This is a genomic window from Staphylococcus sp. TE8 (genome assembly GCF_000692055.1).
GTDB lineage: Bacteria > Bacillota > Bacilli > Staphylococcales > Staphylococcaceae > Staphylococcus > Staphylococcus capitis.
In genome coordinates this window covers 57,672-115,342 of sequence record NZ_JMGB01000002.1, presented here as the reverse complement: position 1 = coordinate 115,342, position 57,671 = coordinate 57,672, and the positions used below count along the sequence as shown (strand labels likewise).

The 57,671-nt window shown below is 32.6% G+C and carries 60 protein-coding genes and 1 pseudogene (2 of these 61 cut by a window edge); 37 read left to right on the top strand and 24 right to left on the bottom strand.

From position 1 onward, the window contains the following. Positions 1 to 513: the 3' portion of a CPBP family intramembrane glutamic endopeptidase gene (locus CM54_RS07010; RefSeq protein ID WP_037550096.1), read on the top strand. It extends 234 nt beyond the left edge of the window; the window shows 513 of its 747 coding nt (coding positions 235–747); its start codon lies off the left edge, out of view; its stop codon occupies positions 511 to 513. A 23-nt stretch (positions 514 to 536) separates the two neighbouring features. On the opposite strand, the gene CM54_RS07005 is transcribed toward CM54_RS07010, so the two are convergent. Beyond that, positions 537 to 1,235, bottom strand: a complete 699-nt coding sequence (locus CM54_RS07005; protein ID WP_037550093.1) for a helix-turn-helix transcriptional regulator — start codon at positions 1,233 to 1,235, stop codon at positions 537 to 539. Between the two features lie 466 nt (positions 1,236 to 1,701). Here CM54_RS07005 and CM54_RS07000 point away from each other — a divergent pair, with 466 nt between their 5' ends. From CM54_RS07000 to CM54_RS06970, 7 genes and pseudogenes are all read left to right on the top strand, one after another. Then, the gene (locus CM54_RS07000) at positions 1,702 to 2,490 is read left to right on the top strand and encodes an inositol monophosphatase family protein (protein ID WP_037550090.1); all 789 of its coding nucleotides are present in this window, start codon (positions 1,702 to 1,704) and stop codon (positions 2,488 to 2,490) included. A 236-nt stretch (positions 2,491 to 2,726) separates the two neighbouring features. Continuing rightward, on the top strand, positions 2,727 to 3,677 hold the full coding sequence (locus CM54_RS06995; RefSeq protein ID WP_037550087.1) for an LCP family glycopolymer transferase: 951 nt from the start codon (positions 2,727 to 2,729) through the stop codon (positions 3,675 to 3,677). Between the two features lie 290 nt (positions 3,678 to 3,967). Beyond that, positions 3,968 to 6,921 (top strand): annotated as a pseudogene (fdhF, locus tag CM54_RS06990) (formate dehydrogenase subunit alpha). Then, positions 6,921 to 7,388, top strand: coding sequence for a DUF1641 domain-containing protein (locus CM54_RS06985; RefSeq protein ID WP_002432356.1), 468 nt, complete (start codon positions 6,921 to 6,923; stop codon positions 7,386 to 7,388). Before fdhF ends, CM54_RS06985 begins: the two are co-directional and overlap by 1 nt. 168 nt (positions 7,389 to 7,556) lie before the next feature. After that, entirely contained in the window at positions 7,557 to 7,778 is a 222-nt protein-coding gene (locus tag CM54_RS06980) for a hypothetical protein (RefSeq protein WP_002443867.1), read from the top strand. A 21-nt stretch (positions 7,779 to 7,799) separates the two neighbouring features. Then, positions 7,800 to 8,573 (top strand): N-acetylglucosaminidase, encoded by a 774-nt coding sequence (locus tag CM54_RS06975; RefSeq protein ID WP_037550083.1) that lies wholly within the window; start codon positions 7,800 to 7,802, stop codon positions 8,571 to 8,573. Between the two features lie 143 nt (positions 8,574 to 8,716). After that, positions 8,717 to 9,841 carry an FAD-dependent monooxygenase gene (locus tag CM54_RS06970; protein WP_037550080.1) on the top strand — a complete coding sequence of 375 codons (1,125 nt, stop codon included), beginning with the start codon at positions 8,717 to 8,719 and terminating at the stop codon, positions 9,839 to 9,841. A 61-nt stretch (positions 9,842 to 9,902) separates the two neighbouring features. On the opposite strand, the gene CM54_RS06965 is transcribed toward CM54_RS06970, so the two are convergent. From CM54_RS06965 to CM54_RS06945, 5 genes are all read right to left on the bottom strand, one after another. Next, a complete protein-coding gene (locus CM54_RS06965) occupies positions 9,903 to 10,862 on the bottom strand; it encodes a 2-hydroxyacid dehydrogenase family protein (RefSeq protein WP_037550076.1) in 960 nt (319 codons plus the stop codon). 138 nt (positions 10,863 to 11,000) lie between these two features. Next, complete coding sequence (locus CM54_RS06960; RefSeq protein WP_002432642.1) at positions 11,001 to 11,315, bottom strand: DMT family transporter; 315 nt, start codon at positions 11,313 to 11,315, stop codon at positions 11,001 to 11,003. Between the two features lie 2 nt (positions 11,316 to 11,317). Then, a complete protein-coding gene (locus tag CM54_RS06955; RefSeq protein WP_002432921.1) occupies positions 11,318 to 11,647 on the bottom strand; it encodes a DMT family transporter in 330 nt (109 codons plus the stop codon). A gap of 190 nt (positions 11,648 to 11,837) precedes the next feature. Continuing rightward, positions 11,838 to 12,347: a CHAP domain-containing protein gene (locus CM54_RS06950; RefSeq protein ID WP_443027718.1), complete on the bottom strand. Its 510-nt coding sequence runs from the start codon at positions 12,345 to 12,347 to the stop codon at positions 11,838 to 11,840. Between the two features lie 491 nt (positions 12,348 to 12,838). Further along, positions 12,839 to 13,399 (bottom strand): DUF4870 domain-containing protein, encoded by a 561-nt coding sequence (locus CM54_RS06945; RefSeq protein ID WP_037550069.1) that lies wholly within the window; start codon positions 13,397 to 13,399, stop codon positions 12,839 to 12,841. 351 nt (positions 13,400 to 13,750) lie between these two features. Between CM54_RS06945 and CM54_RS06940 the strand changes: the two genes are divergently transcribed. Beyond that, complete coding sequence (locus CM54_RS06940; protein ID WP_002432785.1) at positions 13,751 to 14,821, top strand: NAD/NADP octopine/nopaline dehydrogenase family protein; 1,071 nt, start codon at positions 13,751 to 13,753, stop codon at positions 14,819 to 14,821. Between the two features lie 65 nt (positions 14,822 to 14,886). Further along, on the top strand, positions 14,887 to 16,284 hold the full coding sequence (gene nhaC, locus CM54_RS06935) for a Na+/H+ antiporter NhaC (RefSeq protein ID WP_037550066.1): 1,398 nt from the start codon (positions 14,887 to 14,889) through the stop codon (positions 16,282 to 16,284). Positions 16,285 to 16,674: 390 nt separating this feature from the next. Here nhaC and CM54_RS06930 read toward each other — a convergent pair whose 3' ends face one another. Next, positions 16,675 to 17,385: a CHAP domain-containing protein gene (locus tag CM54_RS06930; protein ID WP_037550062.1), complete on the bottom strand. Its 711-nt coding sequence runs from the start codon at positions 17,383 to 17,385 to the stop codon at positions 16,675 to 16,677. A gap of 601 nt (positions 17,386 to 17,986) precedes the next feature. Here CM54_RS06930 and CM54_RS06925 point away from each other — a divergent pair. The 4 genes from CM54_RS06925 to CM54_RS06910 all read left to right on the top strand — a co-directional run bounded on the left by CM54_RS06925 (position 17,987) and on the right by CM54_RS06910 (position 21,810). Then, positions 17,987 to 19,957, top strand: coding sequence for a helix-turn-helix transcriptional regulator (locus CM54_RS06925; RefSeq protein ID WP_037550057.1), 1,971 nt, complete (start codon positions 17,987 to 17,989; stop codon positions 19,955 to 19,957). 35 nt (positions 19,958 to 19,992) lie between these two features. Further along, on the top strand, positions 19,993 to 20,721 hold the full coding sequence (locus CM54_RS06920) for a transcriptional regulator, SarA/Rot family (RefSeq protein ID WP_037550054.1): 729 nt from the start codon (positions 19,993 to 19,995) through the stop codon (positions 20,719 to 20,721). A gap of 36 nt (positions 20,722 to 20,757) precedes the next feature. Then, entirely contained in the window at positions 20,758 to 21,081 is a 324-nt protein-coding gene (locus CM54_RS06915; protein ID WP_002432947.1) for a PH domain-containing protein, read from the top strand. 387 nt (positions 21,082 to 21,468) lie between these two features. Beyond that, positions 21,469 to 21,810, top strand: a complete 342-nt coding sequence (locus CM54_RS06910) for a SarA family transcriptional regulator (RefSeq protein ID WP_002432301.1) — start codon at positions 21,469 to 21,471, stop codon at positions 21,808 to 21,810. Positions 21,811 to 21,920: 110 nt separating this feature from the next. On the opposite strand, the gene CM54_RS06905 is transcribed toward CM54_RS06910, so the two are convergent. The 7 genes from CM54_RS06905 to CM54_RS06875 are packed head-to-tail and all read right to left on the bottom strand — an operon-like array spanning position 21,921 to position 26,968. After that, entirely contained in the window at positions 21,921 to 22,757 is an 837-nt protein-coding gene (locus tag CM54_RS06905) for an urease accessory protein UreD (protein WP_037550050.1), read from the bottom strand. Next, positions 22,757 to 23,371, bottom strand: a complete 615-nt coding sequence (gene ureG, locus CM54_RS06900) for an urease accessory protein UreG (RefSeq protein ID WP_002453820.1) — start codon at positions 23,369 to 23,371, stop codon at positions 22,757 to 22,759. Before ureG ends, CM54_RS06905 begins: the two co-directional genes overlap by 1 nt. 12 nt (positions 23,372 to 23,383) lie before the next feature. Next, positions 23,384 to 24,073 (bottom strand): urease accessory protein UreF, encoded by a 690-nt coding sequence (locus CM54_RS06895; protein WP_037550045.1) that lies wholly within the window; start codon positions 24,071 to 24,073, stop codon positions 23,384 to 23,386. Continuing rightward, complete coding sequence (gene ureE, locus CM54_RS06890; RefSeq protein WP_037550042.1) at positions 24,066 to 24,518, bottom strand: urease accessory protein UreE; 453 nt, start codon at positions 24,516 to 24,518, stop codon at positions 24,066 to 24,068. Before ureE ends, CM54_RS06895 begins: the two co-directional genes overlap by 8 nt. Positions 24,519 to 24,529: 11 nt before the next feature. Further along, positions 24,530 to 26,245 (bottom strand): urease subunit alpha, encoded by a 1,716-nt coding sequence (gene ureC, locus CM54_RS06885; protein ID WP_023351288.1) that lies wholly within the window; start codon positions 26,243 to 26,245, stop codon positions 24,530 to 24,532. After that, positions 26,245 to 26,652, bottom strand: a complete 408-nt coding sequence (locus CM54_RS06880) for an urease subunit beta (RefSeq protein WP_037550039.1) — start codon at positions 26,650 to 26,652, stop codon at positions 26,245 to 26,247. Before CM54_RS06880 ends, ureC begins: the two co-directional genes overlap by 1 nt. A 13-nt stretch (positions 26,653 to 26,665) precedes the next feature. Beyond that, positions 26,666 to 26,968: an urease subunit gamma gene (locus CM54_RS06875; protein WP_002469713.1), complete on the bottom strand. Its 303-nt coding sequence runs from the start codon at positions 26,966 to 26,968 to the stop codon at positions 26,666 to 26,668. A gap of 256 nt (positions 26,969 to 27,224) precedes the next feature. Between CM54_RS06875 and yut the strand changes: the two genes are divergently transcribed. The 6 genes from yut to CM54_RS06845 all read left to right on the top strand — a co-directional run bounded on the left by yut (position 27,225) and on the right by CM54_RS06845 (position 33,089). Beyond that, complete coding sequence (gene yut, locus CM54_RS06870) at positions 27,225 to 28,124, top strand: urea transporter (RefSeq protein WP_037550036.1); 900 nt, start codon at positions 27,225 to 27,227, stop codon at positions 28,122 to 28,124. A 247-nt stretch (positions 28,125 to 28,371) separates the two neighbouring features. After that, entirely contained in the window at positions 28,372 to 29,517 is a 1,146-nt protein-coding gene (locus tag CM54_RS06865; protein ID WP_037550033.1) for an acyl-CoA dehydrogenase family protein, read from the top strand. 152 nt (positions 29,518 to 29,669) lie between these two features. After that, positions 29,670 to 30,590 carry an ABC transporter substrate-binding protein gene (locus CM54_RS06860; RefSeq protein WP_037550030.1) on the top strand — a complete coding sequence of 307 codons (921 nt, stop codon included), beginning with the start codon at positions 29,670 to 29,672 and terminating at the stop codon, positions 30,588 to 30,590. Positions 30,591 to 30,715: 125 nt separating this feature from the next. Continuing rightward, complete coding sequence (locus tag CM54_RS06855) at positions 30,716 to 31,654, top strand: nucleoside hydrolase (protein ID WP_193750976.1); 939 nt, start codon at positions 30,716 to 30,718, stop codon at positions 31,652 to 31,654. Positions 31,655 to 31,748: 94 nt separating this feature from the next. After that, a complete protein-coding gene (locus CM54_RS06850; protein ID WP_002432276.1) occupies positions 31,749 to 32,297 on the top strand; it encodes a biotin transporter BioY in 549 nt (182 codons plus the stop codon). A 36-nt stretch (positions 32,298 to 32,333) separates the two neighbouring features. Continuing rightward, complete coding sequence (locus tag CM54_RS06845; protein ID WP_037550026.1) at positions 32,334 to 33,089, top strand: GNAT family N-acetyltransferase; 756 nt, start codon at positions 32,334 to 32,336, stop codon at positions 33,087 to 33,089. A gap of 45 nt (positions 33,090 to 33,134) precedes the next feature. Here CM54_RS06845 and fdhD read toward each other — a convergent pair whose 3' ends face one another. Further along, complete coding sequence (gene fdhD, locus CM54_RS06840) at positions 33,135 to 33,923, bottom strand: formate dehydrogenase accessory sulfurtransferase FdhD (protein ID WP_037550024.1); 789 nt, start codon at positions 33,921 to 33,923, stop codon at positions 33,135 to 33,137. A gap of 217 nt (positions 33,924 to 34,140) precedes the next feature. On the opposite strand from fdhD, the gene modA reads away from it, so the two are divergent. From modA to CM54_RS06815, 5 genes are all read left to right on the top strand, one after another. After that, positions 34,141 to 34,935, top strand: coding sequence for a molybdate ABC transporter substrate-binding protein (gene modA, locus CM54_RS06835; RefSeq protein ID WP_037550021.1), 795 nt, complete (start codon positions 34,141 to 34,143; stop codon positions 34,933 to 34,935). Between the two features lie 13 nt (positions 34,936 to 34,948). Further along, the gene (gene modB, locus CM54_RS06830) at positions 34,949 to 35,620 is read left to right on the top strand and encodes a molybdate ABC transporter permease subunit (RefSeq protein WP_002469706.1); all 672 of its coding nucleotides are present in this window, start codon (positions 34,949 to 34,951) and stop codon (positions 35,618 to 35,620) included. Then, a complete protein-coding gene (locus CM54_RS06825) occupies positions 35,621 to 36,232 on the top strand; it encodes an ATP-binding cassette domain-containing protein (protein WP_037550017.1) in 612 nt (203 codons plus the stop codon). 113 nt (positions 36,233 to 36,345) lie between these two features. After that, on the top strand, positions 36,346 to 37,350 hold the full coding sequence (locus CM54_RS06820; RefSeq protein WP_037550015.1) for a ThiF family adenylyltransferase: 1,005 nt from the start codon (positions 36,346 to 36,348) through the stop codon (positions 37,348 to 37,350). A 17-nt stretch (positions 37,351 to 37,367) separates the two neighbouring features. Further along, complete coding sequence (locus CM54_RS06815) at positions 37,368 to 37,886, top strand: MogA/MoaB family molybdenum cofactor biosynthesis protein (RefSeq protein WP_037550012.1); 519 nt, start codon at positions 37,368 to 37,370, stop codon at positions 37,884 to 37,886. A gap of 93 nt (positions 37,887 to 37,979) precedes the next feature. Here the strand turns inward: CM54_RS06815 and moaC are convergent, their stop codons facing one another. Continuing rightward, positions 37,980 to 38,468 carry a cyclic pyranopterin monophosphate synthase MoaC gene (moaC, locus tag CM54_RS06810; protein ID WP_037550009.1) on the bottom strand — a complete coding sequence of 163 codons (489 nt, stop codon included), beginning with the start codon at positions 38,466 to 38,468 and terminating at the stop codon, positions 37,980 to 37,982. A gap of 61 nt (positions 38,469 to 38,529) precedes the next feature. Between moaC and CM54_RS06805 the strand changes: the two genes are divergently transcribed. From CM54_RS06805 to CM54_RS06775, 7 genes are all read left to right on the top strand, one after another. Next, positions 38,530 to 39,789: a molybdopterin molybdotransferase MoeA gene (locus tag CM54_RS06805; protein WP_037550006.1), complete on the top strand. Its 1,260-nt coding sequence runs from the start codon at positions 38,530 to 38,532 to the stop codon at positions 39,787 to 39,789. Then, entirely contained in the window at positions 39,786 to 40,265 is a 480-nt protein-coding gene (mobB, locus tag CM54_RS06800; RefSeq protein WP_037550004.1) for a molybdopterin-guanine dinucleotide biosynthesis protein B, read from the top strand. The genes CM54_RS06805 and mobB overlap by 4 nt, the downstream gene beginning before the upstream one ends. Next, positions 40,265 to 40,717, top strand: coding sequence for a molybdenum cofactor biosynthesis protein MoaE (locus CM54_RS06795; protein WP_037550003.1), 453 nt, complete (start codon positions 40,265 to 40,267; stop codon positions 40,715 to 40,717). Before mobB ends, CM54_RS06795 begins: the two co-directional genes overlap by 1 nt. Then, entirely contained in the window at positions 40,714 to 40,947 is a 234-nt protein-coding gene (gene moaD / locus CM54_RS06790) for a molybdopterin converting factor subunit 1 (RefSeq protein ID WP_002432537.1), read from the top strand. The genes CM54_RS06795 and moaD overlap by 4 nt, the downstream gene beginning before the upstream one ends. A gap of 5 nt (positions 40,948 to 40,952) precedes the next feature. After that, the gene (gene mobA / locus CM54_RS06785; protein WP_037550001.1) at positions 40,953 to 41,558 is read left to right on the top strand and encodes a molybdenum cofactor guanylyltransferase MobA; all 606 of its coding nucleotides are present in this window, start codon (positions 40,953 to 40,955) and stop codon (positions 41,556 to 41,558) included. Between the two features lie 12 nt (positions 41,559 to 41,570). Then, positions 41,571 to 42,596, top strand: a complete 1,026-nt coding sequence (gene moaA / locus CM54_RS06780; protein ID WP_037549999.1) for a GTP 3',8-cyclase MoaA — start codon at positions 41,571 to 41,573, stop codon at positions 42,594 to 42,596. A gap of 400 nt (positions 42,597 to 42,996) precedes the next feature. After that, the gene (locus tag CM54_RS06775; protein ID WP_002432752.1) at positions 42,997 to 43,347 is read left to right on the top strand and encodes a SarA family transcriptional regulator; all 351 of its coding nucleotides are present in this window, start codon (positions 42,997 to 42,999) and stop codon (positions 43,345 to 43,347) included. Positions 43,348 to 43,405: 58 nt separating this feature from the next. Here CM54_RS06775 and CM54_RS06770 read toward each other — a convergent pair whose 3' ends face one another. Together CM54_RS06770 and CM54_RS06765 are read right to left on the bottom strand one after the other, a co-directional pair. Continuing rightward, positions 43,406 to 44,605: an MFS transporter gene (locus tag CM54_RS06770; protein WP_037549997.1), complete on the bottom strand. Its 1,200-nt coding sequence runs from the start codon at positions 44,603 to 44,605 to the stop codon at positions 43,406 to 43,408. Then, the gene (locus CM54_RS06765) at positions 44,605 to 45,045 is read right to left on the bottom strand and encodes a MarR family winged helix-turn-helix transcriptional regulator (RefSeq protein ID WP_030056887.1); all 441 of its coding nucleotides are present in this window, start codon (positions 45,043 to 45,045) and stop codon (positions 44,605 to 44,607) included. The genes CM54_RS06770 and CM54_RS06765 overlap by 1 nt, the downstream gene beginning before the upstream one ends. Before the next feature lie 167 nt (positions 45,046 to 45,212). Between CM54_RS06765 and CM54_RS06760 the strand changes: the two genes are divergently transcribed. Then, positions 45,213 to 45,974, top strand: a complete 762-nt coding sequence (locus tag CM54_RS06760) for a VOC family protein (protein ID WP_037549995.1) — start codon at positions 45,213 to 45,215, stop codon at positions 45,972 to 45,974. Here the strand turns inward: CM54_RS06760 and CM54_RS06755 are convergent. Next, positions 45,971 to 46,222, bottom strand: a complete 252-nt coding sequence (locus CM54_RS06755) for a hypothetical protein (RefSeq protein WP_002432919.1) — start codon at positions 46,220 to 46,222, stop codon at positions 45,971 to 45,973. The two genes, CM54_RS06760 and CM54_RS06755, sit on opposite strands and share 4 nt — an antisense overlap. 151 nt (positions 46,223 to 46,373) lie before the next feature. Between CM54_RS06755 and CM54_RS06750 the strand changes: the two genes are divergently transcribed. Together CM54_RS06750 and CM54_RS06745 are read left to right on the top strand one after the other, a co-directional pair. Further along, positions 46,374 to 47,624: a lipid II:glycine glycyltransferase FemX gene (locus tag CM54_RS06750; RefSeq protein ID WP_037549993.1), complete on the top strand. Its 1,251-nt coding sequence runs from the start codon at positions 46,374 to 46,376 to the stop codon at positions 47,622 to 47,624. Positions 47,625 to 47,715: 91 nt separating this feature from the next. Beyond that, the gene (locus tag CM54_RS06745; protein ID WP_037549991.1) at positions 47,716 to 50,895 is read left to right on the top strand and encodes an efflux RND transporter permease subunit; all 3,180 of its coding nucleotides are present in this window, start codon (positions 47,716 to 47,718) and stop codon (positions 50,893 to 50,895) included. A 54-nt stretch (positions 50,896 to 50,949) separates the two neighbouring features. Here CM54_RS06745 and mspA read toward each other — a convergent pair whose 3' ends face one another. Both mspA and CM54_RS12760 read right to left on the bottom strand, forming a co-directional pair. Next, positions 50,950 to 51,267 carry a membrane stabilizing protein MspA gene (gene mspA / locus CM54_RS06740; RefSeq protein ID WP_002432960.1) on the bottom strand — a complete coding sequence of 106 codons (318 nt, stop codon included), beginning with the start codon at positions 51,265 to 51,267 and terminating at the stop codon, positions 50,950 to 50,952. Between the two features lie 194 nt (positions 51,268 to 51,461). Then, positions 51,462 to 51,626 (bottom strand): SE1832 family protein, encoded by a 165-nt coding sequence (locus CM54_RS12760; RefSeq protein ID WP_002432795.1) that lies wholly within the window; start codon positions 51,624 to 51,626, stop codon positions 51,462 to 51,464. Between the two features lie 149 nt (positions 51,627 to 51,775). On the opposite strand from CM54_RS12760, the gene CM54_RS06735 reads away from it, so the two are divergent. Beyond that, the gene (locus CM54_RS06735; protein ID WP_002432674.1) at positions 51,776 to 52,684 is read left to right on the top strand and encodes an AEC family transporter; all 909 of its coding nucleotides are present in this window, start codon (positions 51,776 to 51,778) and stop codon (positions 52,682 to 52,684) included. Positions 52,685 to 52,799: 115 nt separating this feature from the next. On the opposite strand, the gene CM54_RS06730 is transcribed toward CM54_RS06735, so the two are convergent. From CM54_RS06730 to CM54_RS06720, 3 genes are all read right to left on the bottom strand, one after another. Further along, positions 52,800 to 53,591: a glucose 1-dehydrogenase gene (locus CM54_RS06730; protein ID WP_037549988.1), complete on the bottom strand. Its 792-nt coding sequence runs from the start codon at positions 53,589 to 53,591 to the stop codon at positions 52,800 to 52,802. Between the two features lie 19 nt (positions 53,592 to 53,610). Next, entirely contained in the window at positions 53,611 to 54,474 is an 864-nt protein-coding gene (locus CM54_RS06725; protein ID WP_002432856.1) for a GRP family sugar transporter, read from the bottom strand. A gap of 248 nt (positions 54,475 to 54,722) precedes the next feature. Next, complete coding sequence (locus CM54_RS06720) at positions 54,723 to 55,607, bottom strand: GNAT family N-acetyltransferase (protein WP_037550986.1); 885 nt, start codon at positions 55,605 to 55,607, stop codon at positions 54,723 to 54,725. Positions 55,608 to 55,827: 220 nt separating this feature from the next. On the opposite strand from CM54_RS06720, the gene CM54_RS06715 reads away from it, so the two are divergent. Continuing rightward, on the top strand, positions 55,828 to 57,671 hold the 5' portion of the coding sequence (locus CM54_RS06715) for a DNA topoisomerase III (protein ID WP_037549984.1). It continues 292 nt past the right edge of the window; the window shows 1,844 of its 2,136 coding nt (coding positions 1–1,844); the start codon lies at positions 55,828 to 55,830; the stop codon falls past the right edge of the window.

Sequence of the window (57,671 nt, the reverse complement as noted above, 5' to 3'; positions counted from 1 at the left end):
ACATTTGGAGAGAGGTTTAAAAAAGGTTTACAATACTTGAAACGACGATGGTTCATTATTATTATCGCTTTTTTATTGGCGTATGGTTTGTCAAGTTTATATGAATGGTTAATGCAGTTTTTACCTAAGCATCTACAATATTCTGATACGCAAAATGAGATGGCTTTAGATCAATTGTTCAAAGTACATGCATTTATACCTTTCACATTTTTATTAATCGTGATTGTAGGACCTATCGTCGAAGAATTAGTGTTTAGACACATACTAATAGGAGAGTTAGGAAAGAAGTTTAATTTTATTGTAATGGGGATTATATCAGCTGTATTATTTACTTACATACATGTAACTGATGCGAAATCACCGTTTGAATTCGGAGCATACTTTATTTTAGCCATTGCTTTAGTCTCTGTGTATTTAATTTCAAAGAGAAATTTGGCAGCATCGATTAGCTTGCATATGTTCAATAATCTAGTGTCATTTATTTATACTCTATGGTCAATATTTTATAATTAGTTTAAAAACCCAGCTGATTCACATTAACTGTTTATGTCAGCTGGGTTTAAAAATTGCTGATAGTTATCTATTGAGATATCTTGAGTTTTAATAGTTTTTTCGAATGAGTAAGAAATATCGTGTATGTCCATGATTGATAATTCACGTGTATGACCACGACCTATATCAAAGATCACTGCATGCCACTGACCATCTTTACACAATAAACCTATAAAAATAACATTTTCAGCGTGCGCTTTTCCTTCTTCAATATAATCAACAAGCATGACATTTCGTTCTGTACAGTATATTAATATATCCGAGAATAGTTGTGGTAATGAGTAACTATTACTATCTTCAAATTTAATATAATAATCCATCTTTTTTAATAGCTTACGTAATCGCGTTTGAGGTAAACCTAAACATTGTTTAATAATGGCTTGAATTTCTGTTTGATAAGGGAGAGTAGAATAAGACTGACTTTCATTTAGTGTAAGAAACAACGCTGACAGTTGATTTTCTGTTAAAGATAAAGAAATTTTTGATTGAGCATCTTTAATTTGATAACCACCGAGTTTACCGTGTTGTGCGTACACTTTTACACCTTGTTCTTCTAAATCATCAATATCCCTTAAAATAGTACGTTTCGAAACTTTAAATAGTTTTGCAAGTTGTGAAGCGGTCATTTTATCTGAATTTTGTATAGACTGAATGATTTGATTTTGGCGTTCTAATTTATTCAATGAAAGTCACCTCCATAAACATTACATATTACATTTATTATAACATATAAGCGACAATGATGACATTTTCTTATTTTTGGTCGGTACAAAAGTGTAAAATTTCTTATTTTTCTTTTAGAAAACGCTTACAATATAAAAATCATTATGTTACTATAATATTTGTAACAGGGGGAGCGATTAGACAAAGGGGTAGAGCTATATAACAGATAGCTGTGTAATCGTTCGAGTTACATCAAAACATCTTCAATATTTATTACTTACTTTCCTTTCTATTTGTCGGCTAGCTCGTGACTAGCCGATTTTTTCTTTTTTAAAAACTTATTAATTATTATTCCAAAATCTTGATGACTTCGTATAAAATAAATATAAGTAAATAGAGAGATTTCGATAATTAAAGTTTACTTATAATATATAACTGATTTATTAATTCTACATAAATTTATTTTATTTGGTGGTGAAACATAGGATGACAGAAAGTTTAAAGCAGATTGATCGTTTAATTTGTGATTGGTTAAAAATTGTTGATGATATTTTACCGCGTCTTATTCAAGAGATGCATACAGATACTAAAAAGGATCGTTTTGATTTAGTTACTAACGTAGACAAACAGATTCAAGACCATTTTCAAACATTCTTGTCAAATCAATTACCTGGGCATCTACTATTAGCTGAAGAAAAAAATAATGATGATATTGATCCTTATCATGGACATGTTTGGATTATGGATCCTATTGATGGTACGGCTAACCTTGTAAAGCAACAAGAAGATTATTGTATTATACTAGGATACTTTGTGGATGGAGAGCCAAAACTATCTTATATCTACGATTATCCTCATAATAAATTATATAAAGCAATAGCAGGTGAGGGAGCATATGAGAATGATTTACCGATGTTAAAGCCTGCTACATTATCCATTGAAGATGCAATATTGTCGTTTAACCCACATGTTTTAAATGATAGAACGATAAACGCACTTTTCCAAACTTCATTTAGTTATCGAATTATTGGTTCATGTGGTTTAGATTCAATTAGAGTCATTAAAGGTCAATTCGGCGCTCACATGAATACGAATCCTAAACCTTGGGATATAGCCGCTCAGTTTCTTTTTGCGCAAGAACTTAATTTGAAAATGACTAGCTTAGATGGTGGCAAAGTTGATTTTGGTAAGGGTGGCCCTTTTATAATTAGTAACCCTGGTTGTCATCAAGATGTACTGGATATTTTGAATAGCGGTAAGGGCTATCAAAAATAAGTACAATTATATTAATATAATTGTATAAGTGAATTGTTAATGTCGGAGCCTTAGAAAGAGTTTCTTTTTAAGGCTTTATTATTGTCCTCAATTATAATTATGTGAGTTAAAATACACTTTTAAGTTATTCGGAATGTATAAATGAATAGGTCTACAGATGTATAGTAAATAATTTATTTTATAATATAATTATCTATGGAATATGAATATGAAATAAATGTAAAGGAGTGGTAGGAGTGAAACGTTCAGATAAAAGAAAAATTAGCCTGCCAACTAAAATTTTACTTTGGATAGTAGGAGTATTATTTTTATTCGCTGTTATTGCAGTAATATACATCTGTGCCAAGATATTTATTACAGGGGATAAGATACATAATCCTCTAAATAGAAGCCATTCAGAGTTACGCTCAGGAAAGGTTAATTTAAAAGAAGGCGACCCTTTCACAATTGCATTATTTGGTGTGGATTCAGATGCGGAGCGAAAACATCAAGGTGGTGGAGAGCGTAGCGATACCATTATGGTTTTATCAATTAATCCCAAAGAGAAAAAAACAGAACTCGTTAGTATTCCTCGTGATACTCAAGCTCAAATTGTAGGACGAGGTACGACAGAAAAAATTGCTCATGCCTATGCTTACGGAGGACCCAATATGGCGGTAAATTCTTTAGAGAAATTAATGAATGTACCAATTGACCACTATGCAACAATTGATATGGATGGATTACACGATATGATTGATACTTTAGGTGGTGTGGATGTGGTAAGTAATGACACTTTCACAATTAGTGGTTTACATTTTGTAAAAGGGCAAAAAACACATGTTGATGGGGATGCTGCAATGAGATTTATACGTAGCCGCAAGGAAGAAGGTGCTGGTGGGGACTTTGGTAGACAAGAACGCCAACAACTTGTACTTGAAGCTATGGCTAATAAAATGACAAGTCCAACATCAATAACACATTTTAATTCATTAATGAGCGAAATACAGCAAAATGTTAAAACTGATTTATCATTAAGTGATCTGAATCTTGTCAGAAAAAATTATAAAGATGCTAACGATAACGTAAACCGTCATCAACTTGACGGAGAAGGTGGTATTCAAAGTGATGGTTTATATTACTTTGTCCCAAGTGATGCTTCTAAAAATAGCAACACGCAACTACTAAGAGATAATTTAGATTTATAAACTGTATATGAGCACTGTGAGAACCATTCTCACAGTGTTTTTGTGTTTATAATGTATTTTTACAAGGTATATAAGTATTAAATGTAATAAGTAAAAGGATCATTAATTGATAATGATTTTCAAATAAGTAATTTATGAATATAAATTATTTATAAATACTTAACTTTTTGCAAGTAAAGTAATACAATTTAGATAATTCTATCTTGAAATATATGTGGGGTATTTTTCAGATAGATCTAGCTAACATGAAAAGTCTATTACGGTAAAATTAATATAAATGGGGTGAGCCTATGCAAGAACATTTGGTAGTCACACTTGATGGCACAGATTATCTTGTCGAACCAGGCACAAATTTACTTGAGTTTATTCGATCTCGAGATACTTTCGTTCCAGCGATTTGCTACAATGAATCGATGGGGCCAATTCAAACATGCGATACATGTATGGTTGAAATTGATGGAGAAATTGCGCGTGCATGTGGCACAACAATAGACCGTCCAATGAATGTAAAACAGATAACAACGATGTTAAATCAAGTCAAAAAGAAGCATTAGATCGTATTTTAGAAAAACATATGCTTTATTGTACGGTATGTGACTATAATAATGGAGACTGTGAAATCCATAATACTATGGATGAGTGGGGCATCCAGCATCAAACATATGAATATAAAGAAAAACCTTATGAGAAAGATTATGGTCCATTCTATCGTTACGACCCAGACCAATGTATATTATGTGGTCGTTGTGTTGAAGCCTGCCAAGACATAGAAGTAAATGAAACAATAAGCATTGATTGGGATCGTGAACATCCACGTGTCATCTGGGATAATGATGTACCAATTAATGAATCTTCATGTGTATCATGTGGTCAATGTGCAACAGTATGTCCATGTAATGCCATGATGGAAGTGAATATGGAAGGCAACGTTGGTTACATGACTGATACTGAGCCAGGATCACTTGTAGCAATGATCGACTTAATCAAAAAATCTGAACCAGGATATGGTCCATTATTGGCACTTTCTGACTCAGAATCTGAAATGCGTAAAGAACGTATAAATAAAACTAAAACAGTATGTACATATTGTGGTGTTGGTTGTTCATTTGAAGTTTGGACAAAAGATAGAGAAATTTTAAAAGTTCAACCATCTCATGACTCTCCTGCTAATAAAATTGCATCATGTGTTAAGGGTAAATTCTCATGGGGGCACATCAACTCTGATCAACGTATTACTAAGCCATTAGTAAGGAAAGATGGTGCTTTCCATGAAGTAGAATGGGAAGAAGCACTGCAAGTGATGGCAGATAACTTTAACAATATTAAAGATCAACACGGTGCAGATAGCTTGTCATTTATTTCATCTTCTAAAGCGACGAATGAAGAGTCATATTTAATGCAAAAATTTGCTCGACAAGTGATAGGAACAAATAACGTAGATAATTGTTCACGTTATTGCCAAGCACCAGCTACGAAAGGTTTGACTCGTACAGTAGGAATCGGCGGCGACGCTGGTGGTATTGATGATTTAGAAAAGGCAGCTATGACAGTGTTGATTGGTACAAATACTGCTGAAGCACATCCTGTCATTGCTTCAAGAATGAAACGTGCTCAAAAATTATTCGGTCAAAAATCTCATGTCTTTGATATTAGAAAACATGAAATGGCTGAACGTGCAGATGAATTTTATCAACCCAAACCAGGTACTGATTTAGTATGGTTAGGCGCGGTGACAAAGTATATTATCGATAATGATTTACATGATAAGGCATTCTTAGACGAATGGGTCGATTATTTTGATGAATATTATAAATCATTAGAACCATTCACAATGGAGTTCGCTGAAGAAACAACAGGTATTCCAAAAGAACGATTAATTAAGTTCGCTCATGAAGTTGCGAAAGCTGAATCAGTTGCAATCTGCTGGGCGATGGGTATCACGCAACAAGACATCGGTAGTGATTCAAGTACAGCTATTTCTAATTTATTACTTGTAACTGGTAATTATAGAAAGCCTGGCGCTGGAGCATATCCTCTACGTGGTCATAATAATGTACAAGGTTGTAGTGATATGGGTAGTATGCCTGACCAATTCCCTGGTTACCAGCTTGTTACTGATGATGAAATTAGAGCTAAATTCGAAAGAGAATATGTCGTAGAATTAAGTGCAACTCCTGGTCGCGATAATCATCAAATGATAGAAGGTATTCATAATGGAGACGTTCATTCACTTTATTTATATGGTGAAGACACAGGTATCGTAGATTCTAATATTAATTTTGTTCAAGCAGCTTTTGAGAAATTAGACTTCATGGTTGTACAAGATGAATTCTTAACATTCACTGCTACTTATACTGATGTGGTATTACCTGCAAGTCCTTCTCTAGAAAAAGATGGTACATTTACCAACACGGAACGTCGTGTGCAACGTTTATATAAAGCGTTAGATTCACTGGGGGATTCTAAACCTGACTGGGAAATATTCCAACTTATTGCTAATAAATTAGGCGCAGATTGGGATTATAGTCACCCTGGAGAAGTGATGGATGAAATCGCTCGACTTACTCCGTCATATGCAGGTGTAAGCTACGACCGTTTAGAAGGTTTTAATAGTCTTCAATGGCCTGTAGATAAAGATGGGAAAGATTCTCCAATTCTTTATTTAGATGGATTTAACTTTGAAAATAAAAAGGCAAAGCTTTATCCATTAACATTTGATAATTTCTTCAAAGAAGATGAAGTTTATGATATTCATGTTAATAATGGTCGTTTACTTGAACATTTCCATGAAGGTAACATGACTTATCAAACTGAAATGATTAGATATAAAGTACCACATCCATTTGTTGAGATTTCACCAGAACTAGCACAAGATCGTGATATACATGAAGGTGCTGAAATCAAATTGATTTCAGAAACTGGTGAAGCAACGTTGGTAGCTCATATTACAGATAGAGTTAAAGGTAAAGAAATCTATATTCCACTAAATAATGATGCTTTAGAAAATGGAGATATGGGAGCAATTAACTTACTCACAAATAGTGATGTAGATAAATACACTGATACACCGTCATACAAGCGAACAAATGCACGCATGGAGGTTATATCTAAACGTGGTAAGTCACCATTAAATCCAACTAACTTCCGTGTTGATAAACATCGTCATCCTCAATATAGTGTTCAAGTACAGAAAAAATGGAATCGTTCTGATTACGTATTCCCAGGGAAGCAGAGTGATAAATAATGGCTGAAAGAATTACTGAAATTAAACGTCTAAAAAAGTCACCTGAGCAAATAAAGAATGAAAATTTAAACGAAGTCCTTGATGCTATTGCTGAGAATAAAGATAGCATTCTTAAAGCAATCCGTTTAATTCATACTTTAGATGAAGCGAAAATTTTAGATGCACTCAATGGTGGATTTAAAGCACGACAAGTAATTATCAATAAGTTTGCAGTGGAGTTAAATAAGGATATTTACACAGGATTATTATCTAATATGGCACAAATGGTCTTTTTACTTGGTGACTTAAATGTGAAAGATTTAAGTGAAATGCTTAATCGTCTTAACAAAGGTCTTCATGTTGCAAACCAAGCAAGTCCTAATGCACGTACATCTATTAGAAACTTAATGGGTATCCTTAAAGATGACGACATGAATCGTAGTTTAACTTACATGCTTAATTTACTTAAGGGCATGTCACGAGAATAAAATCATATCAATGATTATGTGAGCATAGGGGCGAAGAAGCATTCTATAATGACTTCCGAGCCTCTATTTTAATATCGCATATCTATAAATTTTCATGTATGATGAAATGTATATTGAAAAGTTTAAATAAAGGAGTGAAGTCGTATCAATCCTAATATTTTGAAATCCATGGCAATCACTTCCAATGTCTTATTAGTTATTGGTATTGTATTTCTAATTATGCTAAAACTTATGCTTGCAATAGCATTCTTCGCAGTATCTTTAGCTATTAGTCTAGTCATATTTAATGTCATGTTTAGAGATCGCACAGGTATGAAGATTGCAATCAATGTATCATTCTTTATTGTTGTCATTGCAATTGTTATCGCATATTTCGTTTTATCAAAATAAAGCTTTGGGAGTTAGATAACAATGAAGAATACTAGATTTCGTATAACGACAATCTTAATAATTGCTATTTTAGTAATATTTGGAATTCTATTCCTAATTTTTGATACTAATCTTTTCAAAAATGATATCAAATATACTTTCAATGAAGCTGTAGAAAGACAGATAGGTGAAGGTACGCTAAATACTAAAGAGAGAGATGGAAAGTTTGTCAATGCGAAAGAAAAAGATGTTGAACAAGCCATGAGTATCAGCCATGGAGACAATCCGTTGAAATATATGGATATTTCTGAAAAAGTGCCTATGTCTGAATCAGAAGTCAATCATATTTTAAAAGGTAAAGGTATCCTTGAAGATCAAGGCCATACCTTTATAAAAGCTCAAGATAAATATGAAGTTAATATTATTTACTTAATAAGTCATGCATTAGTAGAAACTGGGAACGGAAAATCAGAACTTGCTAAAGGCGTTAAGGATGGAAGTCATAGATACTACAACTTTTATGGCATTGGCGCTTTCGATGAAAATGCTGTCCATACTGGTAAAAGCTATGCTAAACAACAATCATGGACTACACCTAGTAAAGCAATTATGGGTGGCGCATCTTTCCTACGTAATCATTATTTTGAAAATAAACAACTTAATTTATATCAAATGCGTTGGAATCCACAGAATCCTGGGCAACACCAATATGCGAGTGATATTAAGTGGGTAGACAATATTGCTGATATGATGAAAAAATATTATGACAACTTTGGTATTAAAAAAGAAAATATAAGAAAAAAATACTATAGATAGCAATGAGGTTAGCACATGGTCATCAATGTCGCTAACCTTATTTAGATATGTAAAATTTACCATTAAAAGTGTGACGACAAACTTTTAAACAACTAGACATATGATAAAATATTAACGAATGATAAATTTGAGGTGTAAAAACAATGAAAGTTGCAATTGTAGGTGCAGGAATTGGTGGTTTGACTGTCGCTGCATTATTAGAAGAGCAAGGTCATGAAGTGAAAATTTTCGAGAAGAATAATTCAATTAGTGAAGTAAGTGCAGGGATAGGAATAGGGGATAATGTACTAAAAAAATTGGGTAATCATGATCTTCAAAAGGGCATTAAAAACGCTGGTCAAAATCTAACAGCTATGAATGTATATGATGAACGTGGGCACGAATTAGTGTCCGCTAAATTAAAAAATAATACTTTAAATGTAACGTTAGCGCGTCAAACTTTAATAGATATTATTCAATCATATGTTAAGTCTTCTTCAATATATACTAATCATTTAGTGACTGGTTTAGAACAAACAAATTCTAAAGTAACAGTTCACTTTTCAGCACAAGAAAGTGAAGCATTTGATTTGTGTATCGGAGCAGATGGCATTCACTCAAATGTAAGGGAAGCTGTTGGTGCCTCTACCAAGTTGATTTATCAGGGCTATACTTGCTTTAGAGGAATCGTTGATGATGTCAATCTTAAAGATGAACATGTAGCTAATGAATATTGGGGTGCAAAGGGAAGAGTTGGTGTTGTTCCATTATTAAATAACCAAGCTTATTGGTTCATTACGGTTCCAGCTAAAGAAAGGGATCCTAAATATCAAACATTTGGTAAACCGCATTTACAAGCATATTTTAATCATTTTCCAAATGAAGTACGACAAATACTTGATAAGCAAAGTGAGACGGGCATATTATTAAATGACATTTATGATATGAAACCTTTAAGAACCTTTGTATATGGAAGAACAATTTTATTAGGAGATGCTGCCCATGCTACTACGCCAAATATGGGGCAAGGTGCTGGACAAGCGATGGAAGATGCAATCGTTTTAGTCAATTGCTTGGAAGCTTATGATTTCGACAAAGCACTTGAACGATATGATAAATTACGTGTTAAGCACACTGCCAAGGTAATTAAGCGATCAAGAAAAATTGGAAAGGTTGCACAGAAACGTAATAAATTAATTGTGAACATACGCAATTCAATTATGAAAATGATGCCTAACGCATATGCATCATCACAAGCAACATTTTTATATAAATCAAAAGAAAAATAATTAAAGGTGAGCGGACGACATTAAATGTTCCGCTCACCTTTTGTACGTTCAGAGTGATATATTATTTTCGATTTACGACGAATTGTGGTTCTTCACCATTTAATTTTTTAATTGCATCATTAGCAACGATTTTAGCCATCATATCTCTAGCTTCATATGTCGCATTACCGATATGTGGTGTAAGAACAATATTTTTAAACGATTTGAGCTCATCTGTTATCTCAGGTTCGAACTCATATACATCTAGGGCAGCGCCTTCGATTTCTTTATTTTCAAGCGCTTGTACAAGTGCTTGTTCGTTGACGATAGGTCCTCGACCAGCGTTAACTAGATATGCTGTGGATTTCATCTGTTTAAATTGTTCACTATCAATTAAATGATAAAGGTCAGGATTATAAGCCGCATTAATAGTAATGAAGTCTGCATTCTCTAATAAAGTATCTAAATCTACATATTTAGCACCGATTTCTCTTTCTTTTTCTTCTTTACGGTGTGGGCCTGTATATAATACATCCATATCAAATGCACGTGCACGTTTGGCAACAGCACCACCAATTTCTCCTAAACCAATAATTCCAATTGTCTTGCCTGAAACTTCTCTTCCACGGAAAAATAGAGGCGCCCAGCCGTCAAAGCCTTTAGTTCTTGATAATTCATCACCTTCAACAATTCGACGGGCAACGCTAAGTATCAAGCCAATTGTTAAATCAGCAGTGGCATTTGTGGATGCTTTAGGTGTGTTAGTCACATCGATATCTTTTTCCCTTGCATAATCGACATCAACATTATTGAAACCAGCGCCATAGTTAGTAATAATTTTAAGATTTTTACCGCTATCTATTACGTCTTTATCCACATTAGTAGAGAGTAAACTTACTAAAGCAGTGGCATCTTTAACGCCTTCTTTTAAAGTTTCTTTATCAATAATTCCCTCGCCATCGTACATCTCAACTTCAAAATGTTCTTTCAATAAGTTTAATCCTACTTCAGGAATTGCGCCTGCGATATATACTTTTTCCATAATTATCACTCCTTCTTTATTAATAGTATAGTAAAAGAAGAAAGCGCAAACAATAGAAAGCGTTCAACCACATTAAGATTAAAATAGCTTGGCTAATGGCAGTATATAAGATTCTTATGAACTATTTCACTATATAAATTAGCCAATCAAACGTAATCCGACTACAGCTACAAGTATCATTAAAATGCAAATAATTCGACTAAAGTGTTTCGATTCTTTATAAAATAACATGCCGATTATGGTACCGCCTGCGGTTCCTATACCTGTCCAAATAGCATAAGCTGTGCCCATAGGTATTTCATGCATGGCAAGTTTTAAAGTGCTAAAGCTTAAAATAAAGGCAAGGCCAAGTAATATGATGAATAATTTATTTTGTGTACGTGATAATTCATTCAGTAGTACCACACCGAGTATTTCTAAGCTTCCGGCTATTAAAAGAAAAATCCACGCCATCGTTATTGACCTCCTTCTTCATTTTCATTAGTAGTGAGTTTTAAGCCTATAATACCTGCAATAAGAATTATGATTAATATAAGCTTGGTAGGTGTAAAGGGTTGATTGAAGAAAATCATATCTACAAGTACCGTACCTACAGCACCTATACCTACAAAAAAAGCATAAACGGTACCTACTGGTAAATGTTTAGATGCATCAATGACAAGATAGAAACTGAGGGCAATAAAAAAGAGCGTAACAACCCAACTTAATAAAGAATGCGCATTATCTAATCCTGTAACCCAGATGATTTCTACAAATCCAGCTATAATTACCTTCAGCCATTGCATTATCAATTGCCTCCAATTTAAAGTGATATCACTATTTTCTCAAATAAGTGATAGTGTAGCAATATTTAAAAATTGACGTAGTAGTTAAGTATCAATTTAGTATTTTGAATTAAAAACCCGTCAAGTTACTTAGATATAAATCGCAACTTTGACGGGAGTTAGAGCTATAAGATAGTTAAAAATATAGTGTTTAGTCGAGGTGAATGTAATTGTAAGAACTTGCTTCACTAGATGAGATTGTACGTGTATCTACAACGTATGGTCCACCATTATAATTCATTTCTGATACAGTAACTGAACCATCACTACCAACACTCTCTACATAAGCAACATGTCCATATGCACCTGCAGATGATTGAAGAATTGAGCCTTTTTCTGGAGTATGATTAACAGTATAACCAGCTGATTGAGCTGATGTTGCCCAGTTATTTGCGTTACCCCAAGTTGAACCTATCTTACCTCCAACTTTATCATAAACATACCAAGTACATTGACCAGCTGTATATAAGTTTCCTGAAGAAGACGTTGTCTTAGTTGAAGTAGTAGATGAGCTGCTTGAATTAGAGTTTGATGAGGAGTTTAAGTCAGCTGATGTTGTAATTGTATTTTTAAAAGTGTGTGTGCGTGTATTTTGATTTAAGCTATGCTGATCCTTGTAGTAGTTAAATGGACGTTGTGGGTGATTGTTAAAATGCTTCAATTGAGTATCATGTTCTTGACAACCATTGTTCATTGGATGGTGAGAATGCTGATTCCATTGTTGATTACCATGACTATTTTCTGCAGCATGTACGTTTGTCGTAGTTCCAAATAAAGATGTACCAATACCTGCTGTTAATGTCGTAATTGTAACTAATTTTTTCATAATAAAAGTCCTCCCAAAAATAAAACAATAATATGATATGTCTTAAAGGTGTAGCGACCAATAAGTAAGAATATATCATTTTATGTTATTTATTCGTCATCTTTGACGACACAACAACTCTAACAAAATATTTTATGTTTGTGATTGATGTTACGCTTTCGTAAACCAATTAAAAAAACCTTGACCATCGTTGTAATAAACGTTAGTCAAGGTTACAGTGTGTTACAAAACTTCAATGAAGCACTGTTCTTAAAATTAAATAGGTTTTGTTGTTTAAAAACTTAAGCTTTTGTTACAGGTTATTGTAATAAAATAAGACCTAACTTTTATTTTATGATAGGGAGGCTGAATGGTATTTTATAGGTTTTGCCTGAAAAATACTTAACGCACCCAATAATAGTACATACTATACTAATAATTGATAAAACAAGTAAGGCAAGAGTGAGAATTAACATACAAACTAATGCAAAAATTTGAATACCTGTATTATTATCACTCAAGGTTGATATGAAAAGAAAGCCATAGACTAAAATCACTGCAACTACAGAATATATAAAATAAGAAATGTAGTAATTTAGATATGTCTTTCCAGCTGTATCTATAAGTTTAGAATCTTTTCGTTTTACTAACCATATTACAAGTGGACCAATAAAACTTGTAAATAAACCTAATAGATAAATTAACATTGACATTAATCGCTCGTCTTGCTCTTCATCTTTTGCGATTTGATTGTTTTCTTGTGAAGTATACTGATTGCTTCTATTATATTGTTGGTAATCACTATTTTGATTAGATTGGTTTCTTTCACTATTTAAGTTTTGAGATGACATTTGACCTTCTGAAGTTGTTTCTGAATGATCAAAACGATGATTTTCACTATTATTCATAATGAATAGCCTCCGAATTTATTATTTATATACATAATACACTTATTACTATATCAAAATAGAATATATTATTAAATGATAAATTTAAATTTTCAACTTTAAATATTGAATAAGTTTAAAAAATGGTTTATTCGGTTATATAGTATTGTTATTATACAGAAGAAGTCATGTTTTTGAGTAAGTGAATGGCTTTGACTCATATTTATTAAACACGTTATTTATAGTTATCGCGGGGCGGGCCGCAGAATTCTTCCCATACGATTGTTGAATTCAGACCCACTCCTTTTTTATTGGATTATTTAAATTAACAAACATGAACACAACTATTTTAATGAAGAAAGAAGGAAAATTATGAAAATAGCTATTGTAGGTTCAGGTAATGGTGCAGTAACTGCGGCTGTCGATATGGTAGACAAAGGTCATGACGTAAGATTGTATTGTCGTAACGAGTCAATTGAAAAATTTAATGCTGCTTTCGAAAAAGGCGGTTTTGATTTTAATAATGAAGGACAAGAAAAATTTATACCTTTCACAAATATTAGTGATGATATTGAATATGTTCTAGAAGATGCAGATATCGTTCAAGTCATTATTCCATCATCCTTTATTGAATATTATGCTAAAGTCATGTCTCATTTTGTGACAGATAAACATCTTATCTTTTTCAACATAGCTGCTTCTATGGGGTCTATTCGTTTTATGAACGTTTTAGAGGATCGTCACATTGATGTACACCCTAATTTTGCTGAAGCCAACACGCTTACTTATGGTACACGTGTTGATTTTGAAAATGCGCGAGTAGATTTATCACTTAATGTACGTAGAGTATTTTTCTCAACATTTGATAGAAGTGAATTAAATGATAGTTACGAAAAAGTATCACAAATTTATGAATATCTAGTTAAAGAGGAAAGTCTGTTAAAGACAAATCTAGAGAATGGTAACCCAGAAGTACACCCGGGTCCTACTTTACTAAACGTAGGTCGAATAGATTATGCTGAGAATTTCTCATTATATAAAGAAGGGATAACTAAACATACAGTTCGATTATTACATGCGATTGAACTTGAACGATTGAATTTAGGGAGAAAATTAGGGTTTGAGTTATCTACAGCAAAAGAATCTCGTATTCAAAGAGGTTATTTAGAACGACAAGATGAAGATGAACCTTTAAATCGTCTATTTAATACGAGTCCAGTATTTTCTAAAATACCGGGACCTAACCATGTAGAAAATAGATATTTAACTGAAGATATCGCTTATGGATTAGTCTTATGGTCTAGTTTAGGGAGAGTTATAGATGTACCAACACCTAATATTGATGCGGTTATAGTTATCGCATCAACAATTCTCGAACGAGACTTCTTTGAAGAAGGGTTGACAATAGAAGAATTAGGATTAGAAAAATTAGATTTAGAATAAAAATTTAATCACAAGTTTACGAAAAGAGGTTTTGCATCAAAAAACTGCTGAAGGGAGCAATTAATATGACGCATAAGTACAGGAAACCCACATTTTTGGAGTCCTTATCTACGATTATATTTATGGTAATAGTGGTAGTAATAGGATTTATCTTCTTTAATATACCTATTCAGATATTATTATTAATATCATCAGCTTATGCTGCATTTATTGCATATCGAGTTGGGTTAAGATGGGAAGAATTAGAAGAAGGTATAACTAAGAGGCTTACTACAGCTATGCCTGCTATTTTTATCATTTTAGCCGTAGGGATTATAGTTGGCAGTTGGATGTTTTCTGGAACAGTGCCAGCATTGATTTATTATGGCTTAAAGTTCTTAAATCCGAGTTATTTTTTAGTTTCTGCATTTATCATTAGTGCAATTACTTCGGTCGCTACAGGTACAGCTTGGGGGTCAGCATCCACAGCAGGTATAGCATTGATTTCAATTTCAAATCAGTTAGGCGTAGCGCCTGGTATGGCTGCAGGTGCAATTATTGCAGGCGCAGTGTTTGGAGATAAAATGTCGCCTTTATCAGATACAACTAATTTAGCCGCATTAGTTACTAAAGTGAATATCTTTGCTCATATCAAATCAATGATGTGGACAACAATTCCTGCATCCATCATTGGCATGATTGTGTGGTTCTTTGCGGGATTGCATTCAAAAGGTCATACGAATCCTAAACAAATACAGACATTACTCCATGAGTTAGATAAAGTTTATAACATTAATTTAATTGTATGGATTCCTTTAGTTGTAATTGCGGTTTGTTTATTTCTAAGAGTCTCTACAGTACCATCCATGCTCATTTCTAGTTTAAGTGCTTTAATTGTTGGAACATTTAATAATCATTTCAATATAGTTGATGGTTTGAAAGCAATGTTTGAAGGTTTTAATCATAGTATGGTAAATCAATCACACTTATCTAAGAATGTGACCACTTTAATAGAACAAGGTGGTATGATGAGCATGACAGAAATTATTGTTACTATTTTTTGTGGCTATGCCTTTGCAGGTATTGTAGAAAAAGCAGGATGCTTAGATGTCATGTTAAATACTGTATCTAAAGGTGTAAAATCAGTTGGAACTCTTATACTTATTACAGTGGTTTGTAGTTTGATGCTTGTTTTTGCAGCAGGTGTTGCTTCTATTGTAATTATCATGGTTGGTGTGTTAATGAAAGAAATGTTTGAAAAGATGAATTTATCAAGATCGGTATTATCTCGAACACTTGAAGATTCAAGCACTATGATTTTACCACTTATTCCATGGGGAACTTCAGGTATATATTATTCACACCAATTAAATGTGTCAGTAGGAGATTTCTTTATTTGGACAGTACCTTGTTACTTGTGTGCACTAATAGCAATTACTTACGGTTTTACAGGTATAGGTATAAAGAAATTAAATAAAAGTTAAGTTTAATATTTTTACAGAGTGGAATATACTAAATATGTTGAAACAATATACATAGATATAACTTGTAGCGATTATATCTAGTGTTGGTTTTAGCATATTAATATCCTTCTATATAGTGATTGTATTTATTTTGTAGCGGAATAAATACTTGACTGTATGTAACGAATTCTTTTATACATCTTAATTATCAATTTTAAAATGATATAGAAAGACTAAACAAGAACATTTGAATTTGTTTTAGAAAAAACTATTTTTAGCCTATTACTTTCTAAGTAATAGGCCTTTTTTATGTTTAATTATTTTTAAATTGATAAGGCATTCAATGAATAAAAAAAGCATTCATACCTAAAATGGAATGAATGCTTGACGTTATTAAATATAATTGCATTATTAGTGAATATAATTATAAGAAGCAGCTTGACTAGCTGAGATGGTACGTGATGTTACAACACCTACACCGTGGCCATAGTTCATTTCTGAAACAGTAATTGAACCATTGCTGTTGACACTCTCAACATAGGCAACGTGACCAAATGCACCTTGTGAAGTTTGTAAAATCGCACCTTGTGAAGGTGAGTTATTTACTGTATATCCTGCTGAAGCGGCAGCGTTTGCCCAGTTATTAGCGTTACCCCAAGTAGAGCCGATTTTTCCACCAACTTTATCATATACATAGTATGTACATTGACCTGAAGTATATAAGTTACCACCTGCTGAAGATGCGTTTGATAATGACACACCATTTGAAGATGGAGCAGAAGTTGTTGTTACATGTACGTTACGACTTGTTGAAGAATAGTTAGCACCTAAGCCACCAGTTTGGTTATTAGAATTACTATAATTACTGCTATTGTAATTATTATTTGAGTAGTTACCGTAACTATAATTGTTATGAGAATTTAAACGATCTGGGCTCCAGTTACCTTTCCAAGTATAGTGGTAATCTCCTTGTTGATCGATAGTGTATGAGTAACTATATGAAGTTGGATCATTTGGATTATAACCACCATTATTTTGTTCTGCTGCGTGAGCATCGTTGTGTGCAAAAGCGAAAGTAGCGATTCCCGCAGTTGCGATTGTAGCTGTAGCGATTTTTTTCATTGTTAAATATCCTCCTGAGAATTAAATTATCTTTTTTATTTAATAGTCATGTGACCAATGAGTTACTAATTTCTTTCGTTCTTTTTTAACGACAAGCAATACTTTATCAGAAAAAAGTATGCTTGTGTGGCTTGTTAACGTTTTGTAATTTTTTGCTAATATTGTTACACGGTTTGTTATAATCCAACATTTTAGTCGAATCTGTTGGAAAACGATTATGACGGCATTTTATTTTTGTTTGAATTAAAAAACATATTTTGTTGTTACAACACTGTAAATTTACAGAAAATTCTTTAAAGCAAATGTATTTAAATATTTATTGAATTATATATTGAATAAACTAGATGATGTTTGCCTGTTCAATAAATCGTTTGTGTGGATATTGAAAGATTTATTAAGGATATTAATCGAAAAATATTAGGTAAAGCTATTTAAATTAAAAAGAAAATTGATATAATATTAATCTAATTTGCTACAGCTAAAAATTTAAAGATTGTATAATTAAGAATGAAATATAGATGTTGTCTAGTTAAATTTAGTTTTAACAATCGGGGAGAATTTTAATAAACAAAAACACAATACTACATCGTGAGGCAGACATATGAGAGAGAATTATTCGATACGTGTTTTTAATCAATTAGCTATTAAAACAACTAAAGCATTAAATGTAAGAGTATTCTATTGTTTACAAGGTAAGAGTGAGTTAACTATTAATTTGAACAAGTATGAATTAATTAAAGATGAAATTGCATTCGTACTTTTAAATGATACATACTCATATAAAAGTGAAAATGATTCAATTTGCTGTGTTATTGATATACCTTATGATTCATATCTTAGAATTGCGAATAACTCAATGTTATCTAATGGTCTAAAAATAAATAAAAATGAGCAAGAAAGAGTTAAATTTTGGATAATAAAGTTATTGGAATTACATACTCTAAAAAAAGCTTACAAAACAGAGGCCAATAAATTAATTCTGTATTTAATTGTTGAACTAAGTCATTTTGAGAATACTGACCACCCATTTAATCAAAAAATGTACATTTCAGAAGAAGTTCATGAATATTTAGTTAATCACCATGAAAATAAAATAAATAAGCAAGACTTAGCTAATGCAGTTCAGTTATCTAATCAAACACTTACAAGTATGTTTAAAGAAACGCCCTTTCAAACATTTAACCAATACCTTAACCATCTACGTTTAAAGTTTTGTCTAAATGATATTTTAACTACACGTCGACCTATAGAAGAGATAGCAATTGATCATGGCTTCCACCATTATTCTCGATTTATACAATTATTTAAAGATACTTATGGTAACACACCTAAATTAATTAGAAGAGATTATATAGCAACGTCTATCTTCCAAAATAAATCTGAAGAAATTGATTTAAATCGACATATTCTAAAGTCTCTAAGTGAATTCAGAGAAGAAACTTCACTTGAAATAGAAGAGCATACAATTAAAGTGGCAGAAAGTAACAATATATATCAATCACCGGACTTTTATATTGAACATATTAACAATAATTATTTTGACCAATGTTCATTTCTAAACATGAAAAGAGCACTAAATATCAATAAAGGAAATGTACATTATATAGTAGATTTAAATTATAAAGATATATTTAAAGATAGAGAGTCGTTTATAAAAGAGTTGTTACAACTTCTTCAATTTATATCTGATTTAAATATGCATCCTATATTTAAAGTATCAACTTCAAGGCCAGATGTATTTAACTCAACAGAGAAAATGTCATTTCATCAAGCATTGGAAGTATTATTTATATTTTTGCGTCAATTTAATCATTTTCAATTAGGGTTTTTAATAGAAGAAGTTAAGTGTAGTTTAATCCACCAGTTACAACAATCTATTAATAAGTATTTTGATGATTATCAATTGATTTATCGAGTAAAACCTGGCCAATATGAAGAGTTAGGTTTAGCGCGAATAGTAAATTATGTGGATAAAATAATGATACCGATTAACTTATTAGAGGACCTCGATATTCACCAGTCTAAAATAATTATTGAAGTAGACCAATTAATAAAAAATAAGGAAAAACTACTAAATATACAAACAATTGATTATATAAGATTATTAATGAATCAATATGATAAAGTGAGTGGTTTATCGTTACCTTATTTAGAAAAATATGTGGTAGTTAATATAGCTCAACAAGAGCCGAATGCATTCCAGTTAGTATCTTATGTAATCAGTATGTTAAACCAACTGAGAGGCGAAATAGTTTATAGAAATAACCAGATAGTAATGACTCGATATAAACACGAGTATCAAGTAATTACATATTTTTTAAATATCAAATCAAAGATGAATGTGAATCAATATCGATTAATTTTTTCAGATATTAAACAACTCAACCATGCAGAGGTAGAGTATTTCGATATTCAAAGGTATGCGATAAGTGAGAACAATAGTCTGGACAATCTAATGCTTTATCATCAACACCATTGGTTAGCAAAATTAAATTTCAAAGAAATTTCAACATCTTCGATAGAAATTCCTAAAGATAGTATTGCCCATATTAAATTTCTTATTTCATTGTAGAGCGTGGTTGGTTGCTAAGAGAGGATTGTCATCATATGCATCAACAGAAGATTAAAAGTTTTCTAGCTCACTTTGTATTAGATCACATTTCGATAGAATATTTGAGAGTTTCCTATAATTTAACGGTGGAACAATTAAAATTATTACAATTCATATACCATTTTACTGAGAAACATAAAGAAGGATTAAGTTTGAATGCTATTATCTTTTATAGAAATTATTCAAAAAACCATCTTCTTAAATTAATAAATCAACTATATGATTTTAATTGGCTCACTAAAAAACGTGATCCGCTTGATCAACGACGATTAATTATTTGTCTATCAGCAGTGCAACATGAAAAAATAGCCCTTATGTTTGAGGATTTTAAATCATTTTTAGAATTAAAATCTAAATCCATCGCTTACATTAATCAACATACTGCACTTCCTTATTATTTAAATTGTCATGACCAATTTGAAAGCATTGAAAAAGTGCCGTTTCAAGACCAGTTATCTTTAGAAGAATTATATATATTAGGGCTACTGATTATTAGTAATGAACCATCCACTTATAAAAATATTAAAGCTCATTTATTAAAAGGGGTTGTTACAGTCAGCCCTATTATCAAAAAATTGTATGCCAAAGGATATATTAATAAAAGTAGAAGTACTGAAGATGAGAGAAATATTGTTTTAAGTGTTAATGAAGAAAAAGTGGACTACATTAAATCAACCATTAGTGAATGTTACAATAGCTTGGAAACGGGAATAGAACGACTATAAAACAAAATTGATTTGATAAAGTAAGGAGAATAGATAATGATTTTAGATAATGTAAATCCGGACGATTTGTTCCCAACAGAAAAGAAAGGACCTTCTGTTTTAGGTATCATTGAATACAATGTACAGGGGCAAAGTGAATTTGAAGGGGCATTCATTGCTACTAATGAACGTTTGATTATGAATGTAGATATGAATGGTCAATTCTATTATAGAAATATTAGATATGATGAAGTAAATCAAGTGGAATTTGATGGCAAAGATATTATGTTTGAATTTAATATCGGTAAAGTGCCTATGAAACAAATTAAAACTGAAGATGTTCAAGCATTTGTAGATTATGTTAAACAGAAAATTCAATAACTAGTATATGCTCAGTTATTCATTAATACTCCAAAATATTGGTATGCTTATGAACAGTAAAGAATAGTAAACAATAAAAACCACTCTTGTCGACTATGCGATAAAGCTAATTAAACTGATAGGAATTATATAAAATTTTAAAATTACTATGATGCAATTAGTGTTATATAAATTGGATTATAATTTTTAATTACATCAAATTCACTTATATAAATGTATAGGTTAAGAAATAAATCTATAAATGCATTTTGTAGTAATAAAAATATTGAATTTTTATACCTATTTGTTTAAAATGTATTTTGTAACATGGGCGGAGAAATTTTCGGTTAGATAAAATACATGTGAACCTTGCTACAACAAGATGTGCATCAGAGGAGTGGTTTTAATATGGGAAAAATCAAAGATATCAATGATTTGGTCAATGCTACATTTCAAGTAAAAAAGTTTTTCAGAGATACTAAAAAGCAATATAATTTAAATTATGAAGAAATTTATATTCTTAATCACATTTTAAAAAGTGAATCTAACGAAATCTCTTCTAAAGAAATTGCTACATGTTCAGAATTTAAACCTTATTATTTAACTAAAGCATTACAAAAATTAAAAGACTTGAATTTATTATCAAAAAAACGAAGCGTGCATGATGAAAGAACAGTTATTGTATTTGTAACAGCGGAGCAACGAGAGAAAATTAAAAAATTAATTGTTGAATTAGAACAATATATTTAAAAAATACTAGAGAACTGAAGTTTCATGTGTGTTTTAAGGATGAAGATTTCTAAAAAAAGACTAGGTCTACTATCGGAATAGTATGCCTAGTCTTTTAATGTGAATAATAGTTAATATTTTCTTAAAAATTCTATTTCGCGCTGATAAAGTACTTGAGCGATATATGATTGAACTTTCGTTAATATTTTTTCGATAGTTTGTGTACGATTCGCTAAAATACGTATTGCAAGTCCGTGTGTGGGTAACTGTGTAATGCCTAATCTACAATTCAATTCATTTTCATAATGCGATACTTGTTTATAAATATCATCAATAAGATTCTGATTTACTTCTGGATGAATAAAATAAGCTGAGCCTAAATGTGTATAGTCTTCCATATAGCCTATTGAACTAAGTTGATTTTTCTCAGGGTTTAATAGCATATTATCATATGTGACTAACTCGTCTTCTACGTATATTTCATTAATTAAGTGCATATATTGATAAGTGAAATCATGATCGTCTGAAGAATAGCCAGGCGTTAGAATATCTGTGTAAAACATAGAACTTTCAGCTTCTAAACGAAACGTATTATGTTGATAGAATTTTGCATTTTCATAAGCGATAATTGGATCGGCTACAAATTCCATATAAGAGTGATTCGCCAAATTAAAAGATTGATATTGTTCTACGCGATCATTTAGTGTCTTGTATATTTTTGTGGCGCCTTGGGATGTCAAGGTAACTTGGGCGTTTTCTTCAAGATTTATGTTTAGACGATACCGATCTCCATCTAAATAGCCACCACCGACGTTAACAATATAAAATGTTGGAATTGTAGATTGATTAAGATACACAGGACGAAGGACTTTCAGTGCTTTCTCAAAAAAGATATTTCGAGCAACGGAACGATGCCCGTTATTAAAGACTGTTAAGTCGAGTTCTCCTGTCCATTTAGATTGTGCCATTAAGCTAATCCTTTAAGTAGTGTATCTCGCTCAATCCATTCAATCACTTCATCTAGACCTTCATCCGTTTTCAAATTAGTGAAAGCGAAAGGGCGGTTACGACGAAAGACTTTCGTATCTTCTGCCATTTGTTCTAACGAAGCACCAACATAAGGAGCTAAATCTGTTTTATTTATAATGAAGAAATCAGATTTAATCATTCCTTGTCCGCCTTTGCGAGGAATTTTCTCACCTTGAGCCACATCAATAATATAAATTGAAAAGTCTACAAGTTCAGGACTAAAAGTAGCTGCTAAATTATCGCCACCAGATTCAATGAAAATGAGTTCAATGTCATCATTGCGTTCTAATAATTCATCAATAGCAGCAAAGTTCATAGAAGCATCTTCACGGATTGCAGTATGCGGGCAACCACCTGTTTCTACACCGATAATTCTATCTTCAGGTAGCACACCGCTATTGACTAATATTTTTTCATCTTCTTTAGTGTAAATATCGTTAGTTATGACACCGATACTCATTTCTTGAGATAGACGTTTAACAACTTTTTCTATTAATTGAGTTTTACCTGCACCTACAGGTCCTCCAATTCCAATTCTAATTGGTTCAGCCATAAAATATGCCTCCTATGATATAAATATTCTCACATTCACGTTTTCATGTTCCATTTGGTTTAGTTCTAATCCTGGAGCAGTCATACCAAAATCAGATTCTGCTAGCTCTAATATGTGTTGACGTGTTTTTTCGATATATGGAATCATGTTCGTTACGACTTTTTGTCCGGCAGTTTGACCAAGAGGGATAGCTCTAACAGCGTTCTGAGTTAAACTAGATACGTTTTGGTATAAATAATAATCTATGATTGTGTCAATGTTCATTCCTAAATGATGACCTAAAATAGTAAAGCATATCGCAGGATGTAGCTTTGCTTTTTTTAGATTCATTTGTTCATGATACCACTGGATCCACGGTGCATCATAAAGTTCCATTGCCAATTTAACCATTCTCGTGCCCATTTGTTTCGTACCAACTCGAGTTTCTTTAGGCACACTTTGAACAAATATTTTTTTATCGATGTCCAAAATTTTTGTCTGATTATTATTTTCTAAAGCATCGTATACAATTCGCATTGCCAAACCATCTGAATAAGTCAACTGTTCATTTAAAAAGAGTGTAAGCCACTGTGTAAATGATTCAGCATCATGTACCGTCTGTCGTTGAATATAAGTTTCAAGACCAAATGAGTGACTAAATGCACCAGTCGGAAGTTGAGAATCACAGAACTGAAAAAGTCTTAGATGTTGATGATCAATCATGAGAATGTCCTATATGTCTAAATGCTTGATTTACCTTTCTATCTTCATGACTAAAAGGAATACCTAATTGCTTAAGTAAATCTTCAACTAAATAGTCATATTGAACTAACATTTCAGTATCTGTAAATTGTGCTGGAAGGTGACGATTTCCGAGTTGATGTGCAATATCTCCCATCTCTTTAAGATTTCTAGGTTTAATTACTAATAAATCTTCAGAGTTTACGTCGACCACAATCATATTTGTTTCATCTTGGTATAAGATATCGCCGTATTGTAAATCAATCGGTTGTTTTAATCTGATACCTATTTCATTACCGTGATCAGTTTTGACACGTTGAATTCTTTTTACTAAATCAGAGTTCTCTAAGTAAACTTTTTCAATGTGTTTTTGTTTCTCTTCAGGAGATAAATTCGCAATGTTGCCTTGAATTTCTTCGATAATCATTTGTATGCCTCCTAGAATAAGAAGTATCTTTGAGTTAATGGTAGTTCAGTAGCAGCTTCACTAGTGATTTTTTCACCATCTACAAATACTTCATAGGTTTGTGGATCTACATCTAATTTAGGTGTAGCATTATTATTTTTCATATCTGCTTTAGATAACTGACGTATATTTTTAACAGGACGAACCACACGTTGTAAATTTAATTGACGGGATATACCATTTTCGTAAGCAGTGTTTGATACAAAAGTCATTGCTGTATGAGTGATGTTACCACCGTATTGACCATACATTTTACGATATTTTTGTGGTTCTGAGGTTGGTATAGAACCATTGGCATCACCGTTCACAGCTGAATTAATTAGACCACCCTTAACGATGAGTTCAGGTTTAACACCGAAGAATGCTGGGTCCCATACGACAAGGTCGGCAAATTTACCCGGTTCAATTGAACCAACGTAATCTGAAATACCATGAGTGATAGCAGGGTTAATTGTATATTTAGCAATATATCTTTTAATACGATTATTGTCGTTATATTCAGAGTCACCTTCTAGTAATCCGCGTTGCTCTTTCATGCGGTGGGCAACTTGCCAAGTACGAATAATCACTTCACCCACACGTCCCATTGCTTGTGAGTCAGAACTAATCATACTGAATACGCCCATATCTTGAAGTACGTCTTCGGCCGCAATCGTTTCTTTACGAATTCTTGAATCTGCGAAAGCAATATCTTCAGGTATAGAAGCATTTAAATGATGGGTAATCATTACCATATCTAAGTGTTCATCTACAGTATTATGTGTATAAGGTAGGGTAGGATTCGTAGAGGACGGTAAAATATTTGGATAAGCAGCGGATTTAATTAAGTCTGGAGCATGTCCGCCACCAGCACCTTCAGTATGGTACATGTGTAACACTCTATTTTTAACAGCTGCCATCGTATCTTCCATAAAGCCAGCTTCGTTTAACGTATCCGCATGAAGTGCGATTTGGATATCAAATTCGTCTGCGACATCTAATGCATGACTTAATGCTGAAGGCGTAGCACCCCAGTCTTCGTGTACTTTAAGACCGATTACACCAGCATGAATTTGTTCAATCAGCGCTGTATGATTTACGGCCTGACCTTTACCAGTAAATCCTACATTAATAGGGAGTTCTTCTGCGGCTTCTAACATACGATGTATATGCCATGGGCCTGGAGTCACAGTAGTTGCTTTAGTACCTTCAGATGCACCAGTACCACCACCAATATGTGTAGTAATACCGCTCTCAAGGGCTACTTCAGCTTGTTCCGGATTGATAAAGTGTACGTGTGTATCTATACCTCCGGCTGTAACGATTTTACCTTCTGCAGCGATAATGTCAGTGTTTGAACCAATAATAATATCTACATTATCCATAATATCAGGATTGCCTGCTTTACCAATTTTGAAAATGTAGCCATTTTTAACGCCAATATCTGCTTTGACAACTTTGTCATAATCGATAATTAGGGCATTCGTTAATACAAGATCTGCTACGTTTCTATCATCTCGGGTTACATTCGGATTTTGTGCCATCCCATCGCGAATTGATTTACCACCACCGAAAGTAGCTTCATCACCGAAATTAGCATAGTCTTTTTCAACTTGTGCGAAAAGGTTTGTGTCTCCTAATCTCACTGAATCACCAACGGTAGGACCGTATAAGCTTGTATACTGAGATTGTGTCATTTTAAAACTCATTATTGCTTACCACCTTTTTTATTCGCATTTTGTTCGCCTTCATCACCGAAAATGCCAGCATTTTCGTCATTTTCACCAGTTGGACGATAGACGCGTTCTTCGTCTATATCACCATTGACCAAACCGCGGAAACCAAAGATTTTACGATGACCAGCATATTCAACAAGTTGAACTTCCTTTTCGTCACCAGGTTCAAATCTAACAGCAGCTCCAGCAGGGATATCTAAATGCTTTCCATAAGCTTTTTCGCGATCAAATGCTAAAGCTTTATTAGCTTCAAAGAAATGAAAATGAGAACCAACTTGGATAGGTCTGTCACCTGTGTTCTTTACTTCAATAACAGTTTCAGGATGATGTTTATTGATTTCTATTTCTGTACTTTTAACTTTTATTTCACCAGGAATCATTATATAGTCCTCCTTAAACTATCGGATGATGGACAGTAATTAATTTAGTTCCATCTGGAAATGTTGCTTCGATTTCAATTTCTTTTATCATACTTGCAACACCGTCCATGACATCGTCTTCATTTAAAATCGTTTTGCCATAGCTCATTAGTTCAGCAACAGTTTTACCATCTCTTGCTCCTTCAAGTAGTTCATCACTAATCAAAGCAAGTGCTTCAGGATGATTGAGTTTAAGGCCTCGTGCTTTACGGCGACGAGCAACTTCTGCAGCCACAACTATCATTAACTTATCTTGCTCTCGTTGTGTGAAATGCAAAAATAATCCCTTCTTTCAAAAAAATTTGCCTTGCAAAATTAATCTTAGAACGATTTAATTGAATAAACAAGTAATGCGGTAAGATAATTTTGTTATTTTAATAAAGATGTTTTACAATTAGTGTACAAATAACATCGAATATAATTTTTATCTAATATTTAAAAATATTCTATTAGAAAAAGGATTATTAATATTTAAGATATTTTATTTTAGCACTAGAATATACTTAAAATTTTTAAGAATTAAGGTGAAAGAATTGAAAACAATTGAAGTAATATTGAAAAATATCGCTCAGGTATTATTGATTAATAGTAAATGGACTGGTTTATTAGTATTGATTGGTTTATTTGTTGCGAATTGGAAAGTGGGTTTAAGTGCACTTCTTGCTAGTAGTATTGCTTACTTACTTGCACCGTATATGAACTACTCACAAGAAGAAATTGACAATGGGTTAGCAGGATTTAGTCCGGTACTAACTGCTATAGCATTAATATTATTCATAGACAATAATTGGAGTGGTGTATTAATTACGTTAATTGCAACAATATTAACACTACCTATGGGTTCAGCAATTAGAGAATTTCTGAAACCATATGGTGTATCTATGCTAACTTCACCTTTTGTCATTATGACTTGGATTACTGTATTAATACCTGGACAAGTTAAACATTTAACTACTGAACTAGATATCATTCCTGGTCATATTAAAAAAGCGTCATTTGATCTTGGGAATGAACATATCCAATTTTTTAAATCTCTTATAGAAGGGTTTAGCCAAGTATTTCTTGTACCAAATTTTATAGGTGGTTTATTTATCCTAGTTGGTATATTTATAGGTTCTAGGAAGGCTGGCATTTACGCAGTTATTGCTAATCTTGTGGGTTTCGTCATCGTTGGATTATTAGGTGGTAATTATACAGACATCAATGAAGGTTTATTCGGCTATAATTTAGTTTTAACGGCAATTGCACTAGGTGTTACTTTTAAAACAACGATGAATAGCTATTTGGTTACAGGTTGTGGTGTATTGTTAACAGTATTTATACATCTTGGATTAAATACGTTGCTTGAACCTTTTGGTTTGCCTGCATTAACCATGCCGTTTATTTTAGCAACGTGGTTGATGCTGTTTGCAGGAGAGAAACATCGCACTTAAATTATTTTGCTGAAAATGTAGTTCGATTTAGGAAAGTTGTTCGCTAAGTTAAGTGTTAAATATTAATTACGTGATGTAGAAGATGAAGCCTTGGATGATACAATTTGGAAATCATTCAAGGCTTTTTTAGAGAGTTCGGAAATATATTTTAATCGTGAGAAACATTTTCAAAAAGGAGACTTTCAAATATAAAAGTCGAGTGTTAAACTAGGATTAATTAAAAGGGAATGTATTTGAGGTGAGAGAAGTGGTACAGTCGTTTCTAGTACGCACAGAAATTCAAAAAAGATGGATCGCAAAGTTTAAACAAGTGGAAGATATATTTAAACAACGAGCTGCGGAAAATGATATTCAAGGTCAATTTCCATTTGAAAATATAAAATGGTTAGTCGATGAGGGATATACTAAATTGACTTTACCTAAAGAGTACGGTGGAGAAGGTGCAACAATAGAAGATATGGTCATCTTACAAAGTTATTTAGGTGCAATAGATGGCGCAACGGCTTTATCAATTGGATGGCATCTCAGTGTGGTTGGTCAAATATATGAACAAAATATGTGGGAGCAAAGTATGCTCAATACACTTGCGAATGAGATTGTAAATGGAGCGCTAGTTAATCGTGCTGTTAGCGAAGCAGAAACCGGTAGTCCTACTAGAGGTGGGCGGCCAGGTACACATGCTGTTAAAGAAGACAATGGTTATGTGCTAAATGGAGTTAAAACATTTACCTCAATGAGTAAAGCATTAACGCATTACATTGTTGGAGCTTATGTAGAAGAGCTCGATACAGTTGGATTCTTCTTAGTACCTCGAGAATTTGATGGCGTTGAAGTTGCTGATAATTGGAATATGGTAGGAATGCGTGCCACTGAAAGTCATGACTTAGTTCTTAATGATGTTCATATACCATACGAGTATTTTGTTGAAGCTAGTCGTAAACCTCAACCGAATGGGTGGATTCTTCATATACCAAGTTGTTATTTGGGTATTGCGCAAGCTGCTCGAGATTATGCAGTTCATTTTGCGGAAAATTATAGCCCCAATAGCATCGAAGGAACAATAGCAGATTTGCCGACCGTTCAACAGAATTTAGGTAAAATGGAAAGTTTATTATTGTCGGCGCGCCATTTCTTATGGAGTACTGCACAAGGTTACCAAATATATGAAGAAGATGCGCAAATTTGGAATGTAACTTCAGCTAGTAAGGTAATGGTGATGAATCAAGGGATGGAAGTCATAGATTTAGCAATGAGAATCGTTGGAGCTAAAAGTTTAGAGATGGATCGACCGTTGCAACGTTATTATAGAGATATGAGGGCTGGATTGCATAATCCTCCTATGGAAGACATGGCTTATACGAATATTGCTAAAAGTATTACAGGTAAGATGTAAGGGGTGTCTTAATACAACATGTTATCGTTCTCGGATAACATGTTGTTTTTTTAATTTTTAAAAATACGAATTTAATAAACTATTGTAAAACTACAATGATTTTCGTATAATTAATATCGAAATTGATAATCGTTATCACTTAGGAGGGAACTATGAGAAAATTATTATTACCTTTAATAGTCTTAGTCCTAGTATTAGCAGCATGCGGAAACAACTCAGGAAACAGTTCGAAGGACTCAGATAAAAAGGCAGAAACTAAGTCATATAAAACAGATGATGGTAAAACAATTAAAATACCTAAAGATCCAAAACGTATTGCAGTTGTTGCACCTTCATACGCAGGTGGAATTAAAAAATTAGGTGGAAATATCGTTGCAGTAAGTAATCAAGTTGATCAAAGTCATATTTTAAAAGATAAATTTAAAGGTGTTACTAAAGTGGGAGACGACGATGTTGAAAAAGTTGCCAAGCAAAAACCAGATTTAATCATCGTTTTAGATCAAAATAAAAATATTAAAAAATATAAAAAAATTGCAGCTACTGTACCTTTCAATTACCAAAAGCATAAATACCTAGAGCAACAAGAGGAATTAGGTAAATTACTTGGTAAAGAAGACGAAGTTAAAAAATGGGAAAAACAGTGGAAAGAAAAAACAGCTAAAGACGGTAAAGAAATCAAGAACAAGATAGGTAAAGATGCTACAGTTTCAATCTTCGATGAATTTGATAAAAAATTATATACATACGGTGATAACTGGGGCCGTGGTGGCGAAGTATTATATCAAGCATTCGGATTAAAGATGTCTAAAGGTCAAAATGATTTAACTAAAAAAGCAGGTTGGGCAGAAGTAAATCAAGAGCAAATTGAGAAAGTTGCAGGGGATTATATCGTGTCAACAAGTGCCGGTAAATCTACTCCAGGTTATGAAAAAACAAATATCTGGAAAAATTTACCTGCAGTTAAAAAAGGCCACATTGTTAAGGTAAAAGCTGAAACTTATTGGTATAATGATCCTTATACGTTAGACTTTATGCGTAAAGACTTGAAGAAAAAATTAATGGATGCAAAATAATATTCAAAAACGGGAATTAACGAATATCAATTGGTTATATAGCAGGTTGCTACAATAGTGGCAACCTGTTTTTAATACACTATGAGAATTTTGATAAAATAATAATTAAGAATGGAGGAGAGATAATTATGACTAAAGTTTATTTTAACCATGATGGTGGAGTTGATGATTTAATTTCTTTATTTTTATTACTGCAAATGGAAGATGTTGAATTAATTGGTGTGAGTACAATTGGAGCCGACTGTTATCTTGAACCTTCATTGAGTGCATCAGTAAAAATTATTAATCGATTTTCTAATCAATCGATACAAGTTGCACCATCTTACGAAAGAGGTAAAAATCCATTTCCTAAAGAATGGAGAATGCACGCCTTCTTTATGGATGCATTACCAATTTTAAATGAAAGCCAAACGCCTAAACGAGCTAATGAAAGTAACTATGAAGCTTATGAAGATATAATCCAAAAAGTAAACGCAAGTACTGAAAAGGTGACATTACTCTTTACTGGTCCACTTACCGACTTAGCTAAAGCGATGCGTCATGATCAATCATTCCTATCAAATGTAGAAAAATTAGTATGGATGGGTGGAACTTTTCTAGATAAAGGCAATGTTGAAGAACCAGAACACGATGGCACTGCAGAATGGAATGCGTTCTGGGACCCTGAAGCGGTTAAAACGGTGTTCGATAGTAATCTTAAGATTGATATGGTAGCTTTGGAAAGTACAAATCAAGTGCCTTTGACATTAGATGTGCGCCAAAAATGGGCGGACGAGAGAGAATTTGTAGGGATTGATTTTTTAGGAGTAAGTTATGCTGCAGTACCACCATTAACGCATTTCGTTACAAATTCTACATACTTTTTATGGGATGTTCTAACAACTGCATATGTTGGTATGCCTAAACTAGTAAAATCAGTAAAAATGAATGTTAATGTAATAAGTCATGGGCCGAGTCAAGGAAAGACATACAAAGATGATAACGGGCGTAAAGTGAATGTAGTTAATTATGTTGAACATAATGCGTTTTTCGATTATATTTCTTATTTAGCGAAAAAAGCTTAATAAGTAGAATTAATAATTTCAGGATATGTAAACTTTTTATTTATTAAAGTTTACATTGGTGTTATAATCATTCTCATGTAAGGAGGATGAACAAGTGAGTACAAAGAATTTAGTTTTTACAGCTTTGATGACTGCCATTATTTGCATTTTAGGATTAGTACCTGGTGTGCCTTTACCGTTTATGCCGGTACCAATTGTGTTACAGAACATTGGTATCTTTTTAGCTGGGATCATATTAGGGCGTAAAATGGGCGCATTGAGTGTGATTGTCTTTTTATTATTAGCTGCCACAGGTTTACCAGTTTTATCCGGAGGACGTGGAGGAATAGGTGTATTTGTTGGCCCATCAGCAGGATTCCTATTTTTATATCCATTTATAGCTTACTTTATTGGATTAATTAGAGACCGTTATTATGGGAAAATTAATTTCCTTATACTCTTCGTCACTACATTAATTATCGGGGTTCTAGCATTAGATATCATCGGTACTATCATTATGGGATTCATTATACATATACCGATTTCTAAGGCATTTTTACTATCATTTACATTTATGCCTGGAGATATTATTAAAGCTATTATATCTAGCTTGATTGGTGCGACCATCTTAAATCACACTCGTTTTAAAAGTTTGATACAATAACATTAATATATATCAAACTTTGCGAGGTAGAAATCTATGACTCACATCACGTTAAATGATATCTATGTCGATGGTGTGAAATATTCAGAAGACAACCGTAAAATCATTTATTTAACGCCGGGACATCCACTTAAATTTGATAGTAATACATGGATCTATAAAAAAATGCCCACAATAAGTCAATGGACAGAAGATTTGAAAGAACAACAGGAATATCATCTTAAACAAGGTTCAAATCATTTGTCGTTTTATTTTCCTGAAAATGAAGTTCTTAGTAAACAATGGTTAGATATTATTAGACAACAAGGTTTTGAACTAGGTATTTTGGAATTGTATGCAATAGAGGCTAATGAACTAAGGCAATTGCCTCAAAATAATCAAGTGATAATTCAGCAAGTGACAAAGCAAAACATTGATGATTATGTATATATTCATAACTACTTTGCTCTACCTTTTGGAGAACAGTATGCCAAAGAAAGTGCAAAGCAAATCAAGGAATGCTTCTTGTCAGATGGAAAAAATAGGTTAATTGCGTACTTAGGGAAAAAGCCTGTTGGAATTGTTGATTTAATTATTACATCACATACGGTGGAAATAGATGGATTAGGTGTGATGGAGCAATACAGACATAACGCTATTGGTTCATCAATTCAATCGCACGTCGGTAAATTAGCTAAAACCAAGCCAGTAATTCTTGTCGCAGATGGTGAAGATACAGCTAAGGATATGTACATAAAGCAAGGTTATACATATTTGGGTTTTAGGTATCAAATTTTAAAAGAAAACATCTAATAAAAAGGCTAGTGAATTTAGGAAAAACAAATTTCCTATATTTCACTAGCCTTTTATACGTTCTGGATGGCTATAAATATTAAAGTTACCATCTCTAATAAATCCAATTGCTGTAATGTTTAAGTCTTTCGCTAATTGCACAGCTAATGTTGTTGGGGCTGATTTAGAAAGTATCACACCTACGCCAATTTTTGCTGCTTTAATTAATATTTCAGAAGAAATACGACCGCTAAATATTAATACCTTATCTCTTACCGAAATATGTCTTTGTATACAATAACCATATAACTTATCAAGTGCATTATGACGTCCAATATCTTGTCTATGTTCAAAAAAGGTATTACCATCACTAATTGCTGCGTTGTGTAAGCCGCCGGTTTGTTTGAAGATCACACTAGCACTTTGAAGTTGAGTCATCATCCTTAAAATCTGTTGAGGATGTAATTCGATTTTAGACATCGAAGTTTTAGCAATGGCGGCATCATTATGAAAGTAAAACTCACGACTTTTCCCACAACATGAGGCAATCATACGTTTCGTAGAATATTCAAAACGATCTCCCAATGATTTAGTTAATTCTACATGAGCAAACCCTTTACTATCATCAATTTGAATTGATTTTAATTCGTCTCTCTTTAGAATGGCTCCCTCTGAAGCGAGAAATCCTAGTACAAGTTCTTCCATATTGGTTGGGCTACAAATAATAGTAGCAAATTCTTCGCCGTTGACCATGATAGTTAAAGGGAATTCTGTAACATAAAAGTCTTCGGTTGCAAATAATTGCCCGTTTTCATATCTTATAATTGATTGATTACTCGAAACATCATTATTCATCTTGTTTTGCTCCCCATTTTAGTCATAATACAATCATAATGCTAAATATTAAAAATTTAAATGCTTTTGTTTATGTAAACTTTTTAATAATTAATGTAAGAACTATAAAAGAAAATGCTCATTCAAATGTTCTATTAATTGTAATTATTTTTCAAAAAAAGGACTTTTCAAGGTTCTCCTTCAGAGTATAATGTAAATAGAGTGGAGGGATTAGTTTATGAAAATAAAACATTTTTTAGTTGCTATGTTAGTTCTGTGTCTAGTGTTAGCAGGATGTTCGAACTCTAGCAATAGTAGTAAAGATAGTGATAAAAAAGATGAAAGCTCGTCTGATAATAGTAAAAAGCAAGAATTACAAATCTCTGCTGCAGCGAGTTTAACTGATGTTAGTAAAGCACTTGCGAAAGAATTTAAAAAGGATCACAATAACGCTGATATTAAATTTAATTACGGTGGTTCTGGTGCGTTAAGACAACAAATTGAAACAGGTGCTCCTGTAGATGTATTTATGTCTGCAAACACTAAAGATGTGGATCAATTAAAAGACAAGAAGAAAGCGCATGATACATATAATTATGCTAAAAATAAACTTGTATTAATTGGTGACAAGGATAAGAATTATAAATCAGTTAAAGATTTAAAAGATGGTGATAAACTTGCTTTAGGTGAAGTGAAAACTGTACCAGCAGGTAAGTACGCTAAACAATATTTAGAAGATAATAATTTATATAATTCAGTAAAAGATAAAATCATTAATGCCAAAGACGTTAAACAAGTATTGAATTATGTTGAAAAAGGTAATGCACAAGAAGGTTTTGTATATAAAACTGACTTATACAATCAAAAGAAAAAGACCGATAAAGTAAAAGAGATTGAACAAGTTAAATTAAGTAAACCAATCACTTATAAAGCTGGTGCAACTTCTGAGAAGAAACTAGCTAAAGAATGGATGAAATTCTTAAAATCTGATAAAGCTAAAAAAATTCTTAAAGAATACCAATTCTCGGCTTAAGGAGTATTAAACTATGCCTGATTTAACATCATTTTGGATATCATTACGTGTCGCGATTACAAGTACAATTATTGTAACAATTTTAGGAATATTTGTTTCCAAATGGTTATATAATAAAAAAGGGCATTGGGTAAAAATCCTTGAAAGTTTTATAATATTACCAATAGTACTTCCACCTACAGTACTTGGTTTTATATTATTAATAGTTTTTTCAACAAGAGGACCTATAGGTCAGTTCTTCACCAATATTCTACACTTACCAGTAGTTTTTACTTTGACAGGTGCAGTACTTGCATCTGTCATTGTTAGTTTTCCTCTAATGTATCAACATACAATTGGTGGATTTAGAATGATAGATAAGAAAATGCTAAATACTGCGCGTACAATGGGTGCAAGCGAAACTAAAATATTTTTCAAATTGATATTACCTTTATCCAAACGTTCTATATTAGCAGGCATTATGATGAGCTTTGCTCGCGCGATTGGTGAGTTCGGTGCGACGTTAATGGTGGCTGGATATATTCCTAATAAGACAAATACGTTGCCGCTTGAAATTTATTTCTTAGTTGAACAAGGTAAGGAAAATGAAGCTTGGCTATGGGTACTCGTTCTAGTCGCCTTTTCTGTAGTCGTTATTACTACGATTAATTTAATCAATCATGATAAATATAGGGAGGTCGATTAGATGTTGAAGATTCAATTAGAATACTTATTAAAAGATATCAATATCCGTGTCGACATTAATGATGAAATCCCTAAAATATATGCCATTCGAGGTCCGTCGGGAATAGGTAAAACTACTGTACTAAATATCATAGCTGGTTTAAAGAAAGCTGACCGAGCACTAATTAAAGTGAATAATCGTATCTTGACTGATACGGAAAATAAAATTAATGTCAAAATTCAACAACGTAATGTTGGATATCTATTTCAAGATTATCAGCTTTTTCCAAATATGAACGTGTATAAAAATATCACTTTTATGACTGAACCATCTGAGCATATAAATAATTTAATTCAGACACTAAACATTTCTCACTTAGTTACTCAATATCCAATGACTTTATCTGGTGGAGAAGCGCAACGTGTTGCATTAGCACGTTCATTAAGTACGAAGCCTGATTTGATATTACTTGATGAGCCTTTCTCAAGTTTAGATGATGTGACGAAGGATGAGAGTATTGCACTAGTGCAAAAGATATTTGATGAGTGGAAGATACCTATTATTTTTGTTACACATTCAAATTATGAAGCTAAGAAGATGGCACACGAAATTGTAAATATTGGCAATGAATAAATGATCATTAGCACCTCTTTCTATAATGGGAGAGGTGTTTGTGTGTATAAATTTTGTTACTTATAAAAATAGACATTATAATAGAAACAAATATTGATGAGAGGATATCCAATATGAATCAAGAACGTTATTCTAGGCAAATGTTATTTAAACATATTGGGCAAGAAGGACAAAGAAAGATTGAAAATCAACATGGCCTTATTATTGGAATGGGCGCATTGGGTACGCACTTGGCAGAAGGGTTAGTTAGAGCAGGCATTGGTAAATTAACTATAGTTGATAGAGATTATATTGAATATAGTAACTTGCAAAGACAAACACTTTACACAGAAAATGATGCACATGAAGCATTACCTAAAGTGATAGCTGCAAAGCACAGGCTAATTCAAATACGTAATGATGTCGTTATTGAGACATGGATAGAACATGTGGATTATCCTTTTTTAGAACAACATGGTAAAGAAGTAGATTTAATACTTGATGCGACTGATAATTTCGATACAAGACAATTAATCAATGATTTCGCTTATAAGCATCATATCCCTTGGATATATGGTGGAGTAGTTCAAAGTACTTACGCCGAGGCTACATTTATCCCAGAACAAACACCTTGTTTTAATTGTCTTATGCCTCAATTGCCTTCAGTAAATTTAACATGTGATACTGTAGGCGTGATTCAACCTGCGGTGACTATGACTACAAGTCTTCAATTAAAAGACGCATTAAAGTTGCTAACAGGTCATGACATTAAACCTCAGTTGACTTATGGAGATATATGGGAAGGTGATCATTATAGGATTGGGTTTAGTAAAATGCATCAAGATCAATGCCCGACATGCGGTAGTCGCCCTCATTTTCCATATTTAAATCAGGAACGCCAAAATTATGCCACACTTTGTGGGCGAGATACAGTACAGTATAAGAATAAAAATATTTCTCAGGAAATACTTACTACCTTTCTAGAACAGCATCATATACATTATCGCACGAATCATTATATGACTATTTTCAAATTTAGGGGTCATCGTATTGTTGCATTCAATGGGGGCAGGTTCCTTATTCATAATATGACTCAACCTCAACAAGCGATACAATTAATTAATCAATTGTTTGGATAATAAAGGAGGGAATTATCATGAACAATCATCAACATGAACATGTTCAATTAGAAAGAAATATTAATGTAGCAATACTAACTGTTTCTGACACAAGGGATTTCGATAGTGATAAAGGCGGGCAATTAGTTCAATCACTTCTAAAAGAGATTAATGTAAGTATAGAAGAACACCATTATAAGATTGTTAAAGATGATAAAAATGCAATTACATTACAGATAAAACAATGGTTAGAAGACAATGAAAATATAGATGTCATTATTACAACAGGTGGTACTGGTATTTCTCAAAGAGATGTTACGATTGAAGCGGTAAGACCACTATTAACTAAAGAAATAGAAGGATTTGGAGAATTATTTCGTTATTTAAGTTACACAGAGGATGTGGGTACACGCGCATTATTATCACGCGCTATTGGAGGCACAGCAAAAGATAAATTAATCTTTGCTTTACCTGGATCAACTGGGGCAGTCAAACTTGCAATTGAAAAACTAATTAAACCTGAATTAAATCACCTTGTTCATGAATTAACGAAATAATAGTGAATAAAGATTTAGGGATAGCAGGTAAACTACATTGATTTACATTACCATCCCTTATTTCAATCAACAATCAAGACATGAATGTATTTCTCATACTTTTCTTTGATAGTCACCAGACTTACCACCAGACTTAGATTCTAAATAGGTTTGACCAATGACCATCCCTTTATCGACTGCTTTAGTCATATCATAAACAGTTAAAGCTGTTGCTGATGCGGCAGTGAGTGCTTCCATTTCAACGCCCGTTTTACCAGTTGTTGAAACAATTGCAGTGATATTCAATATATAGTGAGATGATTGAGATGTATCCCATTCAAAATTGACATCTATACCTGTTAGAGGTAAAGGATGGCACATAGGTATAATTGTAGATGTGTTTTTAGCAGCCATAATTCCTGCTATTTGTGCAGTATTGAGTACATTACCTTTTTTATTAGTATTATCGATAATTTGCCTATAAATCGTTTCATTTACAGTAATACTTGAATGGGCACGTGCTTGACGTTTAGTTACTTCTTTGTCAGAAACATCAACCATCTTAGCGTTCCCTTGTTCGTTTATATGTGTAAAGTTATTCATACTATTCCTCCTAGCAGGATTTAGTATATCATGAAAATAATTTATTTTTGGAGATGAAAATATGCCAGTTGAAAAAAGAAATCCTATTCCAGTAAAAGAAGCGATTTCTCGCATAATGAAACAAAATGTGTCGATTCGTACTACGAAAGTGGATTTAGATGAAAGTTTGGGGCATGTTCTTGCAGAAGATATTGTTGCAACGTATGATATTCCACGTTTTAATAAGTCACCATATGATGGGTTCGCCATACGTAGTGAAGATTCTAAAGATGCTAGCGGTGAACATCGCATTGAATTTGAGGTTATCGATCATATAGGAGCGGGTTCAGTCTCAACTAAGACTTTAGGGAAAAATCAAGCGGTTCGTATTATGACTGGTGCGCGAATACCAGAGGGTGCTGATGCAGTTGTGATGTTTGAACAAACTATTGAATCTGAATCAACTTTTACTATACGTAAGCCGTTTGATCATCTTGAAAATATATCACTAAAAGGCGAAGAAACGACAACTGGAGATATCGTACTTAAAAAAGGACAACATATTAATCCTGGTGCGATTGCAGTATTAGCAACGTATGGCTATACACAAGTTCCTGTAACGATTAAACCAAGTGTAGCAATTATAGCGACAGGTAGTGAGTTGTTAGATGTAGAAGATGAATTAGAACCTGGTAAGATTAGAAATTCAAACGGACCTATGATTAAAGCGTTAGCTAAAAAAATTGGTTTAGAAGTAGGCACATATCAATTACAACAGGATAATTTGGAAAGTAGCATTCAAGTAGTTAAAGATGCTTTATCTCAACATGATATCGTCATTACTACAGGTGGTGTGTCAGTAGGTGATTTCGATTATCTACCAGAAATATATAAAGCGATAGATGCAAATGTCTTATTTAATAAGGTTGCTCAAAGACCAGGAAGTGTTACAACAGTCGCATTTAGTAATGGACAATATTTATTTGGTTTATCTGGGAATCCTTCAGCTTGTTTTACTGGTTTTGAATTATACGTTAAACCAGCTGTTAATAAATTGATAGGCGCAAGTGAGTGTTATCCTCAAATAATCAAAGCGACACTTATGGAAGATTTTACTAAGCCTAATCCTTTTACTCGTTTTATCAGAGCTAAAGCGACTTTAACACCTTCAGGTACTACAGTTGTCCCTTCAGGTTTTAATAAATCAGGTGCTGTTGTAGCGATTGCACATGCCAATGCGATGATTATGTTACCTAGTGGAACACGAGGATTCAAAGCAGGGCACACGGTGGATGTAATACTTACAGAATCCAATGCGTTTGAAGAGGAATTGTTGTTGTGATTATACAAATTGTAGGATATAAAAATTCAGGAAAGACAACTTTAATGGCACATGCGGTTTCATTTCTAAAAGAAAAGGGATTTACTGTAGCGACAATTAAACATCATGGCCATTTGGGTAATGATATTACACTGCAAAATGATGATGTTGATCATATGAAACATTTTAATGCAGGCGCTGATCAAAGCATTGTACAAGGTGAAACATTTCAACAAACAGTAACACGTATAAGTAAACAGAATCTTACTGATATTATTAAAGAATTTGTTACAATTGATTGTAATATCATCTTGGTAGAAGGTTTTAAAGAAGAACCGTTCAAAAAAGTTGTTGTATATAGAGATGATAGCGACTTAGAAATGTTATCTAAGCTAACCAATGTATGTTTCACTATCAATTTGAACGAATCAAATGTTTATGAAAAATTTGAGATTGCATTGTTAGAATTGATTAAGATAGAAGGATTGAAAAATTAATGAAGCAATTTGAAATCGTGACTGAACCGATTCAAACTGAGCTATACAGAGATTACACACTTAATGAACATCAAGGTGCAGTTGTGGTTTTTACTGGTCATGTTAGAGAATGGACAAAGGGAGTTCGAACAGAATATCTAGAATATGAAGCTTATACTCCTATGGCAGAGAAGAAACTAGCCCAAATTGGCGATGAAATTAAGCAACGTTGGCCCGGCACGATAACTACAATTGTGCATCGTATCGGACCGTTACAAATTTCTGATATCGCAGTGCTTATAGCGGTATCTTCACCACATAGAAAAGATGCTTATCAAGCAAATGAGTATGCAATTGAACGCATAAAAGAAATTGTTCCTATATGGAAAAAAGAAATTTGGGAAGATGGTGAAGAGTGGCAAGGCCACCAAAAGGGTACCCATCAAGAAGCGAAGAGGGGGAGAACATTATGAAAGTACTTTACTTCGCAGAATTGAAAGAAATTTTGAATCAATCATCTGAAGAGATAGATACTCAAAAAACGATGACAGTTCAAGAATTTGAAGCATATCTGTTTGAACAACATCCGGAAATTGAAAGTAAAAAATTTCAAGTCGCAGTGAATGAGGAGTTTGTCAGAAAAGATGATATTGTACAACCTCAAGATACTGTAGCACTTATTCCACCAGTTAGTGGAGGTTAAGTTTAGTGAAAGCAATGATATTAGCAGGTGGTCATTCTGAACGCTTTGGTAAACCTAAAGCATTTGCAGAAATAGAAGGGCAACCATTTTATAAAAAAATCATAAACACTTTGACTTCAACAAATATGTTTAACGAGGTTATTATTAGCACCAATGAACAATTAGCGCCTTTATTTGAACATCAAAACGTTGTTATTGACGATAATAATAGTAGAAATAAGGGCCCATTAGCAGGAATTTATTCAGTAATGAAACAATATTCTAATGAGGAATTATTTTTTGTAGTTTCAGTTGATACACCTATGATTACAAGTAAAGCTATAAGTGGATTATATCAGTTTATGATTTCTCATCTCATTGAGGATCACTTAGATATTGCGGCTTTTAAAGACGCAGAAACAAAAATACCCACGATTGCCTTTTATAGTCCGCATGCATTGAAAACGATAGAGGCAGCTTTGCAATCAGATGACTATAGTTTGCGACATGTGTACAATCAATTATCCACTGACTGGTTAGACGTTTCTGAAATTCATTCTCCTCATTATTGGTACGATAATATTAACTATCAGCAAGACTTGGACTCTCTAAAAACGAAGATAAGAAATTAAGGAGGCCCAAATATGGTAGTAGAGCAAATTAAAGATAAATTAGGCCGCCCTATACGTGATTTAAGGTTATCTGTCACAGATAGATGTAACTTTAGGTGTGATTATTGTATGCCTAAAGAGATATTTGGAGATGATTTTGTCTTTTTACCTAAAGAAGAGCTACTAACTTTTGAAGAAATGACTCGTATATCACGTATTTATGCTGAATTAGGTGTCAAAAAGATTAGAATTACTGGAGGCGAACCTTTATTACGTCGTAATTTATATCAATTGATTGAACAGCTCAATGAGATTGAGGGTATTGAGGATATTGGCTTAACGACAAATGGCTTGCTTTTAAAGAAACATGGCCAAAATCTCTATAATGCAGGACTCCGTCGCATCAATGTAAGTTTAGATGCGATTGACGATGAGGTTTTCCAAGCAATTAATAACCGTAATATTAAAGCTTCTACTATTTTAGAACAAATAGACTATGCAGTTTCAATCGGATTTCACGTTAAAGTGAATGTCGTCATACAAAAAGGTGTGAATGATGACCAAATCATACCAATGATAGACTATTTTAAAGATAAGCAGATTGAAATTCGATTTATAGAATTTATGGATGTTGGTAATGACAATGGCTGGGATTTTAGTAAAGTTGTTACCAAAGATGAAATGCTAAATATGATTGAAGAACATTTTAATATTGAGCCACTAGAACCTAAATATTTTGGAGAAGTTGCTAAATATTATAGGCATAATGATAACGGAGCGAAGTTTGGTTTGATAACTAGTGTGTCTCAATCATTCTGTTCTACATGTACTCGAGCACGACTCTCATCAGATGGTAAATTTTACGGATGTTTATTTGCTACTGTGGATGGATTTAACGTTAAATCATTCATGAGATCTGGAGCAACAGATGAAGAATTAAAAGAACAATTCAAAGCGCTGTGGCATATTCGAGATGACCGATATTCTGATGAACGAACAGAACAAACTGTTGCTAATCGCAAACGTAAAAAAATAAATATGAATTATATCGGAGGATAGTAGCCAGACCAACAGAGTATTTCATAGAAAACTGTATCTAGTCAAAAAAGATTGGAATTCCTTATTAACTCCTCATTTTATGTCGCCAAACTTTTTAGAGTCTGGCGATTTTCGCTTTATAGCTTCAAATTAACTATTGTGTGTTGTTTTAATTTTAAATGTTTATATTTTAAAGCGTTTAATTATGTAACATAGCTATAGCAAAATCTATTTAGATATTTTATATGCCTTTCAATATATAACTGATTGTTTAAAATGTTTAAATTCTTAACAAGATTTAGACGCTATTTTAATATTTGTAATAGATTAAATGCAAACTTTGTTATATAATAAAGTTAAGCAATTGAATTTTATAATGCAAACATAACATCTAAGAATCAACATTAGGAGGCATTTTATTATGAGTAACAAAGTACAACGTTTTATCGCATCTGAAAGAGAATTAAGTCAACTTAAACATTGGTTAAAGACGACTTATCGCATTTCGATTGAAGAATTTGTGGTTTTATACAAAGTTTATGCAGATACTAAGATTAGTGGTAAAGAACTCCGTGATACATTACATTTTGAAATGTTATGGGATACAAGTAAAATTGATGTAATTATAAGAAAGATTTACAAAAAAGAGTTAATTTCTAAATTACGTTCTGAAACAGATGAAAGACAAGTATTCTATTTCTTTGATGCTAAACAAAAGAAATTATTAGATAAAATGACTGGTGAAATTGAAACAATTAGTATTGCTAATTAATAGATTAAGCGCCTATCCCAAAATATAAGGGATAGGCGCTTTTATAGTTTAAAACCTATTAAATCGATTGATGCTTAACATTACGACCATGAACTACAAAATAAATAAATAACGTAATTATGCCTAATATTGCCATAATGCCATATAATTGACTATAAGTAATCATATGTGTGAAAAGGCCTAGGAATGATGGTCCGAAGCCAATACCGATATCTAAACCAATAAAATAAGTTGATGTAGCTAAACCGTACTTCGTTGAAGGTGATACTTTAATCGCAATGGCTTGCATTGAGGAAGATAAGTTACCATACCCGATACCTAATGCAATACCAGCAATGAGTAATACCCAGCCATCAAAACTAAACATTAACATTGCAAAACTTATGATTAAGAAAATAAATGCAGGATAAACAACTACATTTTCATTTTTATCATCCATTAATCGACCTGCAATTGGGCGTGTCACAAGTGAGGCCACTGCATAAAATATAAAGAAGTAACTTGCGGCAGTTACTAAGTTTCTCTCAACTGCAAATGCTTGTATGTAAGTGAGAATCGCAGCGTATGTGACACCAATTAACATCATGACAATCGCAACAGGAATTGCTTCTTTTGCGATAAAATTCCCCAAACTAAATGTTTTTCGATTAGACGTATCATTTTTAGATGCAACATTTTTAAAATCAATTTTTATAAAGAGTGATAGTAAACCACTCAATACTCCTAATATTACACAAATCATAAATAGAATTTGAATTGAAAATGAATTCATTAGCAACATGCCGAAGAAAGGACCAATCGCTGTACCCAAAACTAAGCTTAAAGAAAATAAACTAATTCCTTCACTTTTACGTGTAGTTGGTGTCACGTAAGCAGCAATGGTACCTGTTGCGGTAGTAGCGATTGCAGTAGCAATACCGTTAAGTAATCTTACTATCATCAAGAACCACACTGAACCCGGAATGAAGTAAAGTAATTGAGTAATGATTAAACAAATTAATCCGAAAATGAGTATCTTTTTTGGCCCAAAAGAGTTAACGTATTTTCCTGTGATAAATCGTCCAATAAGTGAGCCAACTATGAATAAACCTACGACCAGCCCAGCAAGTGAATCAGAAGCATGAAATTCTGTTTTACTATAACCAGCTATGACTACTATCAAAAGATACATACATAAATATACGAAAAAGTTAATTACAAAATTGAGATTAAAGCTTTTAGTAAATATGGGATCTTTAGTAGGTATCGCTTCGTTCATTATTTTTCCTCCTTAATAAGTGTCTCATGTATTTGAGACATAACTTTTGTAATTTCTGTTAGTTGTGCTTCTGTTAAGCCTACTTTCTTTATAATATCTTTTTGTATTACCGAAATTTCTTTATTTATAGTTTCAAACAGGGCTTGTCCTTCAGTGGTTAGTCTTAGTAATTTCTCTCTCTTATCACTACCTTGTTCTGTACTAATCCATTTGTTATCAAGGAGTACTTTAACTATTTTACGAGTAGTTGGTTTTTCGATAGAACGTCGATTAGAAATTTTTACTAATGTGGTTGGTTGAAAATTTGCTATGTCTCTTAAAACAAGCCATTGCCCAGTATGAATATCATGTTTATCTAAAATCGGTTGAGTTAATTTTGTGTATGGTCTGTATACACCTATGAAACTATTGAAGAAAGCATTGTTTAACATTAATAGCACCTCATTCATGATATTTAGTTAGCTTGGCTAACCTTTTTGAACGCAAGAAATATTATATAACTAATATATGAATATTGCAATACCTTTTTATTCTTTTAGATATTTAAAGTAAAATGGCACGCTTTTTGTTAAAATAAAAATTAATTATAGGTAGAGGGGGAAGGTTGATGGAGCTTAAGTTTGATCACATTATTCATTACATTAATCAACTCAATCAATTTGAATTTCCTAGGAAATTATTAAAGTTACATAATGGTGGGAAACATCATCAATTTGGTACGTATAACCAGTTATCTTATATTAATGGTAATTATATTGAATTGTTAGATGTTGAAGATAAAGAAAAACTTAAGAAAGTAGCTAAAACAGAAGAGGGACGTGTCTCATTTGCTACTAAAATAGCCCAAGATGACTTTAATCAAGGGTTCAAGACAATTTGTTTGCGAACTAAAGACATAGAAGAAGTTAAAGCAACTTTACAAAAGAAAAATATTGATGTCATAGGACCTATTCGTATGGAAAGGGAAAATAAAAAAGGGGATAAAGTAGGATGGCAACTTTTATATATAGCAGATCCTAGCTATAATGTTAAACCTCCATTCTTCATTCAATGGGATGAGAGTGAAGCATATAAAAATGAAAGTTTAAAAGACTTGTATCAGAAGCAATTTTCAATAGAAACGCTTGTTGTGAGTAGTGAAAAACGCAACTTAACAGTAGACAATTGGATCAAATGGTATGACATGAAAGTTGTAGATGAAACTGATACGTATACTGACCTCATTTTAGCGGATGATGATATCCTTTTTAGAATTGAAGATGGAAAAGACCCAGGCTATCACACTCTAGTAATTAAAGATTCAGAAGCCACATCACCATATTCTATAATAATTAGAGGTGCAAAATATCGCTTTGAACCTATAAATTAATATAGGTATTCATAAGTACTTTGAGCAATGATTGCAATGTGAATGAATGCAATGATTACTGAAATCATACTTAAAATAGTGTCAAAACGAGATGTTCTTATAAGTGAGAAGAAAATAGATAAAACAAATGATAATGCTACAAACATTACTCTCAAACTAAAATTTGATACAGTGAGCGGTTGAGCTAACGATGTTATAATAGCTAATAAGTTTAAAATGATAAATAAGAATAGAATGACTTTTCTCATTAAGAAAACCTCTTTATCTAATAATAATCATCATTATAACAAGCAACACTGTATAGACATAACTAAAAGGTTTATAACGTCCTTAATCGACAGTATCAAGGTTAGGATGTATAATTAAAATTACTGTAAAATAAAGGAGATATTATAAAGCATGGAAAAGATGAATATCACTAATCAAGAACATGACGCATTTGTAAAATCTCATCCAAATGGCGACTTACTGCAATTATCTAAATGGGCAGATACTAAGAAATTAACTGGATGGTACTCAAGACGAATTGCGGTTGGTGAAAATGGTGAAATTAAAGGTGTAGGACAATTACTATTCAAAAAAATACCTAAATTACCATTCACTTTATGCTATATATCAAGAGGTTTTGTAACTGACTATAATAATAAAGAAGCTTTAGAGACACTGTTGGAAATTGCTAAACAGGTAGCTAAAGAAGAGAAAGCTTATGCAATTAAAATTGATCCTGACGTTGAGGTTGATAAAGGCGCAGAGGCTTTAAAAAACCTTCGTGATTTAGGATTTAAACATAAAGGGTTCAAAGAAGGATTATCAAAGGATTATATCCAACCTAGAATGACAATGATTACGCCTATCGATAAATCTGACGATGAACTTATCCAAAGTTTTGAACGACGCAATCGTTCTAAAGTACGTTTAGCACTTAAACGAGGTACTAAAGTTGAACGTACTGGACGTGAGGGCTTAAAAACTTTCGCTAATTTGATGAAAATTACAGGTGAACGAGATGGGTTCTTAACGCGTGATATTAGTTACTTTGAAAATATTTATGATGCATTACATGAAGATGGAGATGCAGAACTTTTCTTAGTGAAATTAGAACCTAAGCCAGTTTTAGAACAAGTTAATAAAGACTTAGATAATCTTTCAAAAGAAAAAGAAAAGCTACAACAGAAAAAGCAAGACAAAAAAACATTAAATAAAATAAACGATGCTGAAAATAAAATTAAGAAAACGCATGAACTAAAAGTGAATTTAACAGAGCTTGAAAAAGAACATCCAAATGGCATCTATTTATCGGGTGCATTATTGATGTTCGCAGGTAATAAGTCATATTATCTATATGGTGCCTCTTCAAATGATTTCCGTGATTTCTTACCAAATCATCATATGCAATTCGAAATGATGAAGTATGCTCGAGAGCACGGTGCTACCACGTATGATTTTGGTGGAACTGATAATAATCCAGATAAAGATTCAGAACATTATGGATTATGGGCATTTAAGCGTGTTTGGGGCACATACTTAAGTGAAAAAATAGGTGAATTTGATTATGTCCTTAATCAACCGCTATATCAATTGATTGAACAAGTAAAACCTCGTTTAACTAAGGCTAAGATTAAATTATCACGTAAACTAAAAGGTAAATAATGCAACAAAAATCTGAACGCTTCTGTGACTCAACTAGATCGTTCAGATTTTTTTACTAAATATAATTTTTAATATAGAAGGGAATACTAGAATGATTAAAAAATTATTACAGTTCTCGCTAGGTAATAAATTCGCTATATTTTTAATGGTTGTTTTAGTCATCTTAGGCGGGATTTATTCGAGTGCAAAATTAAAACTCGAACTTTTACCAGATGTTGAGAATCCGATGATTTCTGTTCAAACTACTATGCCTGGTGCTACCCCTCAATCAACTGAAGATGAAATTAGTAGGAAAATAGATAATCAAGTACGTTCCTTGGCTTATGTAAAGAGTGTGAAGACAGAATCCATACAGAATGCATCAATTGTAACAGTTGAATATAATGATGGCACAGATATGGATAAAGCTGAAGAACAACTAAAAAAAGAAATTGATAAAATTAAATTTAAAGACGGAGTGGGAGATCCGGAATTAACTCGAAACTCTATGGATGCCTTTCCAATCGTTGCATATTCATTTACAAGTAATAAACATGACTTAAAAGATGTAACTAAAGAGCTTAATCAACAACTTATCCCTAAATTACAAACGATTAATGGTGTTCAAAATGCTCAATTAAATGGTCAAACTAATCGTGAAGTAACACTTAAATTTAAGCAAGATGCTCTAGATGATAAAGGGTTAACTGCTGATGATGTCGAAAATTACATAAAAACTGCTACTCGTGAAACACCGTTAGGGTTATTCCAATTTGGTAAAACTGATAAATCGCTTGTCGTTGACGGTCAATTTAAATCAGTTAATGCTTTAAAAAATCTAAAGATTCCTTTATCTATAGCAGGACAAGGCAATCAAAGTAGTGATGATTCTAATAATAGTAGCGATTCTGATAATGAGAGCTTAATGCCTAAAGAAAATTCCAACTCTTCGCAATCAGGATCAAAAATGGCAAGTAGTAATGGGAAAATGCCATCAGTAAGCTTAAAAGACTTAGCTGACATTTCTGTAGGAGATAATCGAACTTCAATATCTAAAACGAATGATAAAGACGCAGTTAACTTACAAATTATGAAATCTCAAGATGCTAATACTGTTCAAGTTGCCAAAGAAGTCCAGAAAAAAGTAGATGAATTTGTTAAGAATAATAAGGTTATGACATCAACGAAGACGATGGATACAGCTAAACCCATTGAAGATTCCCTTTATACCATGGTAGAAAAAGCAGCTCTAGGTACGATTGTAGCTATTATAGTAATTCTTCTATTCTTACGTAATATTAGAACAACAGCTATTTCAGTAGTATCAATCCCATTGTCCATTCTAATAGCCATGGTGGCTTTAAAGTTAAGTAATGTATCATTAAATATTCTGACATTAGGTGCATTAACTGTCGCAATAGGACGTGTGATTGATGACTCTATCGTCGTAGTTGAAAATATTTATCGTAGACTATCAGATTCCAATGAGACAATGCAAGGTGAAAATTTAATAATAAATGCGACAACTGAAGTATTTAAACCTATCATGTCCTCTACTTTAGTGACAATTGTCGTATTTTTACCACTTGTCTTTGTATCAGGTTCCGTCGGTGAAATGTTTAGACCATTTGCGCTGGCAATCACATTTAGTCTTTTAGCGTCACTCCTTGTTTCCATTACAGTTGTGCCGGCTTTAGGTTCTACACTTTTCAGAAAAGGTGTGAAAACGAAGCGTCAGCGTGAAGGTTTAGGTGTGATTAGCAAAGAATATAGACGAATACTAAAATGGTCACTCAATCATAAATGGATAGTCATTGTGATTAGTATAGTGATTCTGATTGGTAGTATTGGGTTAGGTGCGACAACATTAGGAACAAGCTATATTTCATCGGGAGATAATAAATTCTTAGCATTAACTTATACGCCCAAACCCGGCGAAACTGAAAAGTCAGTTTTAAATCATGCGAAGGAAGTACAAAAATACTTAGATAGTAAAGATAAAGTTCAAACCGTACAATATTCTGTTGGAGGACCGACACCTCAAGATCCAACAGGTAGCACAAATAGTATGGCAATTATGGTTAAATATGATTCAAATACACCTCACTTTGATGAGGAACCAGATAAAGTGCTTAAACACATTGAGACGTTTAAGCAACCAGGAGATTGGAAAAATCAGGATTTAGGAACTGGTGCAGGTAATGATTCAATAGAAGTGACTGTAAAAGGTCCTTCACCAGAAGCAATTAAAGATACGGTTGAAAATATCGAGAAGAAAATGAAAAATATTGATGGTATCGTAAATGTTAAATCCGATTTATCACAAACATATGATCAATATGAAATTAAAGTAGATCAGAATAAGGCTGCAGATAATGGTATTTCGGCAAGTCAATTAGCTATGAATCTTAATGAGAACTTGCCTGAAAAGACAATTACTACAGTTAAAGATAAAGGCAAGAAAATTGATGTTAAAGTTAAACAGAATAAGCAAACTGATTGGTCTCCGAAGAAACTGAATAATATAGAATTGAAAAAACCAACAGGTGGAACAATTAAATTAAGTAAAATAGCTTCATTACAGAAAACTACGACACCAAGTAAGTTAACGCAAGAAGATGGAGACTATGCAACGACTGTGACAGGTAAAGTTTCTGATAAAGATGTCGGAGGTAAGTCTCGCGAAGTCATGTCTCAACTAAATGATATTCATAAACCGAACAACGTTAAAATGAATGTTGGTGGTGCGACAGATGATATTAATACGGCGATGTCTCAATTAGCTATAGCTATGTTAGCTGCTATTATTATTGTTTATTTAATACTTGTCATTACTTTCAAAGGTGGCCTAGCTCCATTTACAATACTCTTCTCATTACCATTTACTGTTGTAGGTGTTGTATTGGCTCTTGTTATAACTGGCGAAACAATTTCCGTACCAAGTTTAATTGGTATGTTGATGCTTATAGGTATTGTGGTAACTAACGCAATAGTCTTAATTGACCGAGTAATAAACAATGAGAAGAATGGTTTGGAAATGAAAGAAGCATTGATTGAAGCGGGTGGCACTCGTATCAGACCTATTTTAATGACTGCAATAGCAACAATTGGTGCATTAATTCCATTATTATTTGGTCAAGATAGTTCAATTCTTATTTCAAAAGGATTGGCAGCTACTGTAATAGGCGGTTTAGTTTCTTCAACAATATTGACACTCATTGTCGTTCCAGTTATTTACGAAATCTTGTTCACCTTGAAGAATAAACTTTCTAGAAAATGGAATAATAAATAGAAAAAATCGACTTAGGCATCCTCATATTATAGCCTAAGTCGATTTTCATATTTTTTAATATAAAAATAGCGTTAAAATTACATAAATTACTATCAAAATAATTGAAATGATATTTAAAATGTTAACACCTTTTTTATCGCCTTTAAGTTCTTTAAAGCCTGTAACCTCAATGTTACCAACTAGGAGTAATAACACGATAAATACCCACCAATTTTCTTTCGGAAATTGTAGCGTCGTAATCGCAACGACGAACAATAATAAAATACCCATAATAATTCTTAAAATTCTTGTGAAAATCGAGTGCATTTTAAAAATACTAATATATGCGACAATTAAGTATAAAATGGGCAACAAAATTAGATAAAATTGCATCTGGGACATCCTTTCTTTTACGAATTATATATTAGCACGTTCAAAAATTGATGACTAGGATGTTTGATAATTCATATGTAAGTTATTTTGAATATGCTCATTGTCAATAAATTATTAAAGAAAAGTCTTGTTCTCATTTATGTCTAACATTTAATTTGTAATAACTAAATTTTAAATTTCTGTCTACCATTAAATTACTCATTCATTTTAGCTCGAATGTCAGAAATTTGTTGTTCAATATCTTCTAGCTGTTTTAGTAGTGGATCAACATTTTGATTAAGCGATTCCTTTTTATCTAAATCATTTTGTAATCGTACATAATCATATTTTAGTTCTGTTAATTTAGATTCTAAATCCATAGAAACAAATCTCCTTTTATCATTGAAATTGTTTAGTAACTATATTTAAATTAGATTATATCACGAAACAAGACGCTTCTAAAAATTGTGAGAAATATGTTAAAGTTATCAACTGTAAAAATGAAAATCCAGAGAAAGAAGGTATAGATGTGACTGAACAATTTGTCATGATTATATTACTTATTGCGCTCGGTTATTTTCTTAAGCGCATTAATTATTTAAAAGCAACTGATAGTCAAGTTCTTTCAACGCTTGTATTAAACGTCACATTACCTTCTCTTGTCATCGTTAACTTAAATAGTGCTGACCTAAATATGTCATTCTCAATCTTACCAATCATGATGATAGTCTATGGTATTGTTGCCAAAATCATTGTGATATGGTTCTTTAGGAAGTATAGTAACCAAATGCGTGGTTCTGTAGGAATGATGACAGGTTCAATGAATATCGGTCTGTTCGCGTATCCTTTAGTTAATGCTATTTGGCCAGAAAAGGGTATGGTATATTTTGGAATGGCTGATATTGGTGGGGCAATGATTATGTTCGGTTTGACATACTTTGTGGGAAGTTATTTCAGTGAAGGTGGAGACCAATTCAATTTTAAATTTTTAGGGAAGAAATTGATTCAGTCTGTACCATTAGTAACATATATCGTTATGTTTACACTAAATATGTCTAATATTCATATATGGAAGCCAGCTATAGACTTCTTCAGCATTCTTTCTAAAGCTAATATGCCATTATCTATGATATTACTAGGTGTTATGTTGAGCTTTAGCATTGATAGAGAATACTTACCTGTAACCATTAAGTATCTTTGCTTACATTATGGATTAGCTATTGTAGCAGGAACACTTGTACATTTCTTTTTACCGGTATCAGATCCAATGATTAAGACGACGTTATTAATTACATGGCTCTTACCAGTAGGTGTAGCTATCATACCTTACTCCATTCAATTTAAGTATAAGACGTTGCCATTTGTAGGGATGGTCACTAACTTAACTATAATAATTAGTATTGTTATTCTATATGTTTATCAGGCACTTTTTGTTTAGTTGTTTGTTCATTCATTTTTGAAAAATAAAATCTAATAGCAATGTATGAAAAAAGCATGCGAATGACTTATAAAAAGTCTTCGCATGCTTTTTTGAGTGTGAATTTTAAAAGGGGTTATCCTTTACCACCCATAAATGCTGGATAATTAGTCATACCACCGTCAACATAAATAGTTGTACCATGAATATAGCTTGCTAAATCAGAGGCTAAAAATAATGCGACGTTTGAAATATCTTGAGCTTCACCAATTTCACGTGTTGGGATCATTTCTAACGTTTCTTCACGTGTTTTAGGATCAGAAAATTTTTCTCGAGTATGTTCAGTGACAATGGCGCCTGGAGAAATATTATTGATACGAATACCATACTGAGCATATTCCATTGACATAGTTTCCATCATTAACTTTAATCCGCCTTTACTTGCAGCGTAATTAACATAGTTAGGCCAAGGGATTGTGTCATGAACGCTTGAGGTATTGATTATGACACCTTTTTTATTTTCTTTAAGAAATTGATTAATCGCCTCACGAGAACCTGTAAATGCACCTGTTAAGTTAATATCTATGACTTTTTGCCATTCAGCATTAGACATTTCATGTGTTGGGATTGGTTTTTCAAAACCAGCATTGTTAATCATAATATCTAATGTACCAAATTGATCAACTGCTGATTGAACAAGATTTTTAACATCTTCTTCTACAGCAACATCACCTTGAACTGCAATAGCTTGTCCGCCAGCATTTTGAATCGTATTTTTTAGTTCATCTATTTCATCTAAATGACGATCAGAGCGATAGTTTAATACTACTTTAGATTTAGCTTTCCCAAAGTTTTCGGCAAATGATTTACCAATACCACTACCAGCTCCAGTAATAACAACTACTTTATTTTCTAATTCTTTAAACATTTTACGTCCCCCTAACGTTTTATTTCAAGTTACCTAGAATAATTGATGCGATGATTATCACAACGATACCTGACCATATACCAATCATTTGGCGACGATCTTTTTTCTCACCTAAAATAAAGATACCACCTAAAGTAGAAACGATAACAAGTAATTGTGATAATGAGAAGCTTGTGGCTACACCAACTTTAGGTTGTGAGTAGAACATAAATAAGTTACCAATACCCCATACTACACCAGGTATTAAATTCAATGCAGTAGATTTAATAGAAGTTTGATGATTCATAGAGAGAATAAATCCACCGATGGCCATACCGATTGATTGGAAGAATAGGGCATCAGTACCACTGACTCCGAAAATATCTCCAAGAACAACATAGCCTACGTAACCAATAGTTGAAATAAGCAAGATACCCATTGCTTTTTTGAATTCTGGATTATTGGATGTGCCTTCATTTTTAGCTTTAAGTGATGTTAGAGCAATACCAACCACTAGTAAAACCATTGCGATGAGGCCCATTACAACTTGAACCATGGTACTCCATTCTCCTAAGAAAATGGCACTAAATAGAGTAGTACCAACAAGTTGCATTCCTGTAGAAATAGGCATCGTCTTTGAAACGCCTATTAAGTTAACAGATTTTAACTGATTACCTTGACCAAAGGCCCAAAGCGCACCAGAGATTAAACCTACAATAATAACTGTTAAATTATCAAAAGCAGCATTACCAGTTAATAGTAAACCGATACCGACAATTAGAGTACCTAAAGTCGTTCCACGGATTTGATTGTAGGGTCCACCACCTACAAACACATTTATAATTACAACACTACCCCAAAACAGGGCTGGTAATAGTGCGATGAGAAAGTCTAAAAATTGCACTTATTACTCACTCTCCTAAAAAAACTTAATTAAGTGTACTCTTTAACACTTGAAATTATTCTAAATCAAAAAATTTGATAAGTAAAAAACAAAAACTTACGAATGACAACTCAAAGTAAAAGTTTGAGAAATGTCTAATAAAAAAACCGTAAACTAAGTTAAGTCTATAAACACTCTATGTATACAAGATATTTATAAACAGTCGTTTACGGTTAAAGTATAAAATTAATTATGTGTAAGTGTACTAATCAACTTGAGAAATCCTGGTGCAAATGTCTAGGTTCAAATTTATATTTCTTATATTCATAGTTAATTTGGAAGCCCAACTCGTTGAAACGTTCAACCAATTTGCTATTTTTATTACGTATTTTAAAGTAGACTTTGTGAATAGTATAATGCTCGAAAGCGTATTTCAAAGCATACTCAAGTAAATCAAAAGCAATCCCTTTGAGTCGATAATCCATATGGGAACTAAAGTACTTAATTTCGGCATTGTTGCGTTCAGTATCGACTTGTAAATATAAATACCCCTTCAATAGACCTTCACTTACAAATATAAATAATCGATTATGTTCATCTAGTGATTCTATAATTTCATCCGGAGTCATTGCGTTATGTTTAAAGGTAATCATATGTAATTTGCTAAATGCACGATAGAAACCTTTTTGATATTCGATGATATTTTGATTATTAAAATGATCTCCAAGGTCTTTTTGTGCTTCCAAATAATAATCAGTAAAATTATAACTAGCATGGATTGTCTTCATATAGGTTTTATATTCTTGGACACCTTCTTCAAATGAAAAGTTAAATATGGATTCATCCGGTTGTTGTTCTATCAATTTATCAAACAGTAATTTGAATTGATTATCAGTCAAAGTAAAGTCTTGTGCAATAAATGGTCCTATTATTTTGTACCGATGATTATCATATGAGAAAGCAAGTATCAACGCTTGAATTTGATTATTTTCAGTCATTGCAATCACGCCTGGATGAGTAATAGCTTCATTTAATAATGTGTCAAAATCCTCATATTCTTGAGGTAGTTTATATAAATAAGATGTTGATAGGTAACGAGATGAGTCTATAAAAGCTTTTATTTTTTGTGGTTCACGCAATTGAACGATATTCATCATTCTACCTCCGCCTCTTATAGTCTTTCTTCAATTATATTATATTTATAGAGAAATGAAAGTTTATCGATAGATACACATGTTACAATATGACTAATACTATTCAATGAATAAGTTTAATTTTGAAAAAAATTTTGAGAGAGTTCTTCTTTACGATTCAAAAATTATTATTGTAAAAATTAAGCTAACGTCAAATTCATTTTCAGAAAGGGAAGTTATCATGAAATCCTTAATATTAGCTGAAAAGCCTTCGGTAGCTCGAGATATAGCTGAGGCATTAAATATCAAGCAGAAAAAGAATGGATATATTGAGAATGAAAAGTATATCGTGACTTGGGCATTAGGTCATTTAGTCACAAATGCAACACCAGAACAATATGATGCTTCATATAAAGAATGGAAACTTGAGGATTTACCTATTATACCTAAACATATGAAGACTATTGTTATTGGTAAAACGAGTAAGCAATTTAAAACTGTAAAATCATTAATAATGGATAAAAAGGTGAACAACATCATTATAGCAACTGATGCGGGGCGAGAAGGGGAACTTGTCGCAAGGCTCATACTTGATAAAGTTGGCAACAAGAAACCAATTCAACGCTTATGGATTAGTTCGGTAACTAAGAAGGCCATTCAGAATGGATTTAAACATTTAAAAGATGGACGTGCATATCATAGTCTTTATCAGGCAGCATTAGCGAGGAGTGAAGCGGATTGGATTGTAGGAATTAATGCCACACGTGCGCTGACAACAAAGTATGATGCACAATTATCATTAGGACGTGTTCAAACACCAACATTACAATTAGTGCAATCTAGACAGGAAGAAATTAATCATTTCCAACCAGAGAAGTACTATACATTTTCAATTAAGGTAGATGGGTACGACTTTCAATTAGATTCAAATAAACGTTATAAAAATAAAGAAGATTTAGAAGCACTTGCACAACAAGTAAAAAACCAAGAAGGCAAAATATTAGATATAAAAACTAAGCATAAGAAAATGTACCCACAAATGTTATATAATTTAACGGATTTACAACAAGACGCGTATCGACGTTTTAAAATGGGACCGAAGGACACGTTAAATACATTACAAAACTTATATGAAAGACATAAAATTGTGACGTATCCACGTACTGACTCTAATTATTTAACGAATGATATGGTGGATACGATTAAGGAACGTTTACAGGCCTTACTCGCTACTGAATATAAAGCCCATGTGCGAGAACTTATGAGTCAGTCATTTTCACCTAAAATGAATATATTTAATGATGGAAAAGTATCAGATCACCATGCCATTATACCTACGGAAGTAAGACCATCACTTGATCAACTCAGTCAACGAGAATTAAAAATTTATACAATTATTGTTCAAAGATTTTTAGAAACTTTAATGAAACCTTACGAATATGAAAATGTTGTGATTAACTTTGGTATAAAAGATTTAATCTTTACATTGAAAGAAAACATTCCTAAACAATTAGGTTTTAAGGCACTTAAAGAAGAGGAATTACGTCAAACATCATCACATCGATTTACTAAAAATCTTAAGTTCAAAGTTCAAAAAGTGAATATTCATGAACATGAAACGAAAGCACCTGATTATTTTAATGAAGGTTCTCTATTAAAAGCGATGGAAAATCCACAAGATTATATTAATTTTAGTAATAAAAAGTATGCTCAAACTCTTAAACAAACTGGAGGAATAGGGACAGTTGCAACTCGTGCAGACATTATTGATAAGCTTTTTAATATGAATGCACTTGAATCAAGAGATGGTAAAATCAAAGTTACATCTAAAGGTAAACAAATTTTAGAGTTATCACCTGATCAATTAACATCACCTCTTTTAACTGCTCAGTGGGAAGAAAAGTTGATTCTTATTGAACAAGGGAAATATAACTCTCAGAAATTCATGAACGAAATGAGAGACTTCACTAAACAAATTGTAGACAAAATTAAAAATAGTGAACAAAAATATAAACATGATAATTTAACTACGACCGAATGTCCTACATGTGGTAAGTTCATGATCAAAGTAAAAACTAAAAATGG

Coding starts and splice junctions, on each gene's coding strand:
- CM54_RS07000 (WP_037550090.1), top strand. CDS start 1,702: ATGACAGAAAGTTTAAAGCAGATTGATCGTTTAATTTGTGATTGGTTA.
- CM54_RS06985 (WP_002432356.1), top strand. CDS start 6,921: ATGGCTGAAAGAATTACTGAAATTAAACGTCTAAAAAAGTCACCTGAG.
- CM54_RS06980 (WP_002443867.1), top strand. CDS start 7,557: ATGGCAATCACTTCCAATGTCTTATTAGTTATTGGTATTGTATTTCTA.
- CM54_RS06975 (WP_037550083.1), top strand. CDS start 7,800: ATGAAGAATACTAGATTTCGTATAACGACAATCTTAATAATTGCTATT.
- CM54_RS06970 (WP_037550080.1), top strand. CDS start 8,717: ATGAAAGTTGCAATTGTAGGTGCAGGAATTGGTGGTTTGACTGTCGCT.
- CM54_RS06965 (WP_037550076.1), bottom strand. CDS start 10,862: ATGGAAAAAGTATATATCGCAGGCGCAATTCCTGAAGTAGGATTAAAC.
- CM54_RS06960 (WP_002432642.1), bottom strand. CDS start 11,315: ATGGCGTGGATTTTTCTTTTAATAGCCGGAAGCTTAGAAATACTCGGT.
- CM54_RS06955 (WP_002432921.1), bottom strand. CDS start 11,647: ATGCAATGGCTGAAGGTAATTATAGCTGGATTTGTAGAAATCATCTGG.
- CM54_RS06945 (WP_037550069.1), bottom strand. CDS start 13,399: ATGAATAATAGTGAAAATCATCGTTTTGATCATTCAGAAACAACTTCA.
- CM54_RS06940 (WP_002432785.1), top strand. CDS start 13,751: ATGAAAATAGCTATTGTAGGTTCAGGTAATGGTGCAGTAACTGCGGCT.
- nhaC (WP_037550066.1), top strand. CDS start 14,887: ATGACGCATAAGTACAGGAAACCCACATTTTTGGAGTCCTTATCTACG.
- CM54_RS06930 (WP_037550062.1), bottom strand. CDS start 17,385: ATGAAAAAAATCGCTACAGCTACAATCGCAACTGCGGGAATCGCTACT.
- CM54_RS06925 (WP_037550057.1), top strand. CDS start 17,987: ATGAGAGAGAATTATTCGATACGTGTTTTTAATCAATTAGCTATTAAA.
- CM54_RS06920 (WP_037550054.1), top strand. CDS start 19,993: ATGCATCAACAGAAGATTAAAAGTTTTCTAGCTCACTTTGTATTAGAT.
- CM54_RS06915 (WP_002432947.1), top strand. CDS start 20,758: ATGATTTTAGATAATGTAAATCCGGACGATTTGTTCCCAACAGAAAAG.
- CM54_RS06910 (WP_002432301.1), top strand. CDS start 21,469: ATGGGAAAAATCAAAGATATCAATGATTTGGTCAATGCTACATTTCAA.
- CM54_RS06905 (WP_037550050.1), bottom strand. CDS start 22,757: ATGGCACAATCTAAATGGACAGGAGAACTCGACTTAACAGTCTTTAAT.
- ureG (WP_002453820.1), bottom strand. CDS start 23,371: ATGGCTGAACCAATTAGAATTGGAATTGGAGGACCTGTAGGTGCAGGT.
- CM54_RS06895 (WP_037550045.1), bottom strand. CDS start 24,073: ATGATTGATCATCAACATCTAAGACTTTTTCAGTTCTGTGATTCTCAA.
- ureE (WP_037550042.1), bottom strand. CDS start 24,518: ATGATTATCGAAGAAATTCAAGGCAACATTGCGAATTTATCTCCTGAA.
- ureC (WP_023351288.1), bottom strand. CDS start 26,245: ATGAGTTTTAAAATGACACAATCTCAGTATACAAGCTTATACGGTCCT.
- CM54_RS06880 (WP_037550039.1), bottom strand. CDS start 26,652: ATGATTCCTGGTGAAATAAAAGTTAAAAGTACAGAAATAGAAATCAAT.
- CM54_RS06860 (WP_037550030.1), top strand. CDS start 29,670: ATGAGAAAATTATTATTACCTTTAATAGTCTTAGTCCTAGTATTAGCA.
- CM54_RS06845 (WP_037550026.1), top strand. CDS start 32,334: ATGACTCACATCACGTTAAATGATATCTATGTCGATGGTGTGAAATAT.
- fdhD (WP_037550024.1), bottom strand. CDS start 33,923: ATGAATAATGATGTTTCGAGTAATCAATCAATTATAAGATATGAAAAC.
- modA (WP_037550021.1), top strand. CDS start 34,141: ATGAAAATAAAACATTTTTTAGTTGCTATGTTAGTTCTGTGTCTAGTG.
- modB (WP_002469706.1), top strand. CDS start 34,949: ATGCCTGATTTAACATCATTTTGGATATCATTACGTGTCGCGATTACA.
- CM54_RS06825 (WP_037550017.1), top strand. CDS start 35,621: ATGTTGAAGATTCAATTAGAATACTTATTAAAAGATATCAATATCCGT.
- CM54_RS06820 (WP_037550015.1), top strand. CDS start 36,346: ATGAATCAAGAACGTTATTCTAGGCAAATGTTATTTAAACATATTGGG.
- CM54_RS06815 (WP_037550012.1), top strand. CDS start 37,368: ATGAACAATCATCAACATGAACATGTTCAATTAGAAAGAAATATTAAT.
- moaC (WP_037550009.1), bottom strand. CDS start 38,468: ATGAATAACTTTACACATATAAACGAACAAGGGAACGCTAAGATGGTT.
- CM54_RS06805 (WP_037550006.1), top strand. CDS start 38,530: ATGCCAGTTGAAAAAAGAAATCCTATTCCAGTAAAAGAAGCGATTTCT.
- CM54_RS06795 (WP_037550003.1), top strand. CDS start 40,265: ATGAAGCAATTTGAAATCGTGACTGAACCGATTCAAACTGAGCTATAC.
- moaD (WP_002432537.1), top strand. CDS start 40,714: ATGAAAGTACTTTACTTCGCAGAATTGAAAGAAATTTTGAATCAATCA.
- moaA (WP_037549999.1), top strand. CDS start 41,571: ATGGTAGTAGAGCAAATTAAAGATAAATTAGGCCGCCCTATACGTGAT.
- CM54_RS06775 (WP_002432752.1), top strand. CDS start 42,997: ATGAGTAACAAAGTACAACGTTTTATCGCATCTGAAAGAGAATTAAGT.
- CM54_RS06770 (WP_037549997.1), bottom strand. CDS start 44,605: ATGAACGAAGCGATACCTACTAAAGATCCCATATTTACTAAAAGCTTT.
- CM54_RS06760 (WP_037549995.1), top strand. CDS start 45,213: ATGGAGCTTAAGTTTGATCACATTATTCATTACATTAATCAACTCAAT.
- CM54_RS06755 (WP_002432919.1), bottom strand. CDS start 46,222: ATGAGAAAAGTCATTCTATTCTTATTTATCATTTTAAACTTATTAGCT.
- CM54_RS06750 (WP_037549993.1), top strand. CDS start 46,374: ATGGAAAAGATGAATATCACTAATCAAGAACATGACGCATTTGTAAAA.
- CM54_RS06745 (WP_037549991.1), top strand. CDS start 47,716: ATGATTAAAAAATTATTACAGTTCTCGCTAGGTAATAAATTCGCTATA.
- mspA (WP_002432960.1), bottom strand. CDS start 51,267: ATGCAATTTTATCTAATTTTGTTGCCCATTTTATACTTAATTGTCGCA.
- CM54_RS12760 (WP_002432795.1), bottom strand. CDS start 51,626: ATGGATTTAGAATCTAAATTAACAGAACTAAAATATGATTATGTACGA.
- CM54_RS06730 (WP_037549988.1), bottom strand. CDS start 53,591: ATGTTTAAAGAATTAGAAAATAAAGTAGTTGTTATTACTGGAGCTGGT.
- CM54_RS06720 (WP_037550986.1), bottom strand. CDS start 55,607: ATGAATATCGTTCAATTGCGTGAACCACAAAAAATAAAAGCTTTTATA.